Origin of the sequence: Pseudomonas sp. AP19 (genome assembly GCF_001728855.1) — a bacterium.
GTDB classification, from domain to species: Bacteria; Pseudomonadota; Gammaproteobacteria; order Pseudomonadales; family Pseudomonadaceae; genus Aquipseudomonas; species Aquipseudomonas fluorescens.
Map to the genome: position 1 here is coordinate 53821 of NZ_LXJP01000024.1, position 47085 is coordinate 100905.

Genomic DNA, 47085 nt, shown 5'->3' on the forward strand with positions numbered 1-47085 from the left:
TTCCTACAGAAAAAGAGGTAACTGCCTACCCTTCATTAAGGCTTTGCGCCGTCGGATCTAAGCAATGTTTGAATCAGTACGCTCAGGGCTGGGGCGACAGGTTCAGCAAGGGTTTTCAGACGAATTTCCGGTCGCTGAACAGCGTTTAAAGTCGACTTTTTAGAGAGGGAATATTGGCGCGATCAACCTTGCAAGTTCGTCTTTATTCAGGGGCTTCATTAAATAGCCAAGCAGTGGCAGGCCACGTTGCAGGGCTTGTGTTGTCAGGGTGGACAGTTCGGTTGCCGCCAGCCCGCTCAGTAGAATGGCGCTGCTTATGAAGTGACGGCGGTTGGCAATTTCCACCAGTTCCAGCCCGGGTAGATCAGGCAGGCATTGGTCACACAGCAGGAGGTCAAACGGAGTCGTGGCGCTGGACATCGAGCGAATCGCCTGTTCGGCATTTTCTGCAAGGGTCAGGTGCTCGAAGCCGAAGCTTTTAAGCAGGCATTGAGTGGCCAGGAGCTGAAAGGGATGATCCTCCACCAACAGGATTCGAAGACGGGGTAGGGGCATAGAAGGCACAGGGCTCATTCAGAAGGGGCGGGGCGTAGCAAGTCCGCCAGAAGCGTGCGCGATTATTCCTCGAGCTTGTGTGCGAATTCGATCAGGCCGCTCTGTTCCCGTCGTAGGCAAATTCTGTACGGGAAGCAGGCGGCGTGATCAACATGTTCACTGCGGGCTGGAACGTCCGGTCATCTCCCGCGCCATCTCGGTGGCGTAGCTGTCAGTCATGCCGGCGATAAAGTCGATCATGCGCAAAAACGACGCGTGCAGCGGCCAGGCCGGGTTTGGCGCGCTGTTGCCCAGCAAGTCGAGGATGCGCCGGTTCTTGAACGACGGCGTGCGCCCGCCATGCTGTTCCAGTGCCGCACCGCAAAAGGCGTTCAGGAGGATTTCCAAGGTGGTGTAGGCGCCGATTTCGTGCAGGGTTTTGCGCTTGTCCTGGAAGATTTTTTTACGCGCCATGTCCTTGGCATCCAGCACGCAGCGCTTGGCGGGGCCGTGCATGTGCTCCACCAGGTCACCGGGCAGCGTGCCGGCGAGCAACGCGTCTTGCTGTTCGACAAAGGCCCGCGCGGCGGCATTGGTCAGGTGCTCGATCGCCTTGCCGCGCAGGATCGCCAGCTTTCGCCGACGAGAGTCCTCCGGGCCCAGTTGCCGGTAAGTCTGGGGTAAATCGTCACCCACCAGATCGAGCAGCAACGACTCCACCTCGGCATATTCCAGCAACTCCATTTCCAGGCCGTCTTCGAGGTCAATCAAGGCGTAGCAGATATCGTCTGCTGCCTCCATCAGGTAAACCAACGGATGACGTGCCCAGCGTTGTTCTTCCAGCTGCGGGAGGCCGAGTTTGTGGGCGATCTGCTCAAGGATCGGCAGCTCGCTCTGGTAGCAGCCAAACTTATGTTTTTTGTAGCCCAGGGAATCCGCGTGACGAGCGGTCCACGGGTATTTCAAATAGGTACCAAGGGTGGCGTAGGTCAGCCGTGTGCCGCCGTCGAACTGGTGGTATTCCAGCTGGGTCAGTACCCGAAACCCCTGGGCATTGCCTTCGAAGTTGAGGAAGTCATTGCGCTCGGCAGTGCTCATGTCATCCAGCCAGCCGCGTCCGGCCGCCTGTTGAAACCAGTGGCGAATGGCATCTTCACCGGAGTGCCCGAACGGCGGGTTGCCGATGTCATGGGCCAGGCAGGCCGATTGCACCACCATGCCCAGGTCGCTCGGTTCACACCAGTCGGGCAGGGCGCTACGCAGGGTTTCGCCTACGCGCATGCCGAGGGAGCGGCCGACGCAGCTGACTTCCAGGGAGTGGGTCAGGCGAGTATGGATATGGTCATTGCTCGATACCGGGTGCACTTGTGTCTTGCGGCCCAGTCGGCGGAATGCGCCGGAGAAAATAATACGGTCGTGATCCTTGTGAAACGGGCTGCGGCCGAGTTCTTCGGGGCTGTGCAGGGGCTTTCCAAGACGTTCGCGTGTCAGCAGGGTGGGCCAATCCAAGGCGGGTACTCTCCGTACGGTGAATGACCCTCCCAGCTTCCCGGTTCAGCGTGGCCTCGGCAAGCGAAAATCTACAGCCCGACTGCATCGATATCGATTAACAGCAAGCGCTGGCCGTTATCGAAGAATTGTCCGGCGGTCAGGCAATACTGATTGGTGGTGGCGTCGCGGTAGGTCGACGAGAGCGTCAGGCGTCGTTCTTCCCAACCTTCGGCGAGCAGATGATAGAAGTACGGGCGCCACGACCAGTTGTGGCCCAGGTAGCGGCTGTCAGCCTGCCAGGCGTCCTGGCGCCATTCGAAGTTGGGGGTGAGTTGGGTGCCATGGCGGTCGCACTGATAAAAGCGCAGCAGCCAGGGGAAGTCCGGCAATTGGGGTAATTGATTCAGCGGCGCGCGGCACTGGGCCCAGGTTTGCAGGATTCTCATCAGTTCGACCAATTGCAGGCGCAACTGCATCAAGCGGCCACGCTCTGCGAGTTTGTGCTGGACGTACACCGTGCGCAGGCGAGCAAATCGCGGCACGAAGGCATCGGCTGCAAACCATTCCAGCTGCGCCTGAGCAAACAAGTAACCCTGCACATACCGCGCGCCGCATTCCAGGGCGAAACTCAATTGCGCCTCGGTTTCCACGCCTTCGGCGATGATCCAGCATCCGGTCTTTTCCGCCATTTGCGCCAGCGCCCTGACGACGTCACTGCTCGGCCCGCCTTTGGCGGCTTCCTGGAACAGGCGCATGTCCAGCTTGAGAATATCCGGTTGCAGTGCCAGTACGCGGTCGAGTTGGGAATAGCCGGCACCAAAGTCATCAATGGCGATTCGCGCACCCGCGTTGCGATAACGCACCACGACGTCGGCCAGACGCTGGATGTCGCCTCCTAACTCGGTGATCTCAAACACGATGCGCCGCGGATCGATGCCGTAGGCGTGTACCTGTTTCAAACTCGGCAAGGCTTGGCCCGGGCGCAGGCGATTGATCCAGCGTGGCGAGATGTTCAGGCTGAGAAACCAGTCTTCGGGTGCTTCATGAAGGCGGCTTAACGCATTGTCGCGGATTTGTCGGTCGAGGCTGCGCAAGGTCATGCCGGGCGTGCGCGGGTCAGCAAACAGCGGGCCCACGGACAGCAGGCGGCCATCCGCCTGGCGCAGGCGGCCGAGCGCCTCTACACCCGCAATGCGGCCGGTGGCGGTGTCGATAAACGGTTGGAAGCAGGCAAGCGGTTGCCCGTCGATCACGGGGCCTCCTTAAGAGAGCTGGCAAAAAAAGGCCCGGCCCTCATGTTCGAGGGCCGGGCCGATTCTGTTTGCAAGAATGCAGCCAGCGGGGTTCAACCTTTGCGCGAGGCACCTTGCATGGCCAATTTAATCAGCGGGATCAAACCGGCGCCCAGCCGCACCAGGCGCGTCAGGCTACTGATACTGCCGCCTTTGGCGCCCTTGCCGGTGAAAAAACCCATCAGTGTCACCGCGGCCACGCCCCACAGCGGCGCGTGCTTGATGCCCAGGCTGTCCTGCCAGTTGTGGCGTAGATCGCGCACCTTGTTCAGGGGCGCCATCAGTTGCTGGGACTCGTGACGGATTTCCTGGCGGTGCATTTCCATGCGCAGGCGAATCAGCGCCTTGCGCATTTCCCGGCGCGAAGCGGTGTGTGGAATTTCAGTCATGCTCATGGCAGCAGGCGCTCCCGGTCGTTGGCCAGTTCTTCAAGGGTGGCATGGAACGGCGTGGACTCATCGAATATCGCCGCCTTCAAGCGCACTCCGCAGAACGCTGCGGCCAGGGAATAGAACACACACAGGCTAATGATCCCGGTGATACGGTAGGTGTCCCACACCAGAATCATCACCAGCGCCGACAGCCCCACCAACAGCAGCAGAGCAAACACCAGTGCCAGGCCCGCGAACAGCAGCAGGCTCACCGTGCGTGATTTCTGCTCTTGCAACTCGATGCCAAATAACTCGACGTGGCTGTGCAGCAAGCCCAGAACGGCCGCGCCCAGGCGTCGGGAGGTGGAGCTTGAGCTCGTGGACGAGCCGGATTCGCCGATAGCCATAATGTTAGCGCCTTGTAGCCAGCAGACCGATCAGAAAGCCAACACCGGCGGCAATGCCCACCGACTGCCAAGGGTTGGCCTGCACGTAATCTTCCGTTGCCGTGACAGCCGCCGCGCCGCGTTCGCGCAGGGAGTCTTCGGTCAGTTGCAGGGTTTCGCGGGCCTTGAGCAAGCTGTCGTGGATCTTGGTGCGCAGCTCATCGGCCTGGTCACCGGCCAGCACGGCGGTGTCGTCGAGCAACTTTTCAGTGTCACTGACCAGGGTTTGAAAATCCGCCATCAGTATCTCTTGAGCAGTCTTTGCAGTTCTTCTGGCCATGGTTATCTCCGTGATTGGCTGATCGGTACGTGTGGTTTCGAGTCACAGGCTTCTGTGAAGGTTCAGTTCAATTGTCTGGTACAGCTTTTGCTTTGCCTTGGTGCGCATGCCCGGGGCGTGCGCTGAATATGGGCGGCCTGAGGCGAATGCCTTGAAAAACCTTACCCTAAATCAATGAAACTCGCGGAAAAACCCTGTCGGTAATGGCTTGTTGCGGTATTCGCTGCGCTAAAGCGGTTCACGCCCTCTGAAGAGGTGCGGGACTGGTGGTGCCAATTTAGTGCGCGAAACCCTGGCTTGAACCGCTTTGGTGCTTTTTGCCTTTAATGCAGGCCTGCCAACCTCCATGGAAAATTTGCAAAGCGCAGTGGACACATTAGTCCACAGTTCCAACACCCTGTTTATTCTGATTGGCGCGGTCATGGTGCTGGCCATGCACGCCGGTTTTGCGTTCCTGGAAGTCGGCACCGTGCGCCAGAAAAACCAGGTCAACGCCCTGTCGAAGATCCTCAGCGACTTCGCCATCTCGACCTTGGCTTATTTCTTTATAGGCTATTGGATCTCCTACGGCGTGAGCTTTATGCAACCGGCGGCGGTCATCAGTGCCGATCACGGCTACGGCCTGGTGAAGTTTTTCTTCCTGCTGACCTTCGCTGCGGCGATCCCGGCGATTATTTCCGGTGGCATTGCCGAGCGTGCAAAGTTCGCTCCTCAGCTGTGTGCCACCGCGCTGATCGTGGCATTTATCTACCCGTTTTTTGAAGGCCTGGTGTGGAACGGTAATTTCGGCCTGCAAGCCTGGTTGCTCGCCACCTTTGGTGCCAGCTTCCATGACTTCGCCGGTTCCGTGGTGGTACACGCCATGGGCGGTTGGCTGGCGCTGGCGGCGGTGCTGCTGTTGGGCCCGCGTAACGGGCGCTATCGAGAAGGGCGCCTGGTGGCATTTGCGCCGTCGAGCATTCCCTTCCTGGCGTTGGGTTCGTGGATCCTCATTGTCGGCTGGTTCGGCTTTAACGTGATGAGCGCGCAGACCTTGAATGGCGTCAGCGGCCTTGTCGCCGTCAACTCGCTGATGGCCATGGTTGGCGGCACGGTTGCTGCCCTGGTGATCGGCCGCAATGACCCTGGCTTCCTGCATAACGGTCCGCTGGCCGGGCTGGTGGCGATTTGCGCCGGTTCCGACTTGATGCACCCTGTGGGCGCGCTGGTCACTGGTGTCGTCGCCGGTGGTTTGTTCGTGTGGTTCTTCATCGCCGCCCAGGATCGCTGGAAGATCGATGACGTGCTGGGTGTGTGGCCCCTGCATGGTTTGTGCGGCGTGTGGGGCGGTATCGCGTGCGGCGTCTTCGGCCAGACCGCCCTTGGCGGCTTGGGCGGCGTGAGCCTGATCAGCCAGTTGATTGGCACCGCGCTGGGGGTGGTGGTGGCGCTGGTCGGCGGCCTGTTGGTGTACGGCGTGATCAAACGCGTGCACGGGCTGCGCCTGAGCCAGGAGCAGGAGTACTACGGCGCTGACCTGTCGATCCACAAGATCGGCGCGGTCAGTCAGGATTGATCGGCTCGTCGGTCCGCGGGTAGAAACCGTGCAGTAGGCGATAGCGGTTACGCCGCACCTCGTCGACCCGCGCCTGCACCTGTTCGTCCGAAAGCCCCAGCAGGATCAAGGCGTGGGAGGCGAGCATCAGGCTCGACTCCAGCAGTTCGGGCACCACTTCGCTGGCGCCGGCGGCTTTCAGTTCCGTCAGTTGGCTGTCGTCACGGGTACGCACCAGAATCGGCACGTCCGGATTGATCCGGCGTGCCTCCGTCAATACCACCAGTGCGACATCGCTGTTATCCACCGCGATCACCACCAGCCGTGCGCGTTCCAGGCCGACCGCACTCAGCAAGGCCCCACGGCGACAGTCACCGTAGTGCACGTTGCGGTCTTGCGTGGCGGCTCCCTGCACCTGCGCCGGGTCATCATCCAGTGCAATAAACGCCTGTTGCTCGCGGTGCAGAAAGCGCCCGATGGATTGCCCGACGCGGCCGTACCCGCAAATCACTGCGTGGCCGCTCAATTGGGCGTTGAGCGCGGTGATTGCTTCCAGGTGCACCTGCTGGTTGGGCTTGCGGTGCAGGCGCAGGGCAATCGTTGGTGCCGCGCGCAGCAGCAGCGGGGTCAGCAGCATCGAGCAGAAGGTGGCAGCGAGCAGCAGGCCGTTGAACGCTTCGGGTATCAGCCGGCTGTGTTGCATTTGCGCCATCAGCGCAAAACAGAACTCGCCGCCCTGGGCCAGGGCCAGGCCACTGCGCCAGGCGGTTTCACTGTCGCTGCCACGCAGTTTGACCAACGCCGCTACCACCAGGGCCTTGATCAGCATCAGTGCAAGGGTCAGGCCGAGGATCAGCAGGCTATGGCTGACGAACAGCTGCAGGTCGATGAGCATGCCGATGCTGACAAAAAACAGCCCGAGCAGAATGTCGCGAAACGGCCGGATGTCGGCTTCGATCTGATGCCGGTAATGGCTTTCGCCCAACAGCATGCCCGCCAGGAACGCGCCGAGGGCAGGCGAGAGTCCCAGTAGGTGCGTGAGCCAGGCGGTCAGCAATACGATCACCAGCGCCAATAGCACAAACAGCTCTGCTGAACGGGACGCCGCGACTTCGTGAAACAGGCGGGGCAATAACCAGCGACTGGCGAACAGCAAGCCGACGAACAACAGCACGGTTTTGCCCAGCGTCAGCGGCAACGCCCAGTACCACGCCTGGTCGCTGTTACCGGCAAATACCGGCACCAAGGTGAGCAGCAGCACGGCGACTACATCTTGGAACAGCAACACGCCAATCGCATTCTGGCCATGGCTGCTGAAGATTTCCCCGAGGCTGGTCAGTTCCTTGCTGACGATGGCCGTGGAGGACAACGCCAACCCGGCACCCAGCAGCAGAGCGACGCCTGGCGCCAGGCCAAACGCCATCAGCAGGCCTCCCAGCAGCACACCGCAGCCCAGTACCTGCAAGCTGCCCAGCCCGAAAACCACGCTGCGCAAGGCGAACATCTTGGTAAGGGAAAACTCCAGCCCAAGGGAAAACAGCAGGAATACCACCCCCAACTCGGCGAGGTCCGGCAGGTCTTCACTGTCATTCACCCAGTCCAGCGCGGTGGGCCCCACGGCCAGGCCCACGCACAGGTAGCCCAGCACGGGCGGCAGCCGCAGCCGGCGAAACAGCGCAATCACCACCAGGGATGAGGCCAGAATGATCAGCAGGTTGGCGAACACAAGCATCTCCATTGCGGGGTGAACGGGCAAAAAGCCGCGAGAATCGCTGAATCAGTTATACGTCATGGTGACCTGGGTCAGGTCTTTTGTCGGCAGTCGGATTTCATCGGGCAAGCCTGCTCGCCACAGGTATTGGGCGGGCTTAGAATGATGACCTACTTACTGATCGGGTCCCGTCGCCATGCTTCCTGAATGCCAGCTGCTCGGCACCGTGGGTTGCCATCTTTGTGAGATAGCCGAAGCCGAAATCATGCCGCTCGTCGAAGGAGGGCTGCTGGTGGAACTGGTTGATATCACTGAGCCCGTTGATCTCACCGAAGTCTATGGCCTGCGGATTCCGGTGCTTCGCCGTGTGGATACAGGGGCTGAATTGGATTGGCCATTCGACCCTGAGCAGATTGTTGCCTTCCTACGTTAAGCGTTATCCGATAGCGGGTTACCAATTATTACGTTACTGTATGCCTGTACAGTGATTGAGTAGAGGGATCGCCCGTGGTGAATGTTGAACAATTAAAAAGCAGCGTCAATCGCATGTCTGCCGATGTCGTGCGCGACGCGGTGAACGAGCTGCGCCTGGATGGCCTGGTCACGGAAGGCAAGACGCCGTTTAACAAAGTGCATTTCAATACCTGCTTCGCCGAAATCGAGGCCTTGTTCCAGCGCGCCGGTTACCACAAGCAGTTGGATGTCGTGGGTTACCAGGGCTTGTTGTACGCGCTGTACGATCCCGGCCGTTGGGAAGCGGTGGACGTGCTGCGCTGGCTCAAGGAGTTCACCGACGCCGCCAGTGCCTCGCCGATCCTGCGGGCCGAATTGGCAAAGGCCTGAGATCCGCCCTAGGCTCAATCCCGCTCCATGCGGGATAATGCCTGCCTGATTTTCCAGGCTCCGAGCATTGTCATGTCCACATCCGGTTTTTCCGCGTCCCAGCACCAAGCCAGTACGTTGTATTTGCCACCTGGCCCTTGGGCGACAGTGCTGGATTGCCTGTGCGAGCATTTTCCGGCGATCAGCCGTGAACACTGGCTGGACCGCATCGCGCGAGGCCGTGTGCTCGACATCAACGGTCACCCGATCAACCTCGGCCTGGCCTACAAGGAAGGCCTGTGCATTTATTACTTTCGTGAAGTACCGAATGAGAAGGTGATCCCGGTACAGGAAACTATCCTGTACGCCGACGAACATTTGGTCGTGGCCGACAAGCCGCATTTTCTGCCGGTAACGCCTGCTGGCGAATACGTCGAGCAAACCCTGTTGCGCCGCCTGATTCGTCGTCTGGATAACCCCGCGCTTGTTCCCTTGCATCGCATCGACCGGCATACGGCCGGGCTGGTGCTGTTCTCGGCCAACCCGCAAAGCCGTTCGGCGTATCAACAGCTGTTTCCTACGCGGCGCATCGACAAATTCTACGAAGCCATTGCCCCGGCTTTGCCGAACCTGACGTTCCCCAGGGTGCACAAAAGCCGCCTGGTGGATGGCGAGCCGTTCTTCCGTATGCAGGAAGGGCCGGGCGCCAGCAATACCGAAACGGCCGTGGAAGTGCGCGAAAAAAATGCCGACTTGTGGCGCTACGGCCTGTTCCCCGTAACGGGCAAGAAGCACCAGTTGCGCGTGCACATGACTGCGCTGGGGGCGAGTATCTGCAATGACCCGTTCTACCCCGACGTGATCAAGGACGCCGAGGACGACTACGCCAACCCGCTCAAGCTGCTGGCTCAGGGCGTGCGGTTTATCGACCCGGTCACAGGTGAACAACGCGATTTTCGCAGCCAGATTACCCTCGACTGGTAACCCCCGGAAACGACAAGGCCCGCGCGAGGCGGGCCTTGTTGGCAAACGCTAAGACTTACAGGTCTTTAACGGTGCGAACCTGATCTTTGTTGATGCGGGTTTGCTTGCCGTCAAGTTGTTCGAACTCATAGAAGCCCGAAGCCTTGTCGTATTTAGGGGTATCGACGGCCTGGATTTCGCGACCGTCATTCAGGGTGATCACTGTAGGCGAGGCGCAACCGGCGAGAGTGGCGAGGCCCAGTGCAAGCATGAGAGCGGCGATGGTCCGTTGAGTCATGAGTGTGTCTCCGAAAGAATTCTTTTAAACAACTGACCTTGTGACGCGCGCGGCGCCGACAAAGTTCCTTGTGCGAGGTTCATTCTGACACGCCGAAGCCTGGGTGTAACAGCTCAGGTGTATTCAGGTTGGCCAGCCGCAGGTCTTCGGCCGGGTATTGCAGGCCCACGCCACCCAGTTGCAAGAGGATCCTGCGCGGGCTGCGTTCACCGGCGTCCCATGCCCGTTTTACCTCAATGTGCAGGTGAGTCGGGATGATACAGATCAAGGGTTCCCAGAACTCACCCTGGCGCACCATCACCGGCAGCAGCGGGTTGTGGCGTGCAGTCTCACGCAGGTCGGTGAGCAGCCCCACGTCGATGTTCGGTACATCACACGGCAGTATCAACAAATGCTCACGCTGTGCGACCGCCAAGCCAGCGAGGATGCCTGCCAGCGGGCCGGGGAAGTCCGGGCTGTCGTCGCTCACTAACTGGTCGGCATACGGTGCGTACCGTTCATGGTTGCGGTTGCAGGAGATAATCAGGTCATCCGTCAGCGGCCGGGTCAGGCGCTGCAAGTGCGCAATCAGCGGCTGCCCGTGCCACTGCAACAGGCCTTTGTCCTGGCCGCCCATGCGTTGGCCACGGCCACCGGCCAGCAGCAAAATCGAACAGGGCAGGGGCGAAGAATCAACAGACATGGCGGTTCCGCTGCGGCAGGTAAATAGGGCCCTGTGATATAACATCGGGCTGTTCCTTCGACAACTGGACCGAGCCATGAACGCCAAGGCTGATGCGCCCTTCGTAGCCCTTAATATTGCTGTACTGACCGTCAGCGACACCCGCACCCTGGACACCGACACCTCGGGCCAGGTCTTCGTCGACCGCCTGACCGCCGCTGGCCACAACCTGGCTGAGCGCGTGCTGCTCAAGGACGACCTCTACAAAATTCGCGCCCAAGTCGCCCACTGGATCGCCGAAGACGTGGTGCAAGTGGTGCTGATCACCGGCGGCACCGGCTTCACCGGCCGCGACAGCACGCCCGAAGCGGTGAGCTGCTTGCTGGACAAGCAAGTCGATGGGTTCGGTGAACTGTTTCGCCAGATCTCGGTGGCCGACATCGGCACCTCCACCGTGCAATCGCGCGCCCTGGCCGGCCTGGCCAATGGCACGCTGGTATGCTGCCTGCCGGGTTCGACCAACGCGGTGCGCACGGGCTGGGATGGCATCCTCGCCGAGCAATTGGATAACCGCCACCGCCCGTGCAACTTCGTGCCCCACCTGAAGCAGGCCGAACCCTGCGAATCCCGTGGATAAGCCGGGTAAAACCGGCGCTTTGCTGCCGGTGGAAGACGCGCTGCGCCAACTGCTGGACATGGCCGAAGCCGCACCGATCCGTGATCAGGAAGTGTTGCCTCTGGGCGAGTGCGATGGCCGTGTGCTGGCGCACGACCTCATCTCCACCCTCGATCTGCCGCCCTGGCCCAACAGCGCCATGGACGGCTACGCCGTGCGTCTGTCGGACTGGAAGGGCGAGCCATTGCCCGTCAGCCAGCGCATCTTCGCCGGCCAGGCGCCGCAGCCATTGGCGAGCGGCACGTGTGCGCGCATCTTTACCGGCGCACCGGTGCCCGAAGGTGCGGACTGTGTAGAGATGCAGGAAAACGCGGTGGTCCACGCCGACGAGCGCGTGAGTTTCACTGAACCCTTGCACGTCAACCAGAACATCCGCCCCCAAGGCCAGGAAACCACCGTCGGCGAGTGGGTGCTAACCGCCGGTACCCGGCTCGGCCCGATTGAGCTGGGCCTGGCTGCGTCCCTTGGCCGTGACCGTCTGAGTGTGGTGCGCCGCGTGCGCGTGGCCGTGCTGTCCACCGGTGATGAACTGATCGAACCGGGTTTGCCGCTGGGGCCGGGGCAAATCTACAACAGCAATCGCCGTGTGCTGTGCAGTTGGCTTGCGCGGATGGGCTGTGAAGTGATTGATGCCGGGATTCTGCCGGATGATCTGGAAAAAACCCGCACGCGCCTGGCCGATCTGGGCAGTGTCGACCTGATTTTGTCCACCGGTGGTGTGTCGGTGGGCGAAGCGGACTTCCTCGGCATCGCCCTGCGCGAAGAGGGCGAGCTGGCCTTGTGGAAGCTGGCGATCAAACCCGGCAAGCCGCTGACCTTCGGCCATTTTCGTGGTGTGCCGGTGATCGGCCTGCCGGGCAACCCGGCCTCCACCCTGGTGACGTTTGCGCTGCTGGCACGCCCTTATCTGCTGCGCCGCCAAGGCGTGCAGGACGTGGCGCCGCTGCGTTTCGAAGTGCCGGTGGGGTTCGTCTGGCCCAAGCCGGGCAACCGCCGCGAGTACCTGCGCGGGCGTATCGAGCAGGGCAAAGCGGTCATCTATCGCAACCAAAGCTCAGGCGTGCTGCGCAGCGCGGCATGGGCCGAGGGGTTTGTCGAGGTGCTGGAAGGGACGACGTTGGCCTTGGGGGACCGAGTCAACTTCATCCCCCTGAGTGAAGTCTTGAACTGACAATAGAGAGCTAAATGTGGGAGCTGGCTTGCCTGCGATGGCGATGTGTCAGCTTGCTTATCTGGAACAGGTGTACCGCTATCGCAGGCAAGCCAGCACCCACATTTTGGATTATGTATCTCTGAGACTTTTCAGTAGTCGTCGCCACGCTCTGTCACATCCCGCTCCACCGGTTCGGCATTCGGGTCATACCCGACCGGGAACTTGCCTTTGAGTGTCCAGGCAAACGCAATGATCTCCGCCACCGTGCGGTACAACTCCTCCGGGATACTGTCGCCCAATTCCATGCGCGCCAGCAGCTTCACCAGCTCGGCGTTCTCATAGATCGGCACTTCATTCTCCCGCGCCAACTTCAAAATGGCTTCGGCCAGGGCATCGTCGCCCTTGGCTGTCAGGGTCGGCGCTTGCTGGCCGTCGTACTTGAGGGCAATCGCCTGGCGTGGTGGGGTTGGGTTTTTCATGCGGTTTCATCCACCCAGCGTTGCTCCAGTCCGGTGCGTGGCCCGCGTGGCGGGGTGCCGAGGTGGCAATCCAGGTCGCCGACGTTCAGACCCGAGGTCACCAGGCGCTCGCGTAGGCTGCCTAAATGGCTTTCAATCAAACTCGCCGTATAGGGCCGAGTCGCCCACAACTGGCTGGACAGTTTGCCCTGTGTCAGTTGCGCCTGAACCTGCAGCGGCCCCAGCGGCTCCATGTCGAACGCCAGCTCGACGCGCCAGAGCATCTGCTTGGGGTCTTTTTTGTCTTTGCGTTCGGGCTGGTCCTTGTCTGGCGTGGGTTCTTCGCGTTGGAACTTGACCTGCAAGGGCACGATGTCCTGCAAGGTGCGCATGGGGATTTCCAGCTGCCAGGTGGTCTGCAGTCGACCATCGGCCGTGGTGCCGGTCTGCTCCAGGCTCGACAGCTGGTGGCTCTGCAAGCGTGAAATCGCCCCGGCGGCCAGGCGCAGCAGGTTTTCCAGGTCGCCTTCGCCCTCCAGGCGCTGCATCAACCGATCCGGCAGCGGAAACCCTGCAGGTGCTTGCCGGGCGCTGATCTGGCCGAGCGTACTCAGCGGGTTGCGCACAAAGTTCGGCAGCACCTGGGCCAAGGTATTGGCGGCGAGGATGGCGTTGAGGTGGGTGCCGGTGGGCAGGGCCGGCACCAGGTCGGCGACCAGGCGCAGCAGGGCGCCTTTCATGTCCAGCGGGGGGATTTGCGGGTTTTGCCCGACCAGCAGCTTGGCTTCAAGAAACGCGCCGCTGTTCTGTACCAATTGCGCCAGGACCTTGGGATTGCTGACCTGTGCCAGGTCTGGCAGGGCCGCCAGCAAACGCGCGGCGGCGGCGCGCAGGTCGCTGGAGGTGCTGTCATCAGCGGGCAAGTTTTGCAAGGCAGTAAACACCACGTCCAGCGAACCCTGGCGACTTTGCTGGGTCGAGAGTTGTTGCGCGACGGCCAATTGATCCTTAAGCCCGCTTAACGGCACGAAATTCAAGGTTTGCGCATTCTGCACCACGGCGCTGAGCAAGCTGCCGACCCGCAGTGGCTGTGGGCTTTCCAGGGTCAGCGTCGTTCCGGCGAGGGCGTTATTGAGCACCGTCACCAGCGAGCGATAGATCGCCGGTTGCGTCGCGCCCTGTGGCAGCATCTGGGTGGTCAGCACTTTGGCCTGCAGTAGCGTGCCCTCCGGCATTTGCGTGGTGTCGATACGGGTGAGGGCGGCCACATTGGCACTCAAGGCTTGCTGCAAGGTAATGGTCAGGTTGCCTGTCGGCGTCTGGCTCACCGCCACGTTGCTGCCCAGCGGCAATGGTTGCGCGCTGCTGGCTTGCACCAGGGTCTGGCGGCCGCCTTCGAGGGTCAACTTGAGCAACAGTTGAAACGCGTCGCCGCCTTGTTTAAGCGCAATCACCTCGGCGTTTGCGGTTTTCCCAGGGTCGATCAAGCCGGTCTGCGGTTCCAGCAGTTTGAGCAACTCACCGGTCGGGGGCAACGGGGCTGGCCCGGTGGCCGGGGCAGGAGGCAGCGTAGGAAGGTTGATCTCACCGGTCATCGTGCGCGTCGTCTCTGGGGAAATTGCCCTCTTTAGAGTAGGGCATCACATGTATAATGCCGCCCGTCTGCAAAGAGAGCGGTAAAAACCTCACAACTATTTGATCCAGCTCTCTAAAATCGGTCGCCAAAGCCGTTATTGTGCATCTCTCTATAACGGCCGCTGCACCGCCGACTTGAACCGTAAAGGCCCGCGATCTCTTGACCAGCCCTCTTCTTGAAGCCGTAGCGCTTGCCTGTGAACGCGACCTGCGGATGCTGTTCGAACACCTCGAACTGCGTCTGACGGGCGGCGACATGGTGCAAATCAGCGGGCCGAACGGCAGCGGCAAGACCAGTTTGCTGCGCCTGCTGGCCGGGTTGATGCAGCCGACGGCAGGTGAGGTTCGCCTCAACGGCCAGCCGCTCAACGAACAACGCACCGAACTCGCCCGCAACCTTATCTGGATCGGCCACGCCGCCGGGATCAAGGACGTGCTGACGCCCGAAGAAAACCTCAGTTGGCTCAGTGCCCTGCATCATCCCGCTTGCCGCGATGCCATTTGGCAAGCCCTGGCCGCTGTGGGGCTCAAGGGTTTTGAAGACGTGCCGTGCCATACGTTGTCGGCCGGCCAGCAACGCCGCGTGGCCCTGGCCCGTTTGTATCTGCCCGGCCCGCCGCTGTGGATTCTCGACGAACCGTTCACCGCCCTCGACAAACAGGGCGTGGCGCAACTCGAAGCACACCTGGCTCGACACTGCGAGCAGGGCGGGTTGGTGGTCCTCACGACTCACCACAGCCTGGCGCTCATGCCTGCCGGTTACCGTGAGCTGGATTTGGGCCGGTGGTCGGTATGAGTGTGTTTGCCCTGTTGGTTGCCCGTGAAGCACGCTTGCTGTGTCGCCGCCCGGCTGAATTGGCTAATCCGCTGGTGTTCTTCGCTATTGTCATCGCGTTGTTCCCGTTGGCGGTCGGCCCTGAGACTAAACTGTTGCAAACCTTGTCCCCAGGGCTGGTGTGGGTCGCGGCACTTTTATCCGTCCTGCTCTCGCTGGACGGGCTGTTTCGCAGTGATTTCGAAGACGGTTCCCTGGAACAGTGGGTCCTTTCGTCGCACCCCTTGCCCCTTCTGGTACTGGCAAAAGTACTGGCACACTGGGTTTTTTCCGGCTTGGCGCTAGTCTTGCTCTCGCCGCTGCTGGCGATGATGCTGGGTTTGCCCGTCGAATGCCTGCCGGTGCTGCTGTTTTCCCTGTTGCTCGGTACGCCGGTGCTCAGCCTGTTGGGGGCGGTGGGCGCAGCGTTGACCGTCGGTTTGAAGCGGGGTGGCCTGTTGCTGGCCCTGCTGATTCTGCCTTTGTATATCCCGGTATTGATCCTGGGTAGCGGTGCTTTGCAAGCCGCGCTCATGGGCATGCCGGCGACCGGTTACCTCCTGTGGCTTGGCAGCCTGACCGCCCTGGCGGTAACCCTGACACCCTTTGCTATAGCGGCTGGCCTGAAGATCAGCGTCGGCGAATAATGAGGTCTGGTTAAGCGTTATTAACCAGTAAAGACCCTGAGTTTCTCGCAACGACGAGAAACAACCGTGACGGAAACAGCAATGAACTGGACCTGGTTTCACAAGCTCGGCTCGCCCAAATGGTTTTACGGCATCAGCGGCAAGCTGCTGCCGTGGTTGAGCATCGCAGCCCTGTTGCTGATCGGCATCGGCCTGGTGTGGGGCCTGGCCTTCGCGCCGCCGGATTACCAGCAAGGCAACAGCTTTCGCATCATCTATATCCATGTGCCCGCCGCGATGCTGGCCCAATCCTGCTATGTGATGCTGGCCGTGTGCGGCGTCGTCGGCCTGGTGTGGAAGATGAAGCTGGCCGACGTGGCGCTGCAATGCGCAGCGCCCATCGGCGCGTGGATGACCGCCGTGGCGCTGGTCACCGGCGCAATCTGGGGCAAACCGACCTGGGGTTCGTGGTGGGTGTGGGACGCGCGCCTGACCTCCATGCTGATCCTGCTGTTCCTGTACTTCGGCCTGATTGCCTTGGGCAACGCCATCAGTAACCGCGACAGCGCTGCCAAGGCCTGCGCGGTGCTCGCCATCGTCGGCGTCATCAATATCCCGATCATCAAGTACTCGGTGGAGTGGTGGAACACCCTGCACCAGGGCGCCACCTTCACCCTCACCGAAAAACCGGCAATGCCGGTGGAAATGTGGGCGCCGCTGCTGCTGATGGTGCTCGGGTTCTACTGCTTCTTCGGCGCGGTGCTGCTGATGCGCATGCGCCTCGAGGTGCTCAAGCGTGAAGCCCGCGCCAGTTGGGTCAAGGCCGAAGTGCAAAGCTGCCTGGGAGCGCGTGGATGAGTTTTGCTTCTTTCAGTGATTTTCTCGCCATGGGCCATCATGGCCTGTATGTCTGGACGGCCTATGGCATCTGCCTGGCAGTGCTGGCCCTCAACGTCGCCGCGCCGATCCTGGCCCGCAAGCGTTACCTGCAACAAGAGGCGCGTCGTTTGCGCCGGGAGACCGAAAAGTGAATCCGCTGCGTAGAAAGCGTCTGTTGATCATCCTGGCCATCCTGGTCGGCGTGAGTGTTGCCGTGGGCCTGGCGATGAGTGCCCTGCGGGAGAACATCAACCTGTTCTACACCCCCACCCAGATCGCCAATGGCGACGCCCCGCTGGACACGCGCATCCGCGCCGGCGGCATGGTGGAGAAGGGCTCGCTGAAGCGTTCCGGCGATTCTCTCGACGTGACCTTTGTGGTCACCGACTTCAACAAAGCGGTGACGATCACTTATCGCGGCATCCTTCCGGACTTGTTCCGCGAAGGCCAGGGCATCGTTGCCCTGGGCAAACTCAATGCCGACGGCGTCGTGGTTGCCGATGAGGTGCTGGCCAAGCACGATGAGAAATACATGCCGCCCGAGGTCACCAAAGCCCTCAAGGACAGCGGCCAATCCGCCCCAGGCGCCCCTTCACAGCCTGCCAAGGAGGGCTAAGCCATGACGTCCGCACTGTTTATTCCGGAGCTGGGCCAGTTGGCGATGATCCTCGCCCTGTGCTTCGCCATCGTCCAGGCCGTGGTGCCGTTGCTCGGTGCCTGGCGCGGCGACCGCCTGTGGATGAGCCTTGCCCAGCCGGCCGCCTGGGGTCAGTTTGCGTTCCTGGTGTTCGCGTTCGGTTGCCTGACCTACGCCTTTATGACCGATGATTTTTCCGTCGCCTATGTGGCTAATAACTCCAATAGTGCGCTGCCGTGGTACTACAAGTTCAGCGCCGTGTGGGGTGCCCACGAAGGCTCGTTGCTGCTGTGGGCCTTGATCCTCGGCGGCTGGACCTTCGCCGTGTCGGTGTTCTCGCGCCAATTGCCGCAAGTCATGCTGGCGCGGGTGCTGGCGGTGATGGGCATGATCAGCATCGGCTTTCTGCTGTTCCTGATCATGACCTCCAACCCGTTCAGCCGCATCCTGCCGCAGATCCCGGCAGACGGGCATGACCTCAACCCGCTGCTGCAGGACATCGGCCTGATCGTGCACCCGCCGATGCTCTACATGGGTTACGTCGGTTTCTCGGTGGCCTTCGCCTTCGCCATCGCCGCCTTGCTCGGCGGGCGCCTCGATGCCGCCTGGGCGCGCTGGTCGCGGCCGTGGACCATCGTCGCCTGGGCCTTTCTGGGCATTGGTATCACCTTGGGTTCATGGTGGGCTTACTACGAACTCGGTTGGGGCGGCTGGTGGTTCTGGGACCCGGTGGAAAACGCCTCGTTCATGCCATGGCTGGTCGGTACGGCACTGATCCACTCGCTGGCCGTCACCGAAAAGCGCGGCGTGTTCAAGAGCTGGACCGTGTTGCTGGCCATTGCGGCATTTTCCCTCAGCCTGCTCGGCACCTTCCTGGTGCGTTCGGGTGTGCTGACGTCGGTGCATGCGTTTGCGTCCGACCCTGAGCGTGGCGTATTCATCCTGATCTTCCTGCTGTTTGTGGTCGGCGGCTCGCTCACCCTGTTCGCCCTGCGTGCACCGGTGGTCAAGAGCCAGGTCGGTTTCAACCTGTGGTCGCGGGAAACCCTGCTGCTCGGTAACAACCTGGTGCTGGTCGTCGCCGCGTCGATGATCCTGCTCGGCACCCTTTACCCACTGGTGCTGGATGCCTTGAGCGGCGCCAAGCTGTCCGTTGGCCCGCCGTACTTCAACGCGCTGTTTATTCCGTTGATGGGCCTGTTGATGGTGGTGATGGCGGTCGGCGTGCTGGTGCGCTGGAAAGACACCCCGGTGAAATGGCTGGCCGGCATGCTGATGCCGGTGCTGTTGGGCAGTGTGGCCCTGGCGGTGATCGCCGGGATCGCTTACGGCGACTTCAACTGGGCGGTGCTCGCCACCTTCCTGCTCGCCGCCTGGGTGTTGCTGGCCGGCGTGCGCGATATTGTCGACAAGACCCGCCACAAGGGCCTGATCAAAGGCCTGCCAACCTTGACCCGCAGCTACTGGGGCATGCAAATCGCCCACCTCGGCATCGCCGTGTGCGCCCTCGGCGTGGTGCTCTCCAGCCAGAACAGCGCCGAGCGCGACCTGCGCCTGGCGCCGGGTGAGTCGATGGACCTGGCCGGTTACCACTTTATCTTCGACGGCGCCAAGCACTTTGAAGGCCCGAACTTTACGTCCGACAAAGGCACCGTCCGTGTGGTGCGCAACGGCCAGGAAGTGGCCGTGTTGCATCCGGAAAAACGTCTGTACACCGTGCAAAGCTCGATGATGACCGAAGCCGGGATCGACGCCGGTTTCACCCGCGACCTCTACGTGGCATTGGGTGAGCCGCTGGGCGACGGCGCGTGGGCGGTGCGCGTGCACGTCAAACCGTTTGTGCGCTGGATCTGGTTCGGCGGCTTGCTCACCGGTTTCGGCGGGTTGCTGGCCGCGCTGGACCGGCGTTATCGCGTCAAAGTAAAAAGCCGTGTGCGCGAAGCTCTCGGCCTGCAAGGAGCGGCGGCATGAAGCGTTGGTTGATGGTGTTACCGCTGGCGGCCTTTCTGGTGATGGCGGTGTTCCTGTATCGCGGGTTGTACCTGGACCCGGCCGAGTTGCCTTCGGCGATGATCGGCAAGCCTTTCCCGGCGTTCAGCCTGAAGACCGTGCAGGGCGACAAGACCCTGACCCAGGCCGACCTGCTGGGCAAACCGGCGCTGGTCAACGTGTGGGCGACCTGGTGCATCTCGTGCCGCGTCGAACACCCGGTGCTGAACAAACTGGCCGAGAAGGGCGTGCTGATCTACGGCATCAACTACAAGGACGACAATGCGGCGGCCTTGAAATGGCTCGCGGAGTTCCACAACCCGTATCAGCTGGATATCCGCGATGAAGACGGCAACCTCGGTTTGAACCTTGGCGTATACGGCGCCCCGGAAACCTTCTTCATTGATGCCAAGGGCGTGATCCGCGACAAATACGTCGGCGTGATCGACGAAGTGGTCTGGCGTGAGCAACTGGCCGCCAAGTACCAGGCGCTGGTCGATGAGGCCAAGCCATGAAGCGTCTGTTAGCCGCTGCGGTGCTGGCGTTGGGATTGGCCGGCGTGGCTCACGCCGCCATCGACACCTACGAATTCGCCAAGGACGGAGACCGCGAGCGGTTTCGCGAACTGACCAAGGAACTGCGCTGCCCCAAGTGCCAGAACCAGGACATCGCCGACTCCAACGCCCCGATCGCCGCCGACTTGCGCAAAGAGATCTTCCGCATGCTGGGGGAGGGCAAGGACAATCAGCAGATCATCGACTTCATGGTCGACCGCTACGGTGATTTCGTGCGCTACAAACCGGCCCTCACCGGCAAGACCGCGCTGCTCTGGTTCGGCCCCGCCGGGCTGTTGCTGGCCGGTGTGGTGGTGATGGCCGTGATCGTGCGCCGTCGCCGCGCTGCGCCGACTGATGGTTCCGATGCGCTCTCCCCGGACGAACGCAAACGCCTCGACCAATTGCTGGACACCAAGACTGATGATTGATTTTTGGCTCGCAGCAGGGTTGCTGCTCCTGATTGCCCTGAGTTTCCTGTTGATCCCTGTATTGCGCGGTCGCCGTGCCCAGCGTGAAGAGGATCGCACCGCGCTGAACGTGGCGCTTTATCAAGAACGCGTGGCCGAGCTGCAAGTGCAGCAGGACGAAGGCGTGCTGAATGCCGCGCAACTCGACACCGGCCGCGCCGAAGCGGCCCGCGAGCTGCTGGCTGACACCGAAGGCGTGGAAAAGCCCCGCGAATCGCGCCTGGGCAAACCGCTGCCGTTGTTGGCGGCGTTTCTCGTCCCGGTGCTCGGCGTTGCGCTGTACCTGCATTACGGGGCAAGCGACAAGGTCGAACTGACTCGCGAATTCTCCCAGCCGCCGGTGTCCATGCAAGACATGACCCAGCGCCTGGAGCGTGCCGCCGCTGCCCAGCCGGACTCGCCGGAAGGCTTGTACTTCCTCGGTCGCGCCTACATGGCCCAGGACCGTTCGGCTGATGCGGCGAAAGTCTTCGAACGCACCGTGGCGTTGGCCGGTCGCCAGCCGGAGCTGCTCGGTCAGTGGGCTCAGGCGCAGTACTTTGCCGACAACAAGCAATGGTCGCCCAAGGTTCAGGCGTTGACCGACGAGGCGTTGAAGCTGGACCCGAAAGAAGTGACCAGCCTTGGTTTGCTTGGCATTGCCGCTTTTGAAGGTCAGCGCTACCAAGAAGCAATCGACTATTGGAATCGTCTGCTGGCGCAATTGCCACCTGAAGATAATTCACGTGTTGCCCTGCAAGGTGGCATCGACCGTGCGGCCGAGAAGCTCAAGGAAAGCGGCGGCACCGTCGCGCAAAAAACCGTGATGACCGTGCGTGTGGACCTGTCTGCCGAGGTGAAGGCCAACGCCTTGCCAACCGATAGCGTGTTCATCTTCGCCCGTGCCGTAAACGGTCCGCCGGCGCCGCTGGCCGCCAAGCGCGTCACTGTTGCCGAACTGCCGGTCACGGTCGAACTGGGCGATGCTGACGCGATGATGCCGCAGTTGAAACTGTCGAACTTCCCCGAAGTCCAACTGGTTGCGCGCATATCCCGGGCCGGTCAACCGACCACTGGCGAATGGATCGGCCGCAGCCAACCCTTGGCCAGCCGCACCACTGCCTTGCAGAAGCTGACCATCGACCGTCCGGACCAGTAAATCGAGGAAACGCCTATGACCGCTCTTGCACGCATCACCCTGCTCAGCCTGGTACTCGGCCTGAGCGCTTGTGCGGTCCACCGGCCACCTCCCGCGCCCACCGGCCCGACCATCCCGCCGTCGGGCCCGTCGACTCAACCCAGCACCAAGCCTTCCGGCCCGGTAACCCCAGCGCCGAAACCGCTGCCGAGCAAGTCGCCAACCTTCGCCCCGCCGCCGGGCGCCGCCAGCCACTGGGACGGCAAGATGCAGGTGTATGTGCTGGACGAGCAGCCCGACACCTTCTACCGCCAGCGCACCTACTACCGTTGGAGCAACGGCTGGAGCCGCTCCATCAGCCCGAACGGGCCATGGGAAGACACCGACGTGCACGGCGTGCCGCCGGGGCTGAGCAAGCAATACGCGCAATAACAAAAGGCGACCTTTGAAAGGTCGCCTTTTTTATTACTCAACTTGAAATGCAATCCACTGTGGGAGCTGGCTTGCCTGCGATAGCGGTGTATCAGCTACCCATCTGCCAACTGACCCACCGCCATCGCAGGCAAGCCAGCTCCCACACTAGATCGCCTCAGCCATCAGGCCACGGGGCACTCGCGATTCAGCGCTTGATCCACCAACAACTGCGCAATCTCAACCATCTGCACCACCGCCAGCACCTGTTTGCGGCTTGAGCCGTCCAAATGCTCAGCACAGTCGTAGGCACACACCGTCGCCGATTCCAGCATCTCGCTGGCATTGCTCAAGGCAACTTCGGTACTGAGGCCGGGGCGGACGGTGAAGATGAGGTTGGGTGGGGTTTGTGGGGTGTCATCCGAGGTGGATGGCGGGGGATTGGGTGTGACTTTTTTCATGGTGAAGCTCCTATGAATGAGCACCTCCATTTCGCTACCACACGATGTAAGGAGGCGACTGTACACGGGGTGGTAGACCGGTCATAGAAACCCGGCAGGCCGAAGCCTCCCGTGCACAGCCGCCACAAAGCAGCCCGCACAAAAAAACGCCCGTAAGCGTTTTGGGGATCTATGAAAGAACCGGGCTACCACACCCGTTCGCTGATTTTGCAGCGACCCGCGAAGGTTAGCGGCGAGGTTGCTCGGACGCAACCTGAAAGATGTGTAGGGCAGGTCCTAACAAGAGGGCAGCTAAAAAGAGGGAGCTATACGTCGTTACCGATCGTTCCCACGCTCCGCGTGGGAATGCATCCCGTGACGCTCTGCGTCACCGTTGCGCAAAGCTTCGCCTGATTCGGGACGCAGAGCGTCCGAGGCGGCATTCCCACGCAGAGCGTGGGAACGATCAAAGTCCTACAGCTACTTCCAATCTTTCATCAAACCTTCATCAAACGGTTTTACTCCAGTCATGTGCAAGTCATAGGGCTGACACAGCCCGCGCCTACTGTCGTTTGTACTCAAACGCAGCCACGGACGGCTGTTCAACCAGACAGAGAAGCCCATGACTCCAGCTATCCATGTCGATCATCTGAACAAGACCTTTGCGAAGAAATCCGCATTGGTCGACCTCGAACTTACCGTTGCCACCGGTGAGATGGTCGCGCTGATTGGCGCTTCCGGCTCCGGCAAGTCGACCTTGCTGCGCCACCTGGCGGGCCTGGCCTGTTGCGACAAGAATAATGGCGGCAGCGTCAAGGTGCTCGGCCGGGAAGTGCAGGCCAGCGGCCGGTTGAACAGCAAGGTGCGGCGCCTGCGCTCCGACATCGGCTACATCTTCCAGCAGTTCAACCTGGTCAACCGCCTGAGCGTGCTCGACAACGTGCTGCTCGGTTGCCTGGGCCGCATGCCGCGCTGGCGTGGCAACCTCGGCCTGTTCAATGCCGAGGAAAAACAGTTCGCCATGGAGTCCCTGGCCCGCGTCGGCCTGGCGGACCTGGCCGCGCAACGTGCTTCCACCTTGTCCGGCGGCCAGCAGCAACGCGTGGCCATCGCCCGGGCCCTGACCCAGCGCGCCGAAGTGATCCTCGCCGATGAACCCATCGCTTCGCTGGACCCGGAGTCGGCGCGCAAGGTCATGGAGATCCTCGCCGACATCAACGGTCGCGACGGCAAGACCGTGGTGGTCACCCTGCACCAAGTCGATTACGCCATGCGTTATTGCCCGCGAGCCGTGGCGCTCAAGGGCGGCCGAATTCACTTCGATGGCCACGCCAGCGAGCTGAGCAGCCAGTTCCTCAATGATTTGTACGGTGCCGATGTCGACACCAGCCTGATGTTTTCCGACCAGACCCGCACCACCGTCGTCCCCGCACGGTTGGCCCTGGCTCGCGCTTGAAACCCCAATAACGACCCACAGGAATCCTCTCCATGTTGAACCGTATCGGTCATGTGTTTCTGTCTGCCGTGCTGCTCGCCAGCGTGGCCATGGGCAATGCCCAGGCCGCCGACAAGGCGATCAATTTCGGCATCATGTCCACCGAGTCTTCGCAGAACCTCAAGAGCATCTGGCAGCCCTTTCTGGATGACATGCACAAGAAGACCGGCCTCACCATCAACGCCACCTTCGCCTCCGACTACGCCGGCCTGATCCAGGGCATGCGCTTCAACAAGGTCGACGTGGCCTGGCTGGGCAACAAGGCCGCGATGGAAGCGGTGGACCGTTCCAACGGCGAAATCTTCGCCCAGACCGCTGCCGCCAACGGTGCCGCCGGTTACTGGAGCGTGCTGATCGTGCGCAAGGACAGCCCGATCAACAACGTCGATGACATGCTCAAGAACGCCAAGAACCTGACCTTCGGCAACGGTGACCCGAACTCCACCTCGGGCTACCTGGTACCGGGCTACTACGTGTTCGCCAAGAACCACGTTGATGCCGCCACTGCCTTCAAGCGCACCCTCAACTCCAGCCATGAAGTCAACGCATTGAGCGTGGCCAAGGGGCAGTTGGACGTCGCCACCTTCAACACCGAAAGCTGGGACCGCCTGGAAGTCACCCAGCCCGACAAGGCCGCCCTGCTCAAGGTGATCTGGAAGTCGCCGCTGATCCCCGCCGACCCGATGGTGTGGAGCAAGGCCCTGAGCGACAGCGAGAAAACCAAGATCCGCGATTTCTTCGCCAACTACGGTGACACCGACGAAGAGAAGGCCGTGCTGAAGAACATGCAACTGGGCAAGTTCCTCAAGTCCAGCGACGACCAACTGCTGCCGATCCGCCAACTGGAGCTGTTCAAGCAGCGCACCACTATCAGCGCCGATGACAAGCTGGAAGCCGCCGACAAGGCCAAGAAGCTCGCCGACATCGACGCCGACCTGGCCAAGCTGCAAGAGCGCATCACCGAGCTGGACAAGAAGACCGCAGCCAACGGCTAACCCCCTGTAGGAATCGGGTTCATGTGGGAGCGGGCTTGCTCGCGAATACGGTGTGTCATTCAACGCATCCGGCGACTGAGTCACCGCATTCGCGAGCAAGCCCGCTCCCACATAAGCCTTGCCCACACACTTATTGAGAGTGACCCATGACTACCTTGCATGCTGAAGCAGTGGGCAAAAGGACTTGGCCGCAGTACCTCGGCTGGGGCCTGTTCCTGATCCTGCTGGCCTGGGCCTGGCACGGCGCCGAAATGAACCCGCTGGCGCTGTACCGCGACTCCGGAAACATGGTGACCTTCGCCGCCGACTTCTTCCCGCCGGACTTCCACGAATGGCGCTCCTACCTCAAGGAGATGATCGTCACCGTGCAAATCGCCCTCTGGGGCACGGTGCTGGCGATTGTCTGCTCGGTGCCGCTGGGCATCCTGTGCGCCGACAACATCACCCCATGGTGGATCCACCAGCCGCTGCGCCGGGTGATGGATGCCTTCCGTTCGATCAACGAAATGGTGTTCGCGATGTTGTTCGTGGTCGCGGTGGGCCTCGGTCCTTTCGCCGGTGTTCTGGCCTTGTGGATCAGCACCACCGGCGTGCTCGCCAAGCTGTTCGCCGAAGCCGTCGAAGCCATCGACCCGGGCCCGGTTGAAGGCGTCAGAGCCACCGGCGCCAGCGCCCTGCAAGAGGTGATCTACGGCGTGATCCCCCAAGTGATGCCGCTGTGGGTGTCCTACGCGCTCTACCGTTTCGAAGCCAACGTGCGCTCGGCGACGGTGGTGGGGATGGTCGGTGCCGGCGGCATCGGCGTGATCCTGTGGGAGAACATCCGCGCCTTCCAGTTCGTGCAGACCTGCGCGGTGCTGCTGGTGATCATCGTGGTGGTGAGCTGTATCGACGTGCTGTCCCAACGCCTGCGCAAGCAGTTCATCTGACTACGGAGGGGTGCCCCAGGGCGCTTTTTTTTAAGCATGCAGTTGTCTAGACAAGATGAGCCGGTGTACCGCGAACTCGCCGATATCCTGCGCCGCGAACTGAGCAGCTATCAGGCCGGCGACTTCCTGCCGGGCGAGGTGCAGCTGGCCGAACGCTTTGGCGTGAACCGCCACACCCTGCGCCGGGCCATCGATGAGCTGGTGTTCGAAGGCAGCCTGTTGCGCCGCCAGGGCAAGGGCACCCAAGTGCTCGACCGCCCGCTGATTTACCCGATGGGCGCCGAGACCTCCTACAGCCAATCGCTGTCGGCCCAGGGCGTGGGCGTGGAAGCGCTGCTGCTCAAGCGCCGCTACTGCTTCGCCAGCCGCGAAGAGGCGCAGCAACTGGGCATCGCCGAGATGGCACCGATGATCGAGCTGCAAACCTTGCGCAAGCTCAATCACCAGCCGGTCAGCCTGATCCGCCACCGCTACTGCGCCAGCCGTGCGCCGTTGCTGGCGGACTACAACGGCGGCTCCCTGCGCCATTACCTGCGCGAGCGCGACCTGCCGTTGACCCGCACCCACAGCCTGATCGGCGCGCGCTTGCCCAACCGCGACGAAGCCGCGCTGCTGATGATGCCCCGGCATTTGCCGGCGCTGACGGTATTCACCCTTTCCCGCGATCGCGACGGCCGCCCGGTGGAGCTGGCGCAGTCCACCAGCCGTTCCGATCGCTTCCAGTACCAAGTGGTGACCTGATGGAGACCCCGATGAACCTGTCCCCGCGTCAACACTGGATCGGCGTGCTCGCCCGCGCCTTTCGCAGTGAATTGCTGCCCCATGAAGACGCCCTGCGCGACGTGGATTACCAACTGATCCGCGCCCCGGAAATCGGCATGACCCTGGTGCGCGGCCGCATGGGCGGCAATGGTGCGCCGTTCAACGTCGGCGAAATGAGCGTCACCCGCTGCGTGGTGCGCCTGGCCGACGGCCGCACCGGCTACAGCTACCTGGCCGGGCGCGACAAGGTCCACGCCGAGCTGGCGGCCCTGGCGGATGCGCATTTGCAGGGCGCGCACCCGAGCATCTGGCTCAGCGATTTGATCCGCTCGCTGGCCAACGCCCAGGCCGAACGCCGGGCGCAAAAAGAGGCCGACACCGCCGCCACCAAGGTCGAGTTCTTCACCCTGGTTCGAGGAGAAAACTGATGAATGCCCAACTCTTGCAACCGGCGTTCGTAGACCCGGTGCTGGATGCCCAGCGCGGTTTTCGCGGCGCCCTCAAGGCCCTCGCCGAGCCCGGTTTGATCCAGTCCTTGCCCGCGGCGCCAAGCCTTGAAGGCCTGGCGCCGGGCACCTACGCGCTGTGCCTGGCACTGCTGGATACGGACACGCCGCTGTGGCTGGCACCGAGCTTCGACACGCCGCTGATTCGCGCCAACCTGGCCTTCCATTGCGGCTGCCCGCTGACCACACGCCGGGAAGAGGCCGCGTTCGCCTTGCTCGGTGAACAGGACTTGCTCGACCTCGGCGGCTTCGACCACGGCAACGACCGCTACCCCGATCAGTCCTGCACCTTGCTGGTCCAGTTGACCGACCTGGAAGCCGGTCGCGCCTTGAACTGGCAAGGCCCGGGGATCAAGACCCAGCGTCAGGTCAACCTGCCGGTGCCTCAAGCCTTCTGGCTGGAACGCCAACGCCGCGAAACCTTTCCACGTGGCCTGGACGTGTTGTTCGCCGCCGGCCATCACCTGATCGGCCTGCCACGCAGTACCCGAATTGCACAGGAGCGTGCCTGATGTACGTAGCCGTCAAGGGTGGCGAACAGGCCATCGACAATGCCCACCGCCTGCTGGCGAAAAAACGCCGGGGCGATACATCCATTCCTGAACTGAGCGTGGAGCAGATCCGCGAGCAACTGCCGCTGGCGGTCGCCCGGGTGATGAGCGAAGGCTCGTTGTACGACACGGAGCTTGCCGCACTGGCGATCAAGCAAGCGGCGGGGGATCTGGTGGAAGCGATCTTCCTGCTGCGGGCCTACCGCACCACGTTGCCGCGCTTCAGCCCGAGCCTGCCGATCGACACCGCGCAGATGTCGTTGAGCCGACGTTTGTCGGCCACGTTCAAGGACGTGCCGGGCGGCCAACTGCTGGGCCCGACCTTCGACTACACCCATCGCCTGCTGGATTTTGCGCTGCTGGCCGAAGGTGAATACCCTGGCCCGCAAACCGCACCGGATGCGACTCTGGAAGCGTGCCCGCGGGTGCTGGGCTTGCTGGCCAAGGAAGGCCTGATCAAGAACGAATCCGACGACACCGGCAGCGTCGCCGACATCACCCGCGACCCCCTGGAATACCCGGCCAACCGTGCCCAGCGCCTGCAAGCCCTGGCCCGTGGCGATGAGGGTTTCCTGCTCGCGCTGGGTTACTCCACCCAGCGCGGGTACGGCCGCAACCACCCATTCGCCGGTGAGATTCGCATTGGCGACGTAGAGGTGTGGATCGACCCGCAAGAACTGGGTTTCCCGGTCTGCCTGGGCAGCATCGAAGTCACCGAGTGCGAGATGGTCAACCAGTTCGTCGGCTCGGCCACCGAGCTGGCGCAGTTCACCCGCGGCTACGGTCTGGCGTTCGGGCATGCCGAGCGCAAGGCCATGGGCATGGCCCTGGTGGACCGCTCGCTGCGGGCCAGCGAGTTCAACGAAGAGATCGTCTCGCCGGCCCAGCAGGAAGAATTCGTACTGTCCCACTGCGACAACGTCGAGGCGGCGGGCTTTGTGTCCCACCTCAAATTGCCTCACTACGTGGACTTCCAGTCCGAGCTGGAACTGATCCGCAAACTGCGCCAACCGGCCGAGGGCACCCGCCATGAATGACCTGACTCAAACGCCTGCGCGTGACCCGGCGTACAACTTCGCCTACCTGGATGAGCAGACCAAACGCATGATCCGCCGCGCCTTGCTCAAGGCCGTGGCGATCCCCGGTTACCAGGTGCCGTTCGGTGGCCGCGAGATGCCGCTGCCTTACGGCTGGGGCACCGGCGGCATGCAATTGACCGCCGCAATTCTGGGGGGCGACGACGTGCTCAAGGTGATCGACCAGGGCGCCGACGACACCACTAACGCCGTGTCGATCCGCCGCTTTTTCGCGCGCACGGCGGGGGTTGCCACCACCGAAAGCACCCCGGACGCCACGGTGATCCAGACCCGCCACCGCATCCCGGAAACTCCGTTGCAGGCCGACCAGATCATGGTTTACCAGGTGCCTATCCCGGAGCCGCTGCGCTTTATCGAGCCGTCGGAAACCGAGACCCGCACCATGCACGCCCTCAATGACTACGGGGTAATGCACGTAAAGCTCTACGAAGACATCGCCACCTTCGGCCATATCGCCACCAGCTACGCCTACCCAGTAATGGTGGACGAGCGCTACGTGATGGACCCCTCGCCGATCCCGAAATTCGACAACCCGAAACTCGACATGAGCCCGGCGCTGATGCTGTTCGGTGCCGGTCGCGAAAAGCGCCTGTACGCGGTGCCGCCGTACACCCAGGTCAACAGCCTGGACTTTGAAGACCACCCCTTCGAAGTGCAGAAGTGGGAACACAACTGCGCCATCTGCGGCAGTCACGATTCGTTCCTCGACGAGCTGATTCTGGATGACGCCGGCACCCAGAGTTTTGTGTGTTCCGACACCTGGTACTGCGCCCAACGGGTGAAGGAGAGCAACCAATGATCCAGGCCTTGATGAAACAACCACCGCTGAGCGTGCCCGTCGAGCCGTTGTTGCAAGTGCGTGACCTGTCGCTGCTGTACGGCCCGGAAAAGGGCTGCCAGGGCGTGAGCTTCGACCTGTATCCCGGCGAAGTGCTGGGGATTGTCGGCGAGTCGGGCTCGGGCAAATCCACCTTGCTCTCGCTGCTCAGCGGTCGCCTGCCGCCCCAGGCCGGCAACATTGGCTATCGCGGCAAGGACGGCGAATGGCTGGACCTGTACAGCGCCAGCGAAGCCGAGCGCCGCACCTTGCTGCGCACCGAATGGGGCTTTGTCGAGCAGAACCCACGGGACGGCTTGCGCATGGGCGTCTCGGCCGGCGCCAACATTGGCGAGCGCCTGATGGCCCAGGGCGTGCGTAATTATCAGCAGCTGCGCGGCGCGGGTCTGGACTGGCTGAGCCAGGTGGAAATCGACCCGCAACGCATCGACGACTTGCCCCGGACCTTCTCCGGCGGCATGCAACAGCGCCTGCAAATCGCCCGCAACCTCGTCTCCAGCCCGCGTCTTGTCTTCATGGACGAACCCACCGGCGGCCTGGACGTGTCGGTGCAAGCGCGCTTGCTCGACCTGTTGCGTGGCCTAGTGCGCGAGCTGGACCTGGCCGTGGTGATCGTGACCCACGACCTCGCCGTAGCACGCTTGCTGGCCGACCGCCTGATGGTGATGCGCCGTTCGCGGGTGGTGGAAACCGGGCTGACGGACCAGATCCTCGACGATCCACAGCACCCTTACTCTCAACTGCTGGTGTCTTCGGTATTGCAGCCATGATGAATGCCTTGATCGAGGTCCGTGACCTCTCGAAAACCTTCACCTTGCACCAGCAACACGGCGTGGTGCTGAACGTGCTGCGCGGGGTGGAGTTCAGCGTGAAAGGCGGCGAGTGCCTGGTGCTGCACGGCCAGTCCGGCGCCGGTAAAAGCACCTTGCTGCGCACCTTGTACGGCAACTATCTGCCGGCGGGTGGCAGCATCCGCGTGCAGCACCTCGGCGAATGGCTGGAGCTGGTGGGTGCCGAGCCCCGTGAGGTGTTGCAAGTGCGCCAGCAGACCCTTGGCTATGTCAGCCAGTTTCTGCGGGTGATCCCGCGTGTGGCCTGCCTGGACGTGGTGATGGAGCCGGCCCTGGCCCGCGGCTGGTCCCGGGACCTGGCGCGCTCCCGTGCCGAACTTTTGCTCAGCCGCCTGAACATTCCCCAGCGCCTGTGGCAGCTGGCGCCCGGCACCTTTTCCGGTGGCGAACAACAGCGGGTCAACATCGCCCGCGGCTTCATGGTGGCCTGGCCAGTGATGCTGCTGGACGAACCCACCGCGTCACTCGACGACAGCAATCGCCAGGTGGTGCTGGAACTGATGAACGAAGCCAAGGCAGCCGGTGCCGCCTTGATCGGCATCTTCCACGACCGCGCCGCCCGTGAAGCGGTCGCCGACCGCCATTTCGACATGACCCCCGCGCCTGTTGCCCAAGAGGAATACGCCCATGCCCGCTGAACAGATCCTCAGTAATGCCCAGGTCGTCACCGCTGACCGTGTATTTCTTGGCTCGGTGGTGCTGCGTGACGGGCTGATCGTCGACATCGCCGAAGGCCGCAGCCAGTTGCCCCAGGCCCAGGACCTGGACGGTGATTGCCTGCTGCCGGGCCTCGTGGAATTGCACACCGACAACCTGGAAAAACACATGACCCCGCGCCCCGGCGTGGACTGGCCGTCCACCTCGGCGGTGCTCAGCCATGACGCGCAGATCATCGCGGCCGGCATCACCACGGTGTTCGACGCGGTGTCCATCGGCGATGTGAACCCCAAGGGCAACCGCATGCAGAAACTGCCGGCGATGCTCAACGCCATTGCCGCTGCCGAAAGCGCCGGCCTGACCCGTGCCGAACACCACCTGCACCTGCGCTGCGAGCTGTGCCACCCGGACACGTTGAGCGTGTTTCGCGACCTGGTGGAAAACCCGCTGGTGCGCCTGGTGTCGGTGATGGACCACTCGCCGGGCCAGCGCCAGTTCGTGCTCGAATCCAAGTACCGTGAGTACTACATGGGCAAGTACCACCTGAACGACGAGACCATGGATGCGTTCATCAAGCTGCAAATGGCCAACTCGAAGGAATACAGCGACCGCTACCGCGCCGCGATCGTCGAGCATTGCCTGACGCGCGGGCTGTCGGTGGCCAGCCATGACGATGCAACCCTGGCACATGTCGAGGAGTCGGCGGGCTACGGCATGACCATCGCCGAATTCCCCACCACCCTGGAAGCGGCGCGGGGCTGCCAGGAACTGAACATGAAAGTACTGATGGGCGCGCCGAACGTGGTGCGCGGCGGGTCCCACTCGGGTAATGTGGCCGCCGCCGGCCTGGCTGCCGAGGGATTGCTGGATATACTTTCCAGTGACTACTACCCGGCCAGCCTGCTGCAGGCGGCGTTCGTGCTGGCCGATCAGCAGGACGGCGGCGATCTTTCCCGGGCGGTGAAGATGATCAGCCTGGCGCCGGCACATGCTGCGGGCCTGAGTGATCGCGGCGAAATCGCAGTGGGCCTGCGGGCCGATCTGGTGCAAGCGAAAAAAAGCCGCGACGGACTGCCAGTGGTCCAACAAGTCTGGCGACAAGCGAAGAGGGTGTTTTGATGGCGGGCAGGTTGATCTATCTCATCGGACCATCGGGTTCGGGCAAGGACAGCCTGCTGGATGCCGCACGACCGCGTTTGGCCGAGCGGGGCTGCCGCATTGTGCGGCGGGTCATCACCCGCTCGGCGGAAGCGGTGGGCGAGGCCGCGCAGGGTGTGAGCCCGGCGCAGTTTGCCGCGATGGAGGCCGAGGGCGCGTTTGCCCTCAGCTGGCACGCCAACGGGTTGTCCTATGGCATCCCCCGGGAGATCGATGAATGGCTGGCGGCGGGGCACGACGTGCTGGTCAACGGCTCCCGTAGCCATCTGGCGCAAACCCGGCTGCGTTACCCGAACCTGCTGGTGGTGTTGCTGACGGTGGACCAGGCGGTGTTGCGCCAGCGCTTGCTGGCGCGGGGCCGTGAATCCCTGGCGGACATTGATCTGCGGCTGGCGCGCAATGCCCGATTCGCCGACAGCTTGAGCACGGCAGCAGACGTGTTCCTGCTCGACAATTCCGGCCAACTGGAACACACGGTCGAGCGCTTGCTGGGCTGCCTCGACGGGCAACCGGCATGCGCCTGACACTGCTGGGCACCGGAGACGCGCGGCAAGTCCCGGTGTACGGCTGCGAGTGCGCCGCCTGTGGTCTGGCCCGCAGCGACGAAAGCCTGCGACGCCGCCCATGCAGCGCATTGATCGAGTGCGGCGACCAGCGCTGGTTGATCGACAGCGGGTTGTCCGACCTCACCGAACGCTTCCCGCCGCGCAGCTTCAACGGGATTTTCCAGACGCACTATCATGCCGATCACGCCCAGGGCCTGCTGCATTTGCGCTGGGGCCAGGGGCTGGTGATTCCGGTGCATGGTCCGGTGGACGCGGAAGGTTTGTCCGACCTGTACAAGCACCCCGGCGTCCTCGATTTCAGCCAGCCGTTTGCCGAGTTTGAAACCCGCCGCTTTGGCGAGCTGAGCGTCACGGCGTTACCGCTGCTGCATTCCAAACCCACCTTGGGTTACCTGCTGGAAGGCGAGGGGCGGCGCATCGCCTACCTCACCGACACTGTTGGCCTGCCACCCGCCACCCGCGACTGGCTGCAACGCGAGCCGCTGGATGTGCTGGTGCTCGACTGCTCCATGCCGCCGCAGCCGCAGGCACCGCGTAACCACAATGATTTGACGCTGGCGTTGCAGTGCATTGAGGAGGTCGGCGCCGAATGGGGCGTGCTGACTCATGTGGGGCATACGCTGGATGCGTGGTTGTTGCAGCATCGGCGCGAGTTGCCGCGCAACGTCACCGTAGGCTGGGATGGGCGGGTGTTGTAGTGGGCTCGGGTTGGCCTGTTTGAAGATTCCGGCATGAAAGCCGTAGGACGAGCGTTTAGTTAAGAGTAAGAATGTATTAAGTTCTAATGAAGTACTTTGCAGCGTTTGCGAGGGGGGCTAAGTGTTTGGGTGGGATTTGTGAGTGGTGATTAGTGTGAGTGTAACTTTTTGCTTTGTTGAACGGTTCCAGTTGTCTGGCGTCTTTTGATTTTCATTAAATTTCCATATATAAAACAATTGGTTGGGCGGGCGTGGTGAGTTGTCTTTGGGGCGAGTTTGTAAAGGTTGATGGCGTTGCCAGGTAACTTGATACATGGTTTTTAGTGTGGCTGTTTTGAAATAAAGTGGTGGTTGGAATATTGCCTTTCTCTATGGAAACTTAACCGGGCTTTGACGGCTAAGTCGTCGAGGTTATGACTCGCATTTTGTGAGTTGGTTACTTTTAGTAGTGAGAGGCCTATTTGGTTTATGAATTCTTTAGTTGCTCCATCCTTCACCTGTTACACACGAAACTCCGATATTGAATCGCTGGCCGTCTTTCCTGATAAGCCAGATCATACGGTTTCCCGTGCGTCGGCGAAAAAACCATCCTTCACGACGGATCAAGCGGCCGCGCACATCACCCGAGGGGGTTACAAGTTTCACGATCGAAATGACGATAAAAAAACAATCATCTCTTACAACTTTGCCGGTGGGTTTACTCCGCAACAAAAAGAGCGTGCCCTATTAGCATTACAGTCATGGGCGGACTTGGCCAATATCACTTTCAAGGAAGGTGCCGCGGGTGCGGATGGTTCAATAACCATTAAAGATATTCCTGATTATGGTGGTGGGTGGGCGTTACTTCCGAATAAACATTTCTACAATGTTTCGGCCAATATTGGTACGGCGAATGCTGACGGTACTCCACCGCTGGGCAGTTACTTTCTGTTGACGACTGTGCATGAGCTGGGACATGCCATCGGTCTTGAGCACCCCGGTGGCTACAATGGCGGGGGCAGCTATGACAGTAACGCCGATTACGCGGAAGATACCAGGGCCCGCAGTGTCATGAGTTACTGGTCTGAGCGTAATCAGCCGGGGCATGATTTCAACTCGCGGATGCCTGCCGCTCCGATGATTGATGATATCGCGGCGATTCAGCGTGTTTATGGCGTGAATACTAAAACCCGGAATACCAACACCACCTACGGTTTTAATTCCAACACCGATCGAGACTTTTACAGCCTGAAAGACGGCACCGAGAAACCGATTTTTTCGGTGTGGGATGGCGGTGGCATCGATACGCTGGATTTCTCGGGGTTTGCACAGAATCAGACGATCAACCTCAATGCTGAGGCGTTCTCCGACATCGGCGGGCTCAAGGGAAACGTTTCGGTTGCGAAGGGCGTGGTGGTAGAGAACGCCATTGGTGGTTCGGGTAAAGACACCTTGGTGGGCAACCAGGTTGCCAATCGCCTGAAGGGCGGTGGAGGGGCAGATGAGCTGCTGGGCGGTGGTGGCGGGGACACCTTCATTTACGATCGGGCGAGTGACTCCACGCCCGAGAGCCCTGATCTGATCAAGGACTTTACCAGCGGTTCCGACAAGATTGACGTCTCTGGCGCGCTTAAGTCTGCCGGTATCAAGGCGCTTACCTTCGGTGCCTTGACGGGGCGGCCAGGCGATGCGGTCTTGAGCTTCGACCACAACACCGGAGAGGGAAGCCTGGCCATCGACTTTTCGGGAAATGGCAAGGCGGATCTCTATGTAAAAAGCAAAGGAGAGATCAAGCGTGGGGATGTCCTTGAACAAGGGGGCAAGCCGGATGATCCCAATCCTGACCCCAAACCGGATCCGAAGCCCGACCCAAAACCTCGCAACACGGACACCACTTACGGTTTCAACTCCAATAGCGGTGATCCCGCCACTAGCCTCACCTCCTCCAGTGATAAACCCCGTTTTACGGTAAAGGACGCCGAGGGTATCGATACGCTCGACTTCTCGGGGTTCAACCAGAACCAGATCATCGACCTTCATTCCGGATCGGCTTCTGACGTGGGTGGCACGAAAGCTAACGTCTCGATCGACGCTTCCAGCATCATTGAAAATGCCATTGGTGGTGCGGGCAATGATCTGTTGATCGGAAATCACGTGAGTAACCGACTCAAAGGTGGGGGCGGTTCGGACAAGTTGTGGGGCGGCGGTGGCGCTGACACGTTTGTTTATGAACAGTTCAGTGATTCAACGCCTGAGGCGCCTGACCTGCTGATGGATTTCATCAGCGGCACCGACAAGATTGATGTGTCAAAACTCATGAGTGCTGCCGGCATCCGTAAACTGGATTTCGTCAGTGTGTTGACGGGCAAGGCGGGTCAAGCCGTTTTGAACTACGACTCGCAGTTCGACACAGCCAGTCTGGCCATTGATCTCAAGGGCGATGGCAAGGTTGATCTGTTGGTGAAAAGTATCGGTGAGATCAAGGCCGGTGATGTCCTGGTTAGTGACGGGGTGGATCCAAAGCCGGATCCAAAGCCGGATCCGAAGCCGGATCCGAAGCCGGATCCGAAGCCGGATCCGAAGCCAGATCCGAAGCCAGATCCGAAGCCGGATCCGAAGCCAGACCCGAAGCCGGATCCGAAGCCGGATCCGAAGCCAGACCCGAAGCCGGATCCGAAGCCGGATCCAAAGCCGGATCCGAAGCCAGACCCGAAGCCGGATCCGAAGCCGGATCCGAAGCCGGATCCAAAGCCAGATCCAAGACGAGAAGAGAAGGACGATACGATCTACGGCTTCAACTCCAACACGGGCAAGCCTCATATGACCCTGACGTCCGCCGCCGACAAGCCGGACTTCACCGTCCATGACAAGAGCGGTAACGATACCTTTGATTTTTCCGGCTTCACCCAGAGTCAGGTCATCAGCTTGAACGGGGGAACCCATTCCAGTGTGGGTGGGTTGAAAGATAATGTGTTTATCACCGAAAAAACCGTCATCGAGAATGCCATTGGTGGCGGTGGCGACGACAGGATGAGTGGCAATGAGGCAGACAACATCCTGATTGGCGGCGCGGGAGCCGATAACCTGACCGGTGGCGGCGGCTGGAACACCTTCAAATATAACGCAGCCTCCGACTCGACCCGCGAGCGTGCGGACCTGTTGATGGATTTCACCACTGGCAAGGACAAAATCGATTTGTCGCAGATGAGCAAGAGTGCGGGTGTCGATTTGAACTTTGTGGACAAGTACACCGGCAAGGCGGGCGATACGATCATAAAGTTCAATACGGTAACCGGGCGTTACTTGCTGGCAGTCGATTTGACCGGTGGAGGCAAAACGGAGTTTCTGATTAAAAGTACACGGATAATAAGCCCGGAGGATGTTATAGGCCTGGCACTGAAGCCTGATACGTATCTTTGACCGCCCGGAGCATACGCGGCGCTTTCTTGGGCTCCGAAAGGGCAGTTAATACAACCAGTGTCGGATACCGTGTTGATTGTGTGACTGTTATTGTTTAAGTACTTCTTCGGAAATAATATCGGGGTTGGTGAGTTGTACTTTCATATGGCAGCTTATTGGTCCCGGTAAATAGGATTTCCGGGGCTTGTGGGCCGTGTATGGAAAGGCCCGTTATTTGGTCTTGTAAAGGATGTTGTTACGTGATAAATGCCTCTTCCGTTTTTAATTTTTATGTACCAAACCCGGCAGTGCCGGCAACGCCGGGCAATCGTTATGCCGATAAAAGTGCGAGCGCCGTGATTGGCCGGCCGGAACCCGAGCCGGGTGTTTCGGATACGGTCTACGGTTTTAACTCCAATACCGGCAACCGATCCATGAGCCTGCACTCTCTTAGTGGTGCGCCAAGGTTCACCGTACAGGACCGACGCGGAAACGATACCCTGGACTTTTCCGGGTTCAGCCAAAACCAGACGATTGATCTGCGTGATGGCGCGGCTTCCAGCGTGGGCGGCCTGCGTAATAACGTCTCGATAGGTAAAGGTGTGACAGTGGAGAATGCCGCAGGCGGCGCAGGCCACGACGTGTTGATTGGCAACAACGTCGACAATGTGTTGACCGGCGGTACGGGCGGCGACGTCCTTTGGGGAGTGGGCGGTACAAATACATTCCGCTATGAAAAAGCCAGTGATTCTCCCTATTACAACGCGGACCTGATCATGGATTTTGTCAGTGGCAGAGACAAGATTGATCTGACGCAAATGATGAAGGAGATCAATACGCCCTTGCAATTGGTTGACGACTACACGGGGCGTATTGGCGATACGGTGGTGAAGTTTAATCCTCAGAGTGGCCGCTACTTTGTGGGGGTAGACCTCACCGGGCGTTGTGAATCGAACTTCCTTATTAAAAGTGCCCGATGGGTAAGGCCTTCGGATTTGGTGGGTCCGGTTGTTGAGCGGCAACGTCCGGTATAAAACTGTTTGCTGAGGCGCGTACAGTCTAAAGGTTGATTGCACTATGCATCCGCTCTGCAGACGTCCGCGCCTTGGTGTTTTTATCTTTCAGGTAAAGGCAGTTTTACTGCGAGATGGATTGCATAAAGTTAAACTGATGTTATGGGTATAAGTTTTCCTGATTTACGGTATTCAGAGATAGTGGGGTGTTTAGCTATTAGTTAAAAGGAGTGTGCTGTTTTATGAGAAGTTCTTATCCTGGGGCCATTGAATTGTCGCCCCACAACTTGCCGGTGTCTGACCCTGGGCCGTTCGGGGTGGGTGCCAATAACAAACCTTCGTATACGACGGACCAGGCGGCCAAACACATCACCCGGGAAAACATGGTGTTTCGGGACCGCAACGATGACCAGAAAGTTGACCTGACCTACACCGTAGACAAGCGTTTCACCGCCCAGCAGCAACACCGCGTGCGCCAGGCCGTGCAGTCCTGGCAGGACGTCGCCAATATCACCTTCAAGGAACAGGCCGGTGGCGCTGATGGCACCGTCAACATCAGGAGCAATCCAGGGGGCGACGGCGGCGTCGCCGCCTGTAGATTCGACGACGGGCACACTGGCCGCGTTAGGCGAGATGATCACGAAGACACTCTCACTGTTGTTGCAGTTATTGCGCACCGCGGCCAGGCCCTGACCCTCCGGCCTGGGGACAACACGGCCCACAAGTCCCGGGGCGGCGGTTCATCAGGGGGTACATTCATGGGTTTTCCAGCATCCGGTAAAACAGCCGTCAGTCAGCCTGACGAATTCTGTGCTTGAGTAAAGATAACTCTGGAGTTGCTTTTATTTAGGCCGGAGCAAGGAGGCTGTGGTGCAAAGCAGGCTATTGATCAAAGAGCTGCAAGAGGCAGGTTGGGTGCTGGATCGGGTGACGGGCAGCCATCAGCTTTTTACCCATCGCTATAACCCGTACACGATACTGGTGCCCCATCCCAGGAAGGATCTGCCCCGGGCACCGTGCGAAGTATCAGGAAACGTGCCGGGCTGTTTTCGTTTTAGGACGGTTTAAGGAGATTTTCCATGCAATACCCAATCTGTATCGAATGGGGCGATGACTTTGTCGCCACCGGTATTCAGATCCCCGATATTCCAGGTGCCGTGACCGCCGGGGACAGTTTTGAAGAGGCCTACAACGCGGCGGTTGAAGTCGCGCACATCCTGTTGCAGGAGATCGCCGCAGAAGGCCGGGTGATTCCGATGCCAACGTCGGTGGTCGCCCATCATGACAATGAGGAATACGCCGGCATGGGCTGGGGGATGTTGGAACTCGACATTTCGCCGTATCTGGGCAAGACCGAGAAGGTCAACGTGACCTTGCCCGGCTACGTGATCCAGCGTATCGACCGCTATGTGCGCGAGCACAAAGTAAAAAGCCGCTCGTCATTTCTGGCGGATGCGGCTTTGGAGAAGTTGGTGCGGTTGTAGCTGGATTAGGCGGTGGCCACCGCCCCTTGCCGCGATGCACTCAGGAACCGCAACAACGCCACCAGCGGGAACGCACTGCCCACCAGCATCACGCCCAGCCAGCCGCCGTGTTCATACACGCTGCTGGCAATCGCCGAGCCGAAGGCGCCGCCGATGAAAATGCTGGTCATGTACAGCGCGTTCAGGCGGCTGCGGCTGTTGGCGTCAAGGGCGTAGATGGCGCGCTGGCCGAGGACCATGTTCATCTGCACGCAGAAGTCCAGGACTACACCGGTCACTGCCAGGCCGATCACGCTGTACAACGGGTGCACAAACGCCGGCAGGAAGCTCAACGCGGCGAACAGCATGGCCAGCAGCGAGGCGCGGTGCGTGTGACCGGCGTCGGCGAGGCGCCCGGCGATGGGGGCGGCAATAGCGCCCAGGGCGCCAACGAGGGCAAACAGTGCGATCTCGCTTTGGCTCAGGCCGTGATTGCGCGCCAGTTCCAGCGGGGCAGCCGTCCAGAACAGGCTGAACGTGGCGAACATGCAGCCTTGGTAAAACGCCCGTTGGCGCAATACCGGTTGCTGGCGCAGCAGGGTGCCGAGCGAGCGCAGCAGTTGGCCGTAGCTGGCGCTGTGGTCGGGTTGCCGTTTGGGAATGGTCAGCAACAGCACCACGCTGATAAACGCCATCAACGCGGCGGCGGCCATGAACATCGCACGCCAGCCGAAATGGTCGGCCACGACGCTGGACACCGGCCGTGCCAGCAGGATACCGAGCAGCAGCCCGCCCATGATGCTGCCGACCACCCGGCCACGGGATTCGGCAGGTGCCAGGTGCGCGGCCAGCGGGATCAGAATTTGCACCGAGACGGAACTGAAACCGATCAGCAGCGATACGAGCAGGAACAGATTCGGTTGCTCGGTAAACGCTGCGCCCAACAGGCTGGCGATGGCCACCACGGTGGTGGCAATCATCAGTTTGCGGTTTTCCAGCAGGTCGCCCAGCGGCACCAGGAAGAACAGGCCAAGCGCGTAGCCGATTTGTGTCAGCGATACAATCAGGCTGGCCATCGCCGGGGTCAGGCCGATGTCCGGCGCAATCAACTCGATGATCGGCTGGGCATAGTAGATGTTGGCCACAATGGCGCCGCAACAGAACGCAAACAACATCACCATGCCTCGGGTCATGGTGCTCGCAGCGTGTGGGGTAGCGTTCATGGAGTTCTCGTTAAAGCGTAGGAAGAAGGCATGCGAGAGTAAAGGCATCGCCGCGGCCGGAGTAGAGCGCTCGCAGTGATATCACTCATGCTGGAAATTAATGACTGAAACGTTAACTTTCGTGTCGAACGGCAATGATACATTCAGCCACAACTGCCGAAACAGGAAATCCACGTTCATGAAGATCACGTTGAACAAGATGCTCATGGCTTCAACCCTCGCCGCGGCCATGGCGATTGGCTTGGCCAATGCCGCTGAAGCCCCGCGTGTGGGTGTGCGCGGCGCCATCACCGCGATGGACGGCGACGCGATGCAGGTCAAGGTCAGCAGCGGTGAGGACGTCACCGTGCACTTGACCAACGCCACCCAGGTACGCGCCGTCACCCTGGCCAAGATCGATGAGATCAAGCCTGGCAGCTACATCGGTTCCGCTGCCATGCCCAACGCCGACGGCACTCTCACGGCGTTGGAAGTGCACGTGTTTCCACCGGCCATGGCCGGCACGGGCGACGGGCATCGTGCGTTTGATTTGAAAGAGGGCAGCAGCATGACCAACGGCACCGTCGGTGACCTGGTGGTCAGCCACGGGCGCACCCTGACGGTGAAGTACAAAGGCGGCGAGCAGAAGATTGTGGTGCCGGATGATGTGCCGATCGTCAACCTGGAACCGGGGGATCGCAGCTTGCTCAAACCGGGCGTGAAGGTGGTGCTGTTTGCGGCCCAAGGCGCGGACGGAACGATCACCGCTCAGGCGATTTCTGCCGGCAAGGATGGCGTGACGCCGCCGATGTAACTGGCGGGCAGAGCGCCCAATGTGGGAGCGGGTTTGCTCGCAAAGGCGGAGTGTCAGTCACCGAATCAATCGACTGAACCCCCGCTTTCGCGAGCAAGCCCGCCCGCACTTTTTTTACCGTGTTTGTTCAGTTATCACTGACCGGAATAGATCTGGTCAAAGACCCCACCGTCATTGAAGTGGGTTTTCTGCACGGTGCGCCAGTCCCCGAAGGTCTTCTCGACCGACAGGAAGTCGACTTTAGGGAAACGGTCGGTGTACTTGGCCAGCACTGCCGGGTCACGTGGACGCAGGTAGTTGTTGGCAGCAATTTCCTGGCCTTCCGGCGACCACAGGTATTTCAGGTATTCCTCGGCAGCCACTTTGGTGCCTTTCTTCTCGACCACTTTGTCGACGATCGACACCGGCGGCTCAGCTTCAGCGGAAACGCTTGGGTAGATCACTTCGAACTGATCACGGCCGAATTCACGGGCGATCATTTCGGCTTCGTTTTCAAACGTCACCAGCACGTCGCCGATCTGGTTGGTCATGAACGTGGTGGTCGCCGCACGGCCACCGGTGTCCAGCACGGGCGCGTGTTTGAACAGGTCGCCGACAAACTTCTTGGCCTTTTCCTCGTCGCCGCCGTTCTTCAGCACATAACCCCAGGCCGACAGGTAGGTGTAGCGCCCATTACCGGAGGTCTTCGGGTTAGGCACGATGACTTGCACACCATCCTTGAGCAAATCCGGCCAGTCTTTCAGGGCTTTCGGGTTGCCTTTACGCACGATGAACACCGTGGCCGAGGTGAACGGCGCGCTGTTGTTCGGCAGGCGGGTCACCCAGTTGTCCGGCACCAGTTTGCCGTTGTCCGCCAGGGCGTTGATGTCGGTGGCCATGTTCATGGTGATGACGTCAGCCGGCAGGCCATCGATCACGGAACGGGCCTGTTTGCTGGAGCCGCCGAAGGACATTTGCAGGGTCAGTTTGTCGTTGGGGTGCTCGGCTTCCCAGTGTTTCTGGAAGGCGGCGTTGTAGTCCTTGTAGAAATCGCGCATTACGTCATACGAGACGTTGAGCAGTGTGACGGGGGCGGCCTGAACGGCGCCCGCCAGGGCTAGGCCGGCGGCCAGGAGAGACGCGCTAACAAGTTTTTTCACTGCTCATTCCTTGTTGTTCGAGAAGGTTGTTGATTGAGTGAGGGCAATTTGCCAGCGACTATAGCCGGGCTTGCATAGACGTTTAAAGATTAAAACGAACTTTGCTTATTCCACTTTATGAAACAGGTTACTGCCGCAGCGCGAGCAAAACGCCGCGTTGGGTTCGTGGCTGTCTTTCTTGCACACCGGGCAGGCGTGTTGCAGTTGTTCACCGCGCATTGCACTGGCCAGCTCGGCGGTGAAAATCCCGGTGGGCACGGCGATGATCGAGTAACCGGTGATCATCACCAGCGACGAAATCACCTGGCCCAGCGGGGTCTTCGGCACGATGTCGCCAAAGCCTACGGTAGTGAGGGTCACGATCGCCCAATAGATGCCCTTGGGAATGCTGGTGAACCCGTGTTCCGGGCCTTCAATCACATACATCAGGGTGCCGAATACCGTCACCAGGGTGCACACGCTGACCAGGAACACCACGATCTTCTGTTTGCTGCCGCGCAGCGCCGCCATCAGGTAGTTGGCTTGCTTGAGGTAGGGGCTGAGCTTGAGCACGCGGAAAATCCGCAGCATCCGAATGATGCGGATGATCAGCAGGTATTGGGCGTCGCTGTAATACAGCGCGAGGATGCCCGGCACGATGGCCAGCAAGTCCACCAGGCCATAAAAGCTGAAGGCATAGCGCAACGGTTTGGGCGAGCAGTACAGCCGCAAGCCGTACTCAATGGCGAAGATAACGGTGAAGCCCCATTCGATGTAGGCCAGCACATCGGCATAGTTCTGGTGGATTTCGTCGATGCTGTCGAGCATCACGATCACAATGCTGGCAAGAATGATCAGTAGCAGGATGCCGTCAAAGCGCCGCCCGGCTGCGGTGTCGCTCTGGAATACCATGACATAGAGGCGCTGACGCCAGTCGCTGTTGCTGTCCATAAAACCCGCCTGAATCGAATATCGAGCAAGCCTAGGGGGATTCGAACGGGCTGTCCACGCGGGCTTTGAACATCCGCTGCGTGGCGCGCACCAGCCAGCAGGCGAGGATAAACGGCGCAGTCAGCGCAGGCAGGTGCAAGGCGGCAAACCCCGGCGTGAGGATGATCGCCAGCAGGATACCCAACAGTGGCAGCCACGGCTGGCGGCGAGATTGGCTCAAGGCCAGTGCTGCCAGGGCCGGGTTGTAGCTGTGCAGGCCGAGGAGGGCGCTGGCGGGTTCATCGAGCAGTAAAGCGACCAGCACGCCGGCGGTGGCGCCAATCAAGGCCCACAGGGCGGCGCGACGGTTGGCCAACACCAGGCCGACGGCAATCAAGACTCCCGCCAGTGGTTGGTCCAGCAGCATGACTTGCGCAAGGCCGGTAAAGGGCGCACTGACCACAGACAGAACGTCGGGCGCAACCAGGGCGAACGTAGGTTGAGGCGCGCTGCCGATCAGCAGCCAACCCAGGCCGACGAAGGGCGCGGTGTACGCAGACAAGTCATCCGGCTGGCGGGCATGTTTTAACCATTGCCGCGTGAGCATCGCACTCAGGCCGCCGCACGCCAGGATCAACGGCGGCAATAAGGCCGACCAAGCGAAATGCTGGCTGATCAACAAGCCCAGCAGCACACCGTTATAACTATAAAGGCCGGCCTGACGTTCCGCCTTGGGATAGCCCCGGCGCTGGGCCGTGAGCAACCCGGCCACGCCACCCAACAGTGCCCCGCCGAGCAAGGTCGGGGCGCCGATCAGGATGGCCAGCAGGCACAGCAGGCCGCACAGCGGCTGGCGCTGCAGGAAGATCTGGCTGAAGCCATTGAGCAGGGCTTCAGCCCAGTCGGGGCAGGGTTGGTTGGGCATGGTGAGTGAGTCTGAGGGACCGAGTTGCCCCCTTCGCGAGCAAGCCCGCTCCCACATTCGACCGAGTTGTCATGTCGAACAGTGATCAAAATGTGGGAGCGGGCTTGCTCGCGAAGGGGCCCTTACAGGCGCTAGATCAACGTCTCTATCCGTAGCGAGTTGGTCGACCCCGGCTGCCCAAACGGCACCCCCGCAGTAATCACCAACGTATCCCCGCGCTGCGCCATCCCTTGGGCCTGGGCAATCTCCAGCGCGGTGGAACACACCTCATCCACCTGGCGCAGCCGATCATTGACCACCGAATGCACGCCCCACGCCAGGCTCAAACGCCGGGCGGTGGACAGGTTCGGCGTAAGGTTGAGGATCGGGGCCACCGGGCGCTCCCGCGCCGCGCGCAGGCTGGAGCTGCCGGACTCGCTGTAGTTCACCAGCACCGCCACCGGCAGGATGCTGCTGATACGCCGGATCGCGCAGCTGATCGCGTCCGACACCGTGGCGTCGGCCTTGGGCCGGCTCACGTCCAGTTGCGTCTGGTAATCCGGGCCGTTTTCCACCTGGCGGATGATCTTGCTCATCATCTGCACGGCTTCCAGCGGGTATTCGCCCGAGGCGGTTTCCGCCGACAGCATCACCGCGTCCGCGCCTTCGGCCACGGCATTGGCCACATCCGTCACTTCGGCGCGGGTCGGCGCCGGGGAAAACCGCATGGATTCGAGCATCTGCGTGGCCACGACCACCGGTTTGCCCAATTGGCGGCAGGTGCTGATGATGTCTTTCTGGATTTGCGGCACGCTTTCGGCGGGCACTTCAACACCCAGGTCGCCTCTGGCCACCATGATTGCATCGCTCAGTTCGGCGATTTCCTGCAAGCGCTGCACGGCTGAGGGTTTTTCGATTTTGGCCATCAGAAACGCCTTGTCACCGATCAGCTCGCGGGCCTCGCGGATATCTTCCGGGCGTTGTACGAATGACAGCGCCACCCAGTCCACACCCAGCTCCAGGCCGAAGCTCAGGTCGCGGCGGTCTTTGGCGGTCAATGGGCTGAGTTCCAACAGGGCTTGTGGGACATTCACGCCTTTGCGGTCGGACAATTCGCCGCCATTCAGCACGGTGGTGTCGATGGCCTCGGCGTGTTTGGTGATGACCCGCAGGCGCAACTTGCCGTCGTCCAACAGCAGGTCCATGCCCGGCTCCAGCGCGGCGATGATTTCCGGGTGCGGCAGGTTGACCCGGCACTGATCGCCGGGTGTCGGGTCCAGGTCCAGGCGCAGGGCCTGGCCGCGCACCAGTTGCACCTTGCCCTCGGCAAACTGCCCGACCCGCAGCTTCGGCCCTTGCAGGTCCATCAGGATGCCCAGCGGGTAATTCAGCTGGCGCTCCACTTGGCGAATCCACTGGTAGCGCTGGGCGTGATCGGCATGGTCGCCGTGGCTGAAGTTGAGGCGGAAGATATTCACCCCGGCTTGCACCAGTTCGCGGATGTCATCGATGCCGTCGGTGGCGGGGCCGAGGGTGGCGAGGATTTTGACCTTCTTGTCAGGCGTCATGGTGGGCAGTCTCAAGAATCAGGATGGCGCGGAAGTCATTGACGTTGGTGCGGGTCGGCTCGGTAACGATCAAACCGTCGAGCGCGGCGAAATAGCCGTAGCCATTGTTGTTATCCAGCTCGTCGCTGGCCGACAAGCCCAAGGCCTCGGCGCGGGCGTAGCTGGTCGGGGTCATGATCGCCCCGGCGTTGTCTTCCGAACCGTCAATGCCGTCGGTGTCCCCGGCCAGGGCGTACACGCCGGGCAGGCCTTTCAGGCTGTCGGTCAGGCTCAGCAGGAATTCGGCGTTGCGCCCGCCACGGCCGTTGCCGCGCACGGTGACGGTGGTTTCACCGCCGGACAGAATCACGCACGGCGCCGCCAATGGCTGGCCATGCAGCACGATCTGCCGGGCAATGCCGGCGTGTACCTTGGCCACGTCCCGCGCTTCGCCTTCGAGGTCGCCGAGGATCAGCGGGCTGAACCCGGCCTGGCGTACTTTCACCGCCACCGCTTCCAGGGATTGCTGCGGGCGGGCGATCAACTGGAAGTGACTGCGGGCCAGCACCGGGTCGCCGGGTTTGACGGTTTCCGAGGCTGGGCTCTGCAACCAGCTGCGCACTGAGGCGGGCGCGTCGATCCCGTAGCGCTTGAGAATTGCCAGGGCTTGTTGCGACGTGCTCGGGTCGCCGACGGTGGGGCCGGAGGCGATGACGGTGGCCTGGTCGCCCGGCACGTCGGAAATTGCGTAGGTGTGCACCGTCGCGGGCCATGCGGCTTTGGCCAATCGGCCGCCCTTGATGGCCGAGAGGTGTTTGCGCACGCAATTCATCTCGCCAATGGTCGCGCCGGATTTAAGCAGGGCTTTGTTGATGGCTTGCTTGTCGGCCAGGGTGATGCCTTCGGCGGGCAGCGCCAGCAAGGCCGAGCCACCGCCGGACAGCAGGAAAATCACCCGGTCGTCTTCGCCCAGGTGGCTGATCAGTTCCAGCACACGCGTGGCCACCGCCAGGCCGGCGGCATCCGGCACCGGGTGAGCGGCCTCGACCACTTCGATTTTTTTGCACGGCGCGCCGTGGCCGTAGCGGGTGACCACCAGGCCGGTGACTTCGCCTTGCCAGCCGTTCTCGACGACGAGTGCCATGGCGGCTGCGGCTTTGCCGGCGCCGATCACGATCACACGGCCTGTGCGGTCAGCGGGCAGATAAGGTTCAAGGACATGCCGGGGGTGGGCGGCGTCGATGGCTGTGGCAAACAGCTCGCGAAGCAGGTGTTGCGGATCGACCGACATAAGCGGACTCCCGGGGATTTTTGTTATTAGAGATGGATCAATTTCAGACTTGGAATGCAA

The 47085-nt window shown here is 61.2% G+C and carries 52 protein-coding genes and 1 pseudogene; 35 read left to right on the plus strand and 18 right to left on the minus strand.

All coding sequences use genetic code 11. The features are described from left to right. Positions 1-159: 159 nt before the first annotated feature. From A7D21_RS17700 to A7D21_RS17725, 6 genes are all read right to left on the minus strand, one after another. Positions 160-555, minus strand: coding sequence for a response regulator (locus A7D21_RS17700; RefSeq protein ID WP_053255172.1), 396 nt, complete (start codon positions 553-555; stop codon positions 160-162). A gap of 156 nt (positions 556-711) precedes the next feature. Next, the gene (locus A7D21_RS17705; protein ID WP_053255173.1) at positions 712-2043 is read right to left on the minus strand and encodes a deoxyguanosinetriphosphate triphosphohydrolase; all 1332 of its coding nucleotides are present in this window, start codon (positions 2041-2043) and stop codon (positions 712-714) included. A 71-nt stretch (positions 2044-2114) separates the two neighbouring features. Further along, positions 2115-3278, minus strand: coding sequence for an EAL domain-containing protein (locus tag A7D21_RS17710; protein WP_053255174.1), 1164 nt, complete (start codon positions 3276-3278; stop codon positions 2115-2117). A 92-nt stretch (positions 3279-3370) separates the two neighbouring features. After that, the gene (locus A7D21_RS17715) at positions 3371-3712 is read right to left on the minus strand and encodes a hypothetical protein (protein WP_053255175.1); all 342 of its coding nucleotides are present in this window, start codon (positions 3710-3712) and stop codon (positions 3371-3373) included. Continuing rightward, complete coding sequence (locus tag A7D21_RS17720) at positions 3709-4095, minus strand: phage holin family protein (RefSeq protein WP_053255176.1); 387 nt, start codon at positions 4093-4095, stop codon at positions 3709-3711. The genes A7D21_RS17715 and A7D21_RS17720 overlap by 4 nt, the downstream gene beginning before the upstream one ends. A 4-nt stretch (positions 4096-4099) precedes the next feature. Beyond that, positions 4100-4414 (minus strand): YqjD family protein, encoded by a 315-nt coding sequence (locus A7D21_RS17725; RefSeq protein ID WP_053255177.1) that lies wholly within the window; start codon positions 4412-4414, stop codon positions 4100-4102. Between the two features lie 346 nt (positions 4415-4760). Between A7D21_RS17725 and A7D21_RS17730 the strand changes: the two genes are divergently transcribed. Then, complete coding sequence (locus A7D21_RS17730) at positions 4761-5969, plus strand: ammonium transporter (RefSeq protein WP_053255360.1); 1209 nt, start codon at positions 4761-4763, stop codon at positions 5967-5969. Here A7D21_RS17730 and A7D21_RS17735 read toward each other — a convergent pair. After that, positions 5956-7680 (minus strand): monovalent cation:proton antiporter-2 (CPA2) family protein, encoded by a 1725-nt coding sequence (locus tag A7D21_RS17735; RefSeq protein WP_139372199.1) that lies wholly within the window; start codon positions 7678-7680, stop codon positions 5956-5958. The genes A7D21_RS17730 and A7D21_RS17735 overlap by 14 nt on opposite strands. A gap of 175 nt (positions 7681-7855) precedes the next feature. Here A7D21_RS17735 and A7D21_RS17740 point away from each other — a divergent pair, with 175 nt between their 5' ends. The 3 genes from A7D21_RS17740 (at position 7856) to A7D21_RS17750 (ending at position 9465) form a co-directional block, all read left to right on the plus strand. Beyond that, positions 7856-8092 carry a glutaredoxin family protein gene (locus A7D21_RS17740; RefSeq protein ID WP_069552262.1) on the plus strand — a complete coding sequence of 79 codons (237 nt, stop codon included), beginning with the start codon at positions 7856-7858 and terminating at the stop codon, positions 8090-8092. A gap of 74 nt (positions 8093-8166) precedes the next feature. Continuing rightward, positions 8167-8502 (plus strand): hypothetical protein, encoded by a 336-nt coding sequence (locus A7D21_RS17745; protein WP_016978478.1) that lies wholly within the window; start codon positions 8167-8169, stop codon positions 8500-8502. A gap of 72 nt (positions 8503-8574) precedes the next feature. Further along, positions 8575-9465, plus strand: coding sequence for a pseudouridine synthase (locus tag A7D21_RS17750; RefSeq protein ID WP_053255361.1), 891 nt, complete (start codon positions 8575-8577; stop codon positions 9463-9465). Positions 9466-9520: 55 nt separating this feature from the next. On the opposite strand, the gene A7D21_RS17755 is transcribed toward A7D21_RS17750, so the two are convergent. Both A7D21_RS17755 and mobA read right to left on the minus strand, forming a co-directional pair. Next, complete coding sequence (locus A7D21_RS17755) at positions 9521-9742, minus strand: YgdI/YgdR family lipoprotein (protein ID WP_017136187.1); 222 nt, start codon at positions 9740-9742, stop codon at positions 9521-9523. A gap of 79 nt (positions 9743-9821) precedes the next feature. Continuing rightward, positions 9822-10424: a molybdenum cofactor guanylyltransferase MobA gene (gene mobA / locus A7D21_RS17760; protein WP_069552263.1), complete on the minus strand. Its 603-nt coding sequence runs from the start codon at positions 10422-10424 to the stop codon at positions 9822-9824. Between the two features lie 76 nt (positions 10425-10500). Here mobA and moaB point away from each other — a divergent pair, with 76 nt between their 5' ends. Further along, on the plus strand, positions 10501-11040 hold the full coding sequence (gene moaB / locus A7D21_RS17765) for a molybdenum cofactor biosynthesis protein B (RefSeq protein WP_053255181.1): 540 nt from the start codon (positions 10501-10503) through the stop codon (positions 11038-11040). Then, the gene (glp, locus tag A7D21_RS17770; protein ID WP_053255182.1) at positions 11033-12250 is read left to right on the plus strand and encodes a gephyrin-like molybdotransferase Glp; all 1218 of its coding nucleotides are present in this window, start codon (positions 11033-11035) and stop codon (positions 12248-12250) included. Before moaB ends, glp begins: the two co-directional genes overlap by 8 nt. A 131-nt stretch (positions 12251-12381) precedes the next feature. Here glp and A7D21_RS17775 read toward each other — a convergent pair whose 3' ends face one another. Beyond that, a complete protein-coding gene (locus tag A7D21_RS17775; RefSeq protein WP_053255183.1) occupies positions 12382-12711 on the minus strand; it encodes an EscU/YscU/HrcU family type III secretion system export apparatus switch protein in 330 nt (109 codons plus the stop codon). Continuing rightward, positions 12708-14285, minus strand: coding sequence for a flagellar hook-length control protein FliK (locus A7D21_RS17780; protein ID WP_053255184.1), 1578 nt, complete (start codon positions 14283-14285; stop codon positions 12708-12710). Before A7D21_RS17780 ends, A7D21_RS17775 begins: the two co-directional genes overlap by 4 nt. Before the next feature lie 200 nt (positions 14286-14485). On the opposite strand from A7D21_RS17780, the gene ccmA reads away from it, so the two are divergent. From ccmA to A7D21_RS17830, 10 genes are all read left to right on the plus strand, one after another. After that, on the plus strand, positions 14486-15121 hold the full coding sequence (ccmA, locus tag A7D21_RS17785) for a cytochrome c biogenesis heme-transporting ATPase CcmA (protein ID WP_069552264.1): 636 nt from the start codon (positions 14486-14488) through the stop codon (positions 15119-15121). Then, entirely contained in the window at positions 15118-15786 is a 669-nt protein-coding gene (ccmB, locus tag A7D21_RS17790; protein WP_053255186.1) for a heme exporter protein CcmB, read from the plus strand. The genes ccmA and ccmB overlap by 4 nt, the downstream gene beginning before the upstream one ends. Positions 15787-15867: 81 nt before the next feature. Beyond that, positions 15868-16623, plus strand: a complete 756-nt coding sequence (locus tag A7D21_RS17795; RefSeq protein WP_053255187.1) for a heme ABC transporter permease — start codon at positions 15868-15870, stop codon at positions 16621-16623. After that, the gene (gene ccmD, locus A7D21_RS17800; protein WP_003172771.1) at positions 16620-16796 is read left to right on the plus strand and encodes a heme exporter protein CcmD; all 177 of its coding nucleotides are present in this window, start codon (positions 16620-16622) and stop codon (positions 16794-16796) included. Before A7D21_RS17795 ends, ccmD begins: the two co-directional genes overlap by 4 nt. Further along, entirely contained in the window at positions 16793-17260 is a 468-nt protein-coding gene (gene ccmE, locus A7D21_RS17805; RefSeq protein WP_069552265.1) for a cytochrome c maturation protein CcmE, read from the plus strand. The genes ccmD and ccmE overlap by 4 nt, the downstream gene beginning before the upstream one ends. A 3-nt stretch (positions 17261-17263) precedes the next feature. Continuing rightward, a complete protein-coding gene (locus A7D21_RS17810) occupies positions 17264-19252 on the plus strand; it encodes a heme lyase CcmF/NrfE family subunit (RefSeq protein ID WP_053255189.1) in 1989 nt (662 codons plus the stop codon). Further along, positions 19249-19785, plus strand: a complete 537-nt coding sequence (locus A7D21_RS17815) for a DsbE family thiol:disulfide interchange protein (protein ID WP_053255190.1) — start codon at positions 19249-19251, stop codon at positions 19783-19785. The genes A7D21_RS17810 and A7D21_RS17815 overlap by 4 nt, the downstream gene beginning before the upstream one ends. Further along, on the plus strand, positions 19782-20255 hold the full coding sequence (locus A7D21_RS17820; RefSeq protein WP_053255191.1) for a cytochrome c-type biogenesis protein: 474 nt from the start codon (positions 19782-19784) through the stop codon (positions 20253-20255). Before A7D21_RS17815 ends, A7D21_RS17820 begins: the two co-directional genes overlap by 4 nt. Next, a complete protein-coding gene (gene ccmI / locus A7D21_RS17825; protein ID WP_069552266.1) occupies positions 20248-21432 on the plus strand; it encodes a c-type cytochrome biogenesis protein CcmI in 1185 nt (394 codons plus the stop codon). Before A7D21_RS17820 ends, ccmI begins: the two co-directional genes overlap by 8 nt. Before the next feature lie 15 nt (positions 21433-21447). Further along, positions 21448-21843: a hypothetical protein gene (locus A7D21_RS17830; RefSeq protein ID WP_069552267.1), complete on the plus strand. Its 396-nt coding sequence runs from the start codon at positions 21448-21450 to the stop codon at positions 21841-21843. Positions 21844-22007: 164 nt separating this feature from the next. On the opposite strand, the gene A7D21_RS17835 is transcribed toward A7D21_RS17830, so the two are convergent. Further along, positions 22008-22283, minus strand: coding sequence for a DUF6124 family protein (locus tag A7D21_RS17835; RefSeq protein WP_017136205.1), 276 nt, complete (start codon positions 22281-22283; stop codon positions 22008-22010). A gap of 601 nt (positions 22284-22884) precedes the next feature. Here A7D21_RS17835 and phnC point away from each other — a divergent pair. The 18 genes and pseudogenes from phnC (at position 22885) to A7D21_RS17920 (ending at position 39240) form a co-directional block, all read left to right on the plus strand. Next, the gene (gene phnC / locus A7D21_RS17840; protein WP_069552268.1) at positions 22885-23718 is read left to right on the plus strand and encodes a phosphonate ABC transporter ATP-binding protein; all 834 of its coding nucleotides are present in this window, start codon (positions 22885-22887) and stop codon (positions 23716-23718) included. Between the two features lie 32 nt (positions 23719-23750). After that, positions 23751-24752, plus strand: coding sequence for a phosphonate ABC transporter substrate-binding protein (phnD, locus tag A7D21_RS17845; protein WP_069552269.1), 1002 nt, complete (start codon positions 23751-23753; stop codon positions 24750-24752). A 146-nt stretch (positions 24753-24898) separates the two neighbouring features. Next, the gene (gene phnE / locus A7D21_RS17850; RefSeq protein ID WP_069552270.1) at positions 24899-25681 is read left to right on the plus strand and encodes a phosphonate ABC transporter, permease protein PhnE; all 783 of its coding nucleotides are present in this window, start codon (positions 24899-24901) and stop codon (positions 25679-25681) included. 36 nt (positions 25682-25717) lie between these two features. Continuing rightward, positions 25718-26422, plus strand: coding sequence for a phosphonate metabolism transcriptional regulator PhnF (gene phnF / locus A7D21_RS17855; protein WP_073636930.1), 705 nt, complete (start codon positions 25718-25720; stop codon positions 26420-26422). An 11-nt stretch (positions 26423-26433) separates the two neighbouring features. Next, positions 26434-26871 (plus strand): phosphonate C-P lyase system protein PhnG, encoded by a 438-nt coding sequence (gene phnG, locus A7D21_RS17860; RefSeq protein ID WP_053255197.1) that lies wholly within the window; start codon positions 26434-26436, stop codon positions 26869-26871. Continuing rightward, positions 26871-27461 carry a phosphonate C-P lyase system protein PhnH gene (gene phnH, locus A7D21_RS17865; protein ID WP_053255198.1) on the plus strand — a complete coding sequence of 197 codons (591 nt, stop codon included), beginning with the start codon at positions 26871-26873 and terminating at the stop codon, positions 27459-27461. The genes phnG and phnH overlap by 1 nt, the downstream gene beginning before the upstream one ends. After that, positions 27461-28537 (plus strand): carbon-phosphorus lyase complex subunit PhnI, encoded by a 1077-nt coding sequence (locus A7D21_RS17870; protein WP_069552271.1) that lies wholly within the window; start codon positions 27461-27463, stop codon positions 28535-28537. The genes phnH and A7D21_RS17870 overlap by 1 nt, the downstream gene beginning before the upstream one ends. After that, positions 28530-29396: an alpha-D-ribose 1-methylphosphonate 5-phosphate C-P-lyase PhnJ gene (locus A7D21_RS17875; RefSeq protein ID WP_069552272.1), complete on the plus strand. Its 867-nt coding sequence runs from the start codon at positions 28530-28532 to the stop codon at positions 29394-29396. The genes A7D21_RS17870 and A7D21_RS17875 overlap by 8 nt, the downstream gene beginning before the upstream one ends. After that, entirely contained in the window at positions 29393-30205 is an 813-nt protein-coding gene (gene phnK / locus A7D21_RS17880) for a phosphonate C-P lyase system protein PhnK (RefSeq protein WP_053255201.1), read from the plus strand. The genes A7D21_RS17875 and phnK overlap by 4 nt, the downstream gene beginning before the upstream one ends. After that, a complete protein-coding gene (gene phnL / locus A7D21_RS17885; protein WP_053255202.1) occupies positions 30205-30924 on the plus strand; it encodes a phosphonate C-P lyase system protein PhnL in 720 nt (239 codons plus the stop codon). The genes phnK and phnL overlap by 1 nt, the downstream gene beginning before the upstream one ends. After that, positions 30914-32062: an alpha-D-ribose 1-methylphosphonate 5-triphosphate diphosphatase gene (locus tag A7D21_RS17890; RefSeq protein WP_053255203.1), complete on the plus strand. Its 1149-nt coding sequence runs from the start codon at positions 30914-30916 to the stop codon at positions 32060-32062. The genes phnL and A7D21_RS17890 overlap by 11 nt, the downstream gene beginning before the upstream one ends. Continuing rightward, complete coding sequence (gene phnN, locus A7D21_RS17895; RefSeq protein WP_053255204.1) at positions 32062-32625, plus strand: phosphonate metabolism protein/1,5-bisphosphokinase (PRPP-forming) PhnN; 564 nt, start codon at positions 32062-32064, stop codon at positions 32623-32625. Before A7D21_RS17890 ends, phnN begins: the two co-directional genes overlap by 1 nt. Next, entirely contained in the window at positions 32616-33365 is a 750-nt protein-coding gene (gene phnP, locus A7D21_RS17900; protein ID WP_069552273.1) for a phosphonate metabolism protein PhnP, read from the plus strand. Before phnN ends, phnP begins: the two co-directional genes overlap by 10 nt. Positions 33366-33833: 468 nt before the next feature. Next, a complete protein-coding gene (locus tag A7D21_RS35390; protein ID WP_141718234.1) occupies positions 33834-36764 on the plus strand; it encodes a M10 family metallopeptidase C-terminal domain-containing protein in 2931 nt (976 codons plus the stop codon). 239 nt (positions 36765-37003) lie between these two features. Further along, positions 37004-37777 (plus strand): M10 family metallopeptidase C-terminal domain-containing protein, encoded by a 774-nt coding sequence (locus A7D21_RS17910; RefSeq protein WP_171902619.1) that lies wholly within the window; start codon positions 37004-37006, stop codon positions 37775-37777. A gap of 221 nt (positions 37778-37998) precedes the next feature. After that, on the plus strand, positions 37999-38574 hold the full coding sequence (locus A7D21_RS36265; RefSeq protein WP_053255208.1) for a hypothetical protein: 576 nt from the start codon (positions 37999-38001) through the stop codon (positions 38572-38574). Positions 38575-38626: 52 nt separating this feature from the next. Next, positions 38627-38814 (plus strand): annotated as a pseudogene (locus tag A7D21_RS34460) (type II toxin-antitoxin system HicA family toxin). Positions 38815-38835: 21 nt separating this feature from the next. After that, the gene (locus A7D21_RS17920) at positions 38836-39240 is read left to right on the plus strand and encodes a type II toxin-antitoxin system HicB family antitoxin (RefSeq protein ID WP_069552276.1); all 405 of its coding nucleotides are present in this window, start codon (positions 38836-38838) and stop codon (positions 39238-39240) included. A gap of 5 nt (positions 39241-39245) precedes the next feature. Here A7D21_RS17920 and A7D21_RS17925 read toward each other — a convergent pair whose 3' ends face one another. Continuing rightward, complete coding sequence (locus A7D21_RS17925; RefSeq protein WP_069552277.1) at positions 39246-40442, minus strand: MFS transporter; 1197 nt, start codon at positions 40440-40442, stop codon at positions 39246-39248. Between the two features lie 178 nt (positions 40443-40620). Between A7D21_RS17925 and A7D21_RS17930 the strand changes: the two genes are divergently transcribed. Continuing rightward, positions 40621-41235 (plus strand): DUF5666 domain-containing protein, encoded by a 615-nt coding sequence (locus A7D21_RS17930; protein ID WP_053255210.1) that lies wholly within the window; start codon positions 40621-40623, stop codon positions 41233-41235. Between the two features lie 134 nt (positions 41236-41369). On the opposite strand, the gene A7D21_RS17935 is transcribed toward A7D21_RS17930, so the two are convergent. The 5 genes from A7D21_RS17935 to A7D21_RS17955 form a co-directional block, all read right to left on the minus strand. Beyond that, the gene (locus tag A7D21_RS17935) at positions 41370-42374 is read right to left on the minus strand and encodes a sulfate ABC transporter substrate-binding protein (RefSeq protein ID WP_053255211.1); all 1005 of its coding nucleotides are present in this window, start codon (positions 42372-42374) and stop codon (positions 41370-41372) included. Between the two features lie 105 nt (positions 42375-42479). Further along, the gene (locus A7D21_RS17940; protein ID WP_053255212.1) at positions 42480-43304 is read right to left on the minus strand and encodes an ion transporter; all 825 of its coding nucleotides are present in this window, start codon (positions 43302-43304) and stop codon (positions 42480-42482) included. Positions 43305-43335: 31 nt separating this feature from the next. Next, positions 43336-44208, minus strand: coding sequence for an urea transporter (locus A7D21_RS17945; protein ID WP_069552278.1), 873 nt, complete (start codon positions 44206-44208; stop codon positions 43336-43338). Positions 44209-44339: 131 nt separating this feature from the next. Then, positions 44340-45755, minus strand: coding sequence for a pyruvate kinase (gene pyk / locus A7D21_RS17950; RefSeq protein WP_069552279.1), 1416 nt, complete (start codon positions 45753-45755; stop codon positions 44340-44342). Next, complete coding sequence (locus A7D21_RS17955; RefSeq protein ID WP_069552280.1) at positions 45745-47025, minus strand: glycerate kinase; 1281 nt, start codon at positions 47023-47025, stop codon at positions 45745-45747. The genes pyk and A7D21_RS17955 overlap by 11 nt, the downstream gene beginning before the upstream one ends. Positions 47026-47085 lie beyond the last annotated feature (60 nt).

Coding starts and splice junctions, on each gene's coding strand:
- A7D21_RS17700 (WP_053255172.1), bottom strand. CDS start 555: ATGCCCCTACCCCGTCTTCGAATCCTGTTGGTGGAGGATCATCCCTTT.
- A7D21_RS17715 (WP_053255175.1), bottom strand. CDS start 3,712: ATGAGCATGACTGAAATTCCACACACCGCTTCGCGCCGGGAAATGCGC.
- A7D21_RS17720 (WP_053255176.1), bottom strand. CDS start 4,095: ATGGCTATCGGCGAATCCGGCTCGTCCACGAGCTCAAGCTCCACCTCC.
- A7D21_RS17725 (WP_053255177.1), bottom strand. CDS start 4,414: ATGGCCAGAAGAACTGCAAAGACTGCTCAAGAGATACTGATGGCGGAT.
- A7D21_RS17730 (WP_053255360.1), top strand. CDS start 4,761: ATGGAAAATTTGCAAAGCGCAGTGGACACATTAGTCCACAGTTCCAAC.
- A7D21_RS17735 (WP_139372199.1), bottom strand. CDS start 7,680: ATGCTTGTGTTCGCCAACCTGCTGATCATTCTGGCCTCATCCCTGGTG.
- A7D21_RS17740 (WP_069552262.1), top strand. CDS start 7,856: ATGCTTCCTGAATGCCAGCTGCTCGGCACCGTGGGTTGCCATCTTTGT.
- A7D21_RS17750 (WP_053255361.1), top strand. CDS start 8,575: ATGTCCACATCCGGTTTTTCCGCGTCCCAGCACCAAGCCAGTACGTTG.
- A7D21_RS17755 (WP_017136187.1), bottom strand. CDS start 9,742: ATGACTCAACGGACCATCGCCGCTCTCATGCTTGCACTGGGCCTCGCC.
- mobA (WP_069552263.1), bottom strand. CDS start 10,424: ATGTCTGTTGATTCTTCGCCCCTGCCCTGTTCGATTTTGCTGCTGGCC.
- moaB (WP_053255181.1), top strand. CDS start 10,501: ATGAACGCCAAGGCTGATGCGCCCTTCGTAGCCCTTAATATTGCTGTA.
- A7D21_RS17775 (WP_053255183.1), bottom strand. CDS start 12,711: ATGAAAAACCCAACCCCACCACGCCAGGCGATTGCCCTCAAGTACGAC.
- A7D21_RS17780 (WP_053255184.1), bottom strand. CDS start 14,285: ATGACCGGTGAGATCAACCTTCCTACGCTGCCTCCTGCCCCGGCCACC.
- ccmB (WP_053255186.1), top strand. CDS start 15,118: ATGAGTGTGTTTGCCCTGTTGGTTGCCCGTGAAGCACGCTTGCTGTGT.
- A7D21_RS17795 (WP_053255187.1), top strand. CDS start 15,868: ATGAACTGGACCTGGTTTCACAAGCTCGGCTCGCCCAAATGGTTTTAC.
- ccmD (WP_003172771.1), top strand. CDS start 16,620: ATGAGTTTTGCTTCTTTCAGTGATTTTCTCGCCATGGGCCATCATGGC.
- A7D21_RS17810 (WP_053255189.1), top strand. CDS start 17,264: ATGACGTCCGCACTGTTTATTCCGGAGCTGGGCCAGTTGGCGATGATC.
- A7D21_RS17815 (WP_053255190.1), top strand. CDS start 19,249: ATGAAGCGTTGGTTGATGGTGTTACCGCTGGCGGCCTTTCTGGTGATG.
- A7D21_RS17820 (WP_053255191.1), top strand. CDS start 19,782: ATGAAGCGTCTGTTAGCCGCTGCGGTGCTGGCGTTGGGATTGGCCGGC.
- ccmI (WP_069552266.1), top strand. CDS start 20,248: ATGATTGATTTTTGGCTCGCAGCAGGGTTGCTGCTCCTGATTGCCCTG.
- A7D21_RS17830 (WP_069552267.1), top strand. CDS start 21,448: ATGACCGCTCTTGCACGCATCACCCTGCTCAGCCTGGTACTCGGCCTG.
- A7D21_RS17835 (WP_017136205.1), bottom strand. CDS start 22,283: ATGAAAAAAGTCACACCCAATCCCCCGCCATCCACCTCGGATGACACC.
- phnC (WP_069552268.1), top strand. CDS start 22,885: ATGACTCCAGCTATCCATGTCGATCATCTGAACAAGACCTTTGCGAAG.
- phnD (WP_069552269.1), top strand. CDS start 23,751: ATGTTGAACCGTATCGGTCATGTGTTTCTGTCTGCCGTGCTGCTCGCC.
- phnE (WP_069552270.1), top strand. CDS start 24,899: ATGACTACCTTGCATGCTGAAGCAGTGGGCAAAAGGACTTGGCCGCAG.
- phnF (WP_073636930.1), top strand. CDS start 25,718: ATGCAGTTGTCTAGACAAGATGAGCCGGTGTACCGCGAACTCGCCGAT.
- phnG (WP_053255197.1), top strand. CDS start 26,434: ATGAACCTGTCCCCGCGTCAACACTGGATCGGCGTGCTCGCCCGCGCC.
- phnH (WP_053255198.1), top strand. CDS start 26,871: ATGAATGCCCAACTCTTGCAACCGGCGTTCGTAGACCCGGTGCTGGAT.
- A7D21_RS17870 (WP_069552271.1), top strand. CDS start 27,461: ATGTACGTAGCCGTCAAGGGTGGCGAACAGGCCATCGACAATGCCCAC.
- A7D21_RS17875 (WP_069552272.1), top strand. CDS start 28,530: ATGAATGACCTGACTCAAACGCCTGCGCGTGACCCGGCGTACAACTTC.
- phnK (WP_053255201.1), top strand. CDS start 29,393: ATGATCCAGGCCTTGATGAAACAACCACCGCTGAGCGTGCCCGTCGAG.
- phnL (WP_053255202.1), top strand. CDS start 30,205: ATGAATGCCTTGATCGAGGTCCGTGACCTCTCGAAAACCTTCACCTTG.
- A7D21_RS17890 (WP_053255203.1), top strand. CDS start 30,914: ATGCCCGCTGAACAGATCCTCAGTAATGCCCAGGTCGTCACCGCTGAC.
- phnN (WP_053255204.1), top strand. CDS start 32,062: ATGGCGGGCAGGTTGATCTATCTCATCGGACCATCGGGTTCGGGCAAG.
- phnP (WP_069552273.1), top strand. CDS start 32,616: ATGCGCCTGACACTGCTGGGCACCGGAGACGCGCGGCAAGTCCCGGTG.
- A7D21_RS35390 (WP_141718234.1), top strand. CDS start 33,834: ATGAATTCTTTAGTTGCTCCATCCTTCACCTGTTACACACGAAACTCC.
- A7D21_RS36265 (WP_053255208.1), top strand. CDS start 37,999: ATGAGAAGTTCTTATCCTGGGGCCATTGAATTGTCGCCCCACAACTTG.
- A7D21_RS17920 (WP_069552276.1), top strand. CDS start 38,836: ATGCAATACCCAATCTGTATCGAATGGGGCGATGACTTTGTCGCCACC.
- A7D21_RS17925 (WP_069552277.1), bottom strand. CDS start 40,442: ATGAACGCTACCCCACACGCTGCGAGCACCATGACCCGAGGCATGGTG.
- A7D21_RS17930 (WP_053255210.1), top strand. CDS start 40,621: ATGAAGATCACGTTGAACAAGATGCTCATGGCTTCAACCCTCGCCGCG.
- A7D21_RS17940 (WP_053255212.1), bottom strand. CDS start 43,304: ATGGACAGCAACAGCGACTGGCGTCAGCGCCTCTATGTCATGGTATTC.
- A7D21_RS17945 (WP_069552278.1), bottom strand. CDS start 44,208: ATGCCCAACCAACCCTGCCCCGACTGGGCTGAAGCCCTGCTCAATGGC.
- pyk (WP_069552279.1), bottom strand. CDS start 45,755: ATGACGCCTGACAAGAAGGTCAAAATCCTCGCCACCCTCGGCCCCGCC.
- A7D21_RS17955 (WP_069552280.1), bottom strand. CDS start 47,025: ATGTCGGTCGATCCGCAACACCTGCTTCGCGAGCTGTTTGCCACAGCC.